Here is a 57,113-nt window from a genome sequence, read left to right on the forward strand (position 1 = left end):
ATGCTCAATGCAGAACTGGCCGATGGACGATTGCGCGCTTTGTTGCGTGACTATCAAACCCGCAGTAACCCCATGTATCTGGTTCATCCGTATCAGGGCGGTTTACCCAAGCGGACGCAGGTTTTGGCGGATTACCTTGTGGGCTGGTTCCAGCGCAGTGGTGAGGCAATTGATTTGCTTTAACGAAAATGTCTGGCGATCAGATGATCAATCGACAACGCTCCCGGGCCTTTGGCCATTAGGTACAACAGAATCGCGATCCATGTACCGTGAGTGGGGTAGGCGTCCGGGTACACGAATAACTGAATGGTCAGCGTCATCCCCAGCAGTGCCAGCGCTGAAAAACGTGTGGCAAGCCCTAGCAGGATCAGCAGCGGGAAGAAGTGTTCACTGAAAGTTGCTGCGTACGCGGCTATTTCTGGGGGCAGCAGCGGGACTTTGTATTCCGTGCTGAACAAGTACACCGCTGAGTCGGCCAAGCGTGGCATACCGAGTTGAAAGGTGCCATTTACCAGATCTATAGCCAGGCCCTCGACTTTAGTCTGGCCGGACTTCCAGAACACCGCGGCGATAGAAAACCGAGCGACAAAGGCTATCAGCGTGTGGGGGATGCGTTGCATCAGTCCGATTAAACGGCGTATCTGGCATGTGGGCGTTGCATTGGGGTTCATGGCGATACCTCAGCGGTGGGGTTTAGGCCGGTGATGGCGTCATGGCTGATCAGCAGCGCCAGAGCCTGGCCCAGATCAAAATCAGGGTCGGCTTCCAGGGCCTGGCAAGCGGCCAGCTCCAGGGCCCGGCCTTCCTTGAGCCCGTCCACGAACGCTGCACACCCGCAGCCAACTGCGAACACTTCCACCCGTAATCCGTTGCGTAGCACCACGGCGCTTTGTAGCTGGTACGGGTCAAGGCCATGGATTTGGCCCTGGTGTTGATGTGCGGTCCATAGAGCGGCTATGGCGTAGGTCGAGTGCAGGCTTGCGACGCCAGGATGCAGTTGCAGGCACAACTGGCCCAGGCTGTCGGGATTGTTGAGCGCGTGGATCAATAAGTGCGGGTCCACCGCGCAGGCGTCTGCGGCGTGAAAGGCCTGGACGCACAAAAGCTCCAGGCGTGCGACATCCGCCAAGTAAGGCACGCTGCTGGCGGATGCGAAACCCTCGACAAAATCTGCGAACTGGACGCCATAGGTGCTCATTACAGGGCTTTTTGGCGGGAACTCTTGAATAAATGCCCGCGCCATGGCCTGAAAAAAAACGTCGCCAACCAGCTGCCAAACGACCGGGTAGCTCGTGGCCAGTGCGTTGATCAGGCCGCTGTGGACATTGTTGCGATAAACCGCAAAACGACGCTCAATGTCGCCGTTATGGCAGGAAATACCTTGCGGGTAAGGCGTATCAGGATCGAGCAACGCTGCGCTGAAAGCATCTTGCATATTCATGGTTGCACCTGTGAGCTGCTCAGATACCGCTCGGTAAGTCGTGCTTCCTTGACCAGTTCGGCGAGTGCAGGCAGATGGTTGTCGCGCTCGATCAGGGTGGCCATTGGGCCAGTTCGTTCCAGTGTTCGTTGGTACAGCGTCCACACGGCTTGATCGACGGGTGATCCGTGATTGTCGATAAGCAGGCGCTCGCCAAGGCTATCGATCTCTTCGGCAAAACCTGCCAGGTGAATCTCGCCAACAGCCCGTAGCGGCAAAGCATCGAGGTAGGCAAGGGGATCACGGGCGTGGTTGATGCAGGACACGTACAGGTTGTTAACGTCCAGCAAGAGGCCACAACCACTGCGGGTGATGACTTCGCGGATGAAGTCGGCCTCGTCGAAATGGGCCTCGTCGAACTCAATATAGGTTGCGGGATTTTCCAGCAGGATTTGGCGCTGCAACAGATTCTGGACCTGATCAATGTGCGCGCATACCCGTGTCAACGTGGCGGTGTCATAACGTAAAGGCAGCAGGTCATTCAAAAAATACGGCCCGTGGGAAGACCATGCCAGATGTTCGGAAAACATCAGGGGCCGGTAGCGGTCGAGCAATGTGCTTACGCGTTGCAAATGCTCGGGATTGAGCGGGCTTTGGCCCCCGATCGACATACCGACGCCGTGTATCGACAGGGGATACTGTTCGCAAATCAGGCTCAGGTAGTGGTGGAACGGGCCTCCGGCGACCATGTAGTTTTCGGCGTGTACTTCAAAGAACCCGACGTCAGGCCGGGTGGCGAGTACATCCTGGAAATGTTCGGCCTTGAGCCCCAGCCCCGCACGCGGCGGGAGCTGCGGCGCACGAGGCGCGATGAGCGAAGCAAGCGGGCTATGCATCATCAGCACTCAGTGTACGAATCAGGATTTGGCTTTGTAGGCAGCCATTTGGCCAAAGCCGGTAGGCGATGTGCTGCTGGAGGTTTTTTCGCAGGTGCCTTTTGGTACGAGTTTCCAGGCATCGGCCTGATTATCTACCTTGGCGGTTCCTGCACAGGTAGTGCCTGCCCCTGCGGCGCAATCGTTATGGCCTTTCATGGCAACCCCGAAGCACTTCTCCATATCGCCAGCAGCCTGAGCGGGCAGGGCGGCGATACTCAGGGCGGAACCCAGAGCAAGCGCCAGTGCAGCGGCGGACAGGGTGCGGGTAGTTTTGTTGTTCATGGTGATTCTCCAGATCCCGGTAGCGATTGCTGCCGGCTTACCAAACTAGAGAAGCGAGATCGAAGGTTGTTACAGCCAATTTAAAATATTTTATGCAGCCGCTGATTCGACAGCGGCTTGTATGTTGGCGCTAAACCGTTTTTCGTAGGGGTCTGTGACGTCTGCGATGCATTTTGCTTTTGCTGGAGCCACACGAATGTCCAGACGACGCGAATGCCCATCACAGAAGGCCGAACGCTGGTGCTGTTATGGGGGTGGCGCGGCAGGACGCCGCGCCAGCCGCGATGGGCCATGGATGGCCCGTCGCGGCGTGCCCCCATGACAGTGACGGAGTGAGGGAACCACCGAGCCTGGGCGAGGCGGCCGAATGGTAGGGCAAGCCTTTTTGGTTACTTTTTCGGCGTTTGGAAAAAGTGACCCGCCGTAAGGGCGGAACCCGTAGAAAGTCGTGACACATCGAATGGATATGTACTCGGCATCGCTGCGGGCGCATCGCAAAACAACTGGCACACGGGGTACATATCCGGCATTCGCGGTTAACTGAAATGATGGTTTCGCTTTTACAGCGAGGCACTTTTGTCAAACAGCCACAAAAGTACCCAAAAGGCCTTGCCCCAGCGTACGGCCCTCGCTGCGCTCAGGTGTCCCTCACTCCGGTCCCGCTCCGTGGGCATGCCGTGACGGGCCATCCATGGCCCAACACGGCTCTCCCGGCATCCATGCCGGTCGACCCACTACGCAGAACCTGCGCTCGGCCTCCCGAAGGGCAGGCAGATCAAAAACCAGTGCAAAAACAAGATCAACGGCCCGCCGAGGCGGCCTACAGGCCGACCTGTTTAGCGAAGCACATTTCTCTAAACAGGCCGGTTGGCAACAGAGTATCTACAGGGTTTGGCTGTCCCGCTTCGTAGCAGTTGACGAGTAGAACGAGGCTACGTTCGGCGTGATGCGGCACTCCGGCGTAGCCGTCGCAAAATCAAACATTGCGGTGTGCCAGTCGACCCTGGAACTCATGTTTACGACGACTGCGTCGCCGGACGCAGCAACGTTCCTTCGCCAGCTGCAGAAAACTCAGTAGGGGACTATAAAAAACGGCCCCGAAGGGCCGTTTTGTGTCGCAGGCAGGTTTAGCCGCCCAAGTACGCGTCACGCACTTTTGGATCGCTGAGCAATTGCTCGCCAGTGCCTTGCATGACCACCCGGCCGTTTTCCAGCACGTAGGCGCGGTCAGCGATTTTTAGCGCCTGGTTTGCGTTTTGCTCCACCAGAAACACCGTTACGCCTTCATCTCGCAGTTGTTCGATGATGTCGAAAATCTGCTGAATGATGATCGGTGCCAAACCCAGTGATGGTTCATCCAGCAACAACAGCTTGGGCTTGCTCATCAATGCGCGGCCAATGGCGAGCATTTGCTGCTCACCACCGGACATGGTGCCGCCCCGTTGTGTGAAACGTTCTTTCAGGCGCGGGAACAAGTGCAGAACCTTGTCCATTTGCTCTTCGTATTCCTGCTTCTCGGTAAAGAATCCGCCCATGGCGAGGTTCTCTTCCACAGTCAGACGAGCAAACACCCGGCGCCCCTCAGGCACAACGGCGATGCTTTTGCGCATGATCTGCGCCGAGCTCAGCCCCACCAGTTCCTCACCCAGATAACGAATACTGCCGCTGTGGGCTTGCGGCGAGCCGCACAAGGTCATCATCAGGGTTGATTTGCCAGCCCCGTTGGCGCCGATCAGGGTGACGATCTCGCCCTGACGTACTTCAACGTTGACGCTGTGCAGGGCCTGGATCTTGCCGTAAAAGGTCGAAACGTTTTCGAATTGCAGCATTTTACGCTTCCCCCAAATAGGCTTTGATCACTTCAGGGTTGTCGCGGATCTGTTCCGGCGTCCCGTCAGCCAAAGGCGTGCCCTGGTTGATCACCACGATATGGTCCGAAATGCTCATGACCAGTTTCATGTCGTGCTCAATCAACAACACGGTCGCGTTGTGCTCATTGCGCAAAACGCTGATCAGCGCCTTGAGATCTTCGGTTTCCTTGGGGTTAAGGCCTGCCGCGGGTTCGTCGAGCATCAGGATGCGCGGGCGCGTCATCATGCAGCGTGCGATTTCCAGGCGTCGTTGCTGGCCGTACGCCAGAGTCCCCGCCGGGCGGTTGGCGAACTCGGTCAGGTTGACCTTGTCCAGCCAGTACGCGGCGTAGTCCAGGGCCTCACGTTCGCTTTTGCGAAATGACGGGGTTTTGAACAGGCCTGCCAGGAAGTTGGTGTTGAGGTGGCGGTGCTGGGCAATCAGCAGGTTCTCAACGGCTGTCATGTCTTTGAACAGGCGCACGTTCTGGAAGGTGCGGACCACGCCTTTTCGCGCAATCTCATGGCCCGGCAAGCCTTCAATCGCTTCACCGTCCAGAAGGATGCTGCCCGCAGACGGTTTATAAAAACCGGTCAGGCAGTTGAAAACGGTGGTCTTGCCGGCGCCGTTAGGGCCGATCATCGACACAACCTGTTTTTCCTTGACGGTCAGGGCCACGCCATTCACCGCCAACAAGCCGCCAAAGCGCATGCTAAGGCCGCTGACTTTCAGTAACTCGCGGCTCATTTTCGCAGCTCCAGGTGAGGACGTTGCATTGGCAGCAGACCTTGCGGACGCCAGATCATCATCAGCACCATCAGTGCTCCGAACAGCAGCATCCGGTATTCGCTGAATTCACGCATCATTTCCGGAAGCAGGATCATCACCACGGCTGCCAGGATGACACCCAGCTGCGAGCCCATGCCGCCCAGTACCACGATGGCCAGAATGATCGCCGACTCAAGGAAGGTGAACGATTCTGGAGTCACCAGACCCTGACGAGCAGCAAAGAAGCTGCCAGCAAAACCTGCAAAGGTAGCGCCCAGAGTGAAAGCTGACAGCTTGATCACGGTCGGATTCAAACCGAGGGCCCGGCAGGCAATTTCGTCTTCACGCAGTGCTTCCCACGCGCGACCGATGGGCATGCGCAGCAGGCGGTTGATGACGAACAACACCAGTAGCACCAGCACCAGCGCGATCAGGTACAGGAAAATGACCTTGTTGATCGAGTTGTAGGCGATGCCAAAGTACTCGTGAAAGGTTTGCATGCCTTCGGCAGCGGTTCTGTCGAAGCTCAGACCGAACAGCGTTGGTTTCGGGATGTTGCTGATACCGTTTGGCCCGCCGGTGATATCGGTCAGGTTACGCAGGAACAAGCGGATGATTTCGCCGAAGCCCAAGGTCACGATGGCCAGATAGTCACCGCGTAAACGCAGGACCGGGAAGCCCAGCAAGAACCCGAAGGTTGCTGCCATCAAGCCAGCCAGCGGCAAGCAGATCCAGAAGCTCAGGCCGAAGTAATGCGCGAGCAATGCGTAGGTGTAGGCACCCACGGCATAGAACCCGACATACCCCAGATCAAGCAGGCCGGCCAGCCCGACCACAATGTTCAGGCCCAGGCCGAGCATCACGTAGATCAGGATCAGCGTGGCAATGTCCACGGCACCGCGGGAGCCATAGAACGGCCAGATCAGGGCAACCACCACCAAACCGAGAATGATCCAGCGCTGGGTGCTGGGCAGGGTCAGGAAGTTGGTGGCCTTGGCAGGCACTTTTGGAAGGCTGGGGGAGCTTTTCCAGGCCGAGGTCAGTTGCTGGTTGAAAAACACGCGCACAAACATCAGCAAGGAGCAGATCGCGATCACGCTCAGGGTAAAGGTGCTGGTGTTGTGAACTTCGATGTTGATCCCGACGATAGTCAGTTTCAGACCGAGTACCGGGTAGGCGACGGCCCAGACCAACAGGGCGCTGAAGAGCGCCGACTTAAGATTCCTAGTCATACTTTTTCAATCTCCGGACGCCCCAAAATGCCGGTCGGACGGAACAGCAGCACCAGCACCAGCAAGCCAAAAGCCACTACGTCTTTGTACTGGTCGCCGAAGATATCGGCACCAAAGGCTTCAGCCACACCAAGTACCAGGCCACCGAGCATCGCGCCAGGAATACTGCCAATACCGCCCAATACCGCAGCGGTGAAGGCTTTAAGGCCTACCAGGAAACCTGCGTTAGGGTTGATCACACCGTATTGAACGCTGATCAACACTGCCGCTACGGCTGCCAGGGCTGCACCGATCACGAAGGTCAACGCAATCACGTTGTTGGTATTGATACCCAACAGGTTGGCCATTTTCATGTCTTCGGCGCAGGCGCGGCAGGCGCGACCCATGCGTGAGCGAGAGATGAACAGGGTCAGGCCTAGCATTGCGAGGAAGGTGACGACGAAGACCACGATTTGCATGTAGGAGACGATAACTTCACTAGCGCCTCCAGGGCCAAAGGTGAAGCCGCCTGGAATCAGGTTAGGGATCGATTTGTCTTTTGAGTCCTGTGCCAGTAGTACGGTGTTTTGCAGGAAGATCGACATACCGATGGCGGAAATCAATGGGATCAGGCGATTACTGCCACGCAATGGACGGTAGGCAACCCGTTCGATGCTGTAGCCGTAGGCGCTGGTGACCACAATGCTGGCAATAAACGCGGCAGTCAGCAGAAGTGGCACGCTGTCCAGACCCATCATGGTCAGACCGGCGATGGCGATAAACGCAATATAGGAACCAATCATGTACACCTCGCCGTGGGCGAAGTTGATCATTCCAATAATGCCGTAAACCATCGTGTAGCCGATGGCGATCAGGGCATAAGTGCTGCCAACGTTGAGGCCGTTAACCAGCATTTGGAAGAAGTGATAGATGTCAGGCATTACAAAGCTCCTAAAAACCTGAGACGCATTTCACTGGTGGAGTCATTTTCCGGCCCGGGCTATATGGGTCTTCACCCACTTGGAGCACAGGTCTTCTGCCAGCGAACCGCTGGTGACGGTTTTAAAGATTTTCAGGTGGGCAGACTTTCGGATCACGAAAGCGCAGCCCCATTTCCACGAACCAAAGACCCGTAAAACAAAACCCACCGCTTGTGCAGTGGGCTTTGTTGTCAGGTCGGGAACCGACCCTTACTGAGGGCTTACTTCAGTTTTAGGTTTGCCGAAGTGCCATTCGTAAACCACGAATTTGAAATCTTCCACGTCGCCTTTGGAGTCAAACTTAAGGTTGCCGGTAGGGGTTTTGTAGGTGCCTTTGTGGATCGCTTCAGCGACTTTGGTCGGGTCATCGCTTTTGGCTTGCTCGATACCGCCGGCAATCACTTCAACCGCTGCGTAAGCCGGGAACACGAACGGGCCGGTAGGGTCTTGCTTCTTGGCAGCAAAGGCATCAACCAGAGCTTTGTTGGCTGGATCGGCGTCGAATGCTTTTGGCAGGGTAACCAGCAGGCCTTCGGAAGCGCCCTGGGCGATTTGCGAGATGGACTCGTTGCCCACGCCTTCAGGGCCCATGAACTTGGCGTTCAGGCCTTTTTCTTTAGCCTGGCGAAGGATCAGACCCAGCTCAGGGTGGTAGCCGCCGTAGTAAACGAAGTCGACGTTGGCTTGCTTGAGCTTGGCAATAACCGAGGAGTAGTCTTTTTCGCCAGCGTTGACGCCTTCAAAGACAGCGACCTTGACGCCTTTGTCTTCCAGGGTCTTTTTAACGGCGGTGGCGATGCCTTCACCGTATTGCTGTTTGTCGTGCAATACCGCGACGACTTTCGGCTTAACGTGATCCGCGATGTAGTTACCGGCAGCAGGGCCTTGGGCGCTGTCCAGACCGATGGTGCGGAAGATCATTTTGTAACCGCGAGCGGTGATTTCCGGGCCGGTGGCGGCCGGGGTAATCATGATGATGCCTTCGTCTTCGTAAATGTCCGAAGCTGGCTGAGTGGAGCTGGAGCACAGGTGACCGACTACAAATTTGATGCCGTCATTGACGACTTTGTTGGCAACGGCAACCGCTTGTTTCGGGTCGCAGGCGTCATCGTAGTCAACCGCTTCAAGCTTTTTGCCATCAACACCGCCCTTGGCGTTGATTTGTTCGATGGCCATTTTTGCGCCAGCAAACTGCATGTCGCCGTACTGCGTCAGAGGCCCGGTTTTAGGGCCGGCGATACCGATCTTGATGGTGTCTGCGGCAAATGAATGGCTGGCGAACCCGGCCAAAACCATAGCGGCAAACAGTTTAGTAATCTGCTTCGTAGCCATCTTTATTGGTGCTCCACTCTTCTGTTGTAATTTTTATAGTCCTGGAAGCCAAGGCAGCCGGACCGGGTCTTCTTTTAGCGAAATGCCCGGCCAATCCCCCCTGCAACTGTACCGGTACAGTGTAGAGCGCCGGTTTAGCGCTTGAATAGCGGGCTGCCGGGGGAATAAACAGGAAATGTCGCTTAAACGTAAGAAAGAGACAGAATAGCGGCGGATTAGGCTGTTGATAGTTATCAGAATGTTGCCAGATCAACGTGGCGGTCCTTTGCCTTCTACTCTTTCTCCGTTCCTTTGCCTGAAAAACCGGGTTTTTCTACCGGGTGTGCGGCGTTATCATGGCGCCGATTTTTTTCCCCGGTGAAACCCATGAATCAAGAACCTAGCACCCTCTATGCCAAGCTGCTTGGCGAGACCTCAACTATTGAATGGAAAGCCTTGCAGCCCTTCTTCGCCAAAGGTGATTTGCTGTGGGTTGAACCAGAGCTGGACTTGATCGAAGCGGCGCAGGCCGTGACTCAGGATGATGCAGAGAAAGTCGCGGCCTGGATGGCGTCCGGGGTGCTTGGCAGGATGACGGAGGCACAGGCGCTAGACGTTCTTGAGCGGGACCCGCAGCTCTGGGCTGTAGTGGTTTCGCCGTGGGTGATGGTCCAGGAAAGGGCGCAAAAATAACTGCGCGCACCAAACAGGAGCATTTAGTTGCACTGATTTGACGAGCGCGGAGTGTGTAGCTGAGTAACCCGGCTGCAGGTAGTGGCAATTTGCCGTAGAGAAACGCCACAGTTGGTACTGTGGCGTTTTTTTATGCGTGGATGGCAGCTGTGCCGCTACTGGCGGGTGAGTACAAACGTGGTGTGATCCGCAGCAGGCACCGGCCGTTTGTCGAGCTGTTCGAGAATCTCTTGCAGCGCCTCGAAGGGAACGGGGCGACTGAGCAGATAGCCCTGGATAAAGTCGCAACCAAACTGGTTCAGGAATTCGAATTGCTGGGTGGTCTCCACACCTTCAGTGACTACTTGCAAGTGCAGGGTGTGGGCCATGAGGATAATGGCCTGGACGATCTCCATGTCCTGACTGGAGGTCGGTATGTCCTGGATAAAGGAGCGGTCTATTTTCAAGGTATTGAGCGGTAGACGTTTCAAGTAGGCCAAAGATGAATAGCCGGTACCGAAATCGTCAATGGACAGCGACACGCCAAGTGCCCGGATCTGACGTAACAACTGCGAGGTGCTGCTCAAGTTGCACATCAGGGCGTTTTCGGTGACTTCCAGTTCCAGTCGATGCGCAGCGATGCCCGAGGTGCGCAGAGCGCTTTCGATTTCGTCGGCCAGCTCCACCCGCACCAGATTGCGCGCCGAGCAATTCACGGCAATCCCCAGATGCTGCCATCCCTGCCGGGAAAGGGCTGCGAGGTCATGACAGGCTTTGCGCAACACCCAATGGTCCAGCTCGGCAATCAGCCCGTTAGCCTCGGCGATGCTGATAAAGCGGTCCGGGCCAAGCAAACCGTGTTCGGGATGCTGCCAGCGCACCAGAGCTTCGAGTTTGGCGACACGGCCGTTCTTTAAGTCAAAGATGGGCTGGTAATGCAGGAACAGTCCTTTGTCTTCATTGAGCGCGTTGCGCAGCTCTTCTTCTATCTGCAATTCAAGGGATGCACGGGTTTTAAGGTTTGGGCTAAAAAAGGTCAGATTGTTACGCCCGTTGCCCTTTGACTGGTAAAGCGCCAGGTCGGCATGTTTGAGCAACTCAGCGCTGGTGATACCGTCTTGCGGAAACACACTGATGCCAATGCTGGTGGTCATTACCATCTGTCTTCCAGACAGCTCGATGGGCTCTTTCAATTTGAGCATGATGCGATGGCCCATGCTTTGCGCTTCATCGTGGTGGCTAAGGTTGATCAAGATACAGAACTCGTCACCGCCGAAACGCGCAACGACATCATCGTGGCTGCGAGTGGCATGTTTGATGCGGGCCGCGATCACCTTGAGCAGTTCATCGCCCGCGTCGTGGCCCAGGCTGTCATTGATGCGTTTGAAGTGGTCAATGTCGAGAAACATCACGGCCAACTTGCTGTTTCTGGCGGTGCAATCAATGAGCTTTTCTGCGAATAACTGGTTGAAACCCCGTCGATTGATCAAGTTAGTCAGAGGGTCGTAATGAGCTACCTGCTGCAATGAGGCGCGCGCCTGGTCGAGTTGGCTGAGCAAGGCGTTTACCCGTCTCAGGTCGTGCTCCTTGAGTTGCAGCTTTTTGTCGACGATCGCGGCGCTGATGCAACTACCAATCAACAACAGCGCAATCAGGGCGACCACTAGAGCCAGTTGCCAGTTCTTGCTGTCGGCATCTGACTGGCTCGCCGGTGTATCGCCGAATGCCGACATGCTGAAGAAGCAAGCGCAGAGCAGAATCCCGGCCGCAGCCATGCACAGGGCATATTTGAACAGTTGATGCAGCAAACCAGTGCTTGAGCGCCAAGTTGTGATGTGATTGAACACTTGCACAATCACCAACGCTGCGATCAAGGCGGTCAGCAGTGAGCCAACGCCCACCGCCAGGCTGTAACGAGATTCTAGGGGGGATTCAAACGCCAGCAGGCAGATGGTGTACATGGCCCAGATACCGGTCGCCAAGCAGCTGACACTGATCCATCGCCAAACGTTTTTAGCGGCTGCTTTTTCTGCATTGGCGCAGCGGTCGAGCAGGTTAAGCGTGGCCAGGCACGCAGTACAGGCAACCAGCCAGGCGAGAAATACCAGATAGGGGCTGTAGCCGCCGATCAACAGCAGTTGCGCGTTATCTGAAGGCTCACCCAGAAGTTGCAACCCTAGCCTTTCCATTGCACGCCTCGGCAATCCAGATGTGCTAGTCGAAAGTTGCTAGCTTGGGATCAAGTATAGAAGCTGGATTGAGGCAGGCAGGGGTAGTGGCAAAATGATAGTGATCATTTTGTTATTAGGGCGGTGGTTTATAGTCAGTTACGTCATATCTGAACGGTCAGAAATGTGGGAGCGGGCTTGCTCGCGATAGGATCAATGTGGTGAAACTGAATCACCGCGTTGATCCTATCGCGAGCAAGCCCGCTCCCACAGGTCATGGGTTTTTAACCCGCTACCAGCACGCGAATGGCTTCAAGGCGCAAGGCTGCTTTTTCAAGCATGGCCAGGCTTTGTTCACGCTGCTTGCGCAAGGCAACCAGTTCGCTGTCCCGAACGCTTGGGTTGACCGCTTGCAGGGCGGTCAGACGTGCCAGTTCTTCTTCGGTGTCGGCGGCCAGACGGCGCTGCGCTTCGGCCACGCGCTCAGCATGGCGGGGTGCAATCTTGGCTTCACCGGCATTGATCTTTGGCGTCAGCTGATCGCGCTGGGCCTGAACGAACTTGTTGGCGCTTGCACGGGGCACGCTTTCCAGTTGCTCATTCAGGGTGTCGAAAGCCACGCGGGACGACAGGTCGTTACCGTTGGCATCGAGCAGGCAGCGCAGGGCGGCAGGGGGCAGGTAGCGACCCAGTTGCAGTGAACGCGGGGCTACCACTTCACTGACGTAAATCAGCTCGAGTAACACGGTGCCAGGCTTGAGCGCCTTGTTCTTGATCAGGGCGACGGCGGTGTTGCCCATCGAGCCTGACAGCACGAGGTCCATGCCGCCTTGCACCATCGGGTGTTCCCAGGTGATGAACTGCATGTCTTCGCGTGACAGGGCCTGGTTGCGGTCGTAGGTGATGGTCACACCCTCGTCGTCGCCCAGCGGGAAGCTGGCGTCGAGCATTTTTTCGCTTGGCTTCAGGATCAGCGCGTTCTCGGAATGGTCTTCGCTGTCGATGCCAAAGGCGTTAAACAGGGTTTCCATGTAGATCGGCAGGGTGAACTGATCGTCTTGCTCAAGGATCGCTTCAACCAGCGCTTCGCCTTCGCCCGAGCCGCCGGAGTTAAGCTCCAGCAAGCGATCGCGGCCAGTGTGCAGTTCTTGCTCAAGACGCTCGCGCTCAAGGCGCGCTTCGTCGATCAGTGCCTGCCACTCGTGATCGTCCGCAGCTTCAAGCAACGGCAACAGGCGTGGGCCGAACTGGTGTTGCAGGGCGTTGCCGGTCGGGCAGGTATTGAGGAAGGCATTTAGCGCTTCGTGGTACCACTGGAACAGACGCTGTTGCGGGCTGGTTTCAAGGTACGGCACGTGCAGTTCGATGATGTGCTTCTGGCCGATACGGTCCAGACGGCCGATACGCTGCTCCAGCAAGTCCGGGTGGGATGGCAGGTCGAACAGTACCAAATGGTGGGCAAACTGGAAGTTACGGCCTTCGCTGCCGATTTCGGAACAGATCAGCACTTGCGCGCCAAACTCTTCATCTGCGAAGTAGGCCGCTGCGCGGTCACGTTCAAGAATGTTCATGCCTTCGTGGAAGACCGTTGCAGGAATGCCGGAACGCACGCGCAGGGCGTCTTCCAGATCCATAGCGGTTTCGGCGTGGGCGCAAATGACCAGTACTTTGGTGCGCTTGAGCATTTTCAGGGTGTCGGTCAGCCACTCAACCCGAGGGTCAAAGCGCCACCAGCGTTCTTCATCACTGGCATCAGGCTGGGACTGGAAGCTGACTTCCGGGTACAGCTCGGCGTGTTCGCCCAGCGGCAGCTCAAGGTATTCGGCCGGGCACGGCAGCGGGTACGCGTGCAGCTTGCGCTCCGGGAAGCCCTGGATCGCAGCGCGGGTGTTACGGAACAGGACGCGACCGGTGCCGTGGCGATCAAGCAGCTCGCGGACCAGACGGGCGCTGGCCTCTGCATCGCCATCATTGACGGCGGCCAGCAGGGTATCGCCTTCGGCACCGAGGAAGCCGTGGATGGTTTGATGAGCTTCGGGTGACAGGCTGCCTTTATCCAGCAACTCCTGAACGGCTTGAGCCACCGGGCGATAGTTTTCGCTTTCGGCGCGGAACGCGGCCAGATCGTGGAAACGGTTAGGGTCCAGCAGGCGCAAGCGCGCAAAGTGGCTGTCCTGACCCAGTTGCTCTGGCGTTGCGGTAAGCAGCAGTACGCCCGGGATTACGCCGGCGAGCTGTTCAACCAGGCCGTACTCGGGGCTGACGTTGTCTTCATGCCACACCAAATGGTGCGCTTCGTCGACCACCAGCAGGTCCCAGTCGGCATCAAACAGCGCGGCCTGGGCCTTGGGGTCGTCAACCAGCCATTCCAGGGCAACCAGTGCCAGTTGGCAGTCTTCGAACGGGTTGCTGGCATCGCTTTCGATAAAGCGTTCTTCATCGAACAGCGCCACTTCGAGGTTGAAGCGACGACGCATCTCGACCAGCCATTGGTGCTGCAGGTTTTCCGGGACTACGATCAATACGCGGTTGGCGCGGCCACTGAGCAGTTGGCGGTGAATGACCAGGCCGGCTTCAATGGTTTTGCCCAGGCCTACTTCGTCGGCCAGCAAAACCCGTGGAGCAATACGGTCTGCCACTTCGCGGGCAATATGCAGTTGGTGTGCAATAGGTTGCGCACGCACCCCACCCAGGCCCCACAGCGGCGACTGCAGCTGACGGCTGGTGTGTTCAAGGGTGTGGTAGCGCAGCGAGAACCAGGACAGCGGATCGATTTGACCGGCAAACAAACGGTCGCTGGCCAGACGGAACTGGATAAAGTTCGACAGTTGGGTTTCTGGCAGGGTCACGGGTTCGTTTTGCTCGTTGAGGCCGTGGTAGACCATCAGGCCGTCGACGTCCTCGACTTCGCGCACGGTCATCTTCCAGCCTTCGAAGTGGATGATGGTGTCACCTGGCGAGAACCGAACACGCGTGAGCGGTGCGTTGCGCAGCGAATATTGGCGGGTTTCGCCAGTGGCCGGATAGAGCACGGTCAACAAGCGACCGTCCTGTGCCAGAACGGTGCCTAAACCTAGCTCTGCTTCGCTGTCACTAATCCAGCGTTGCCCCGGTTGATACTGCTGCGCCATGCTGCCTGACTCCCGCTTTGAAAAAGCCGAGTATATTAACGGATCAGTGGCCCCAGTCCAAAGGACTCTCATAAAAAGCTGCCCGGCATAAAAGAAGCCAATGCAGTTATCGACGAACGGCCCACCGCTACAGGTTGCCGTCGCCGACAGCCAGAAGACAGGAGAACAATAACTATGTTGCCGTCAATCTTGCCGCTGGGTGCCGTACCCGTGACCTCCGCACAGGACCCCGTGCGTCCTCGACCCGACATTCCGCCCGTGGCGCCGGCCCAAGCCAGTTCCAGTGAATGTGCCATTGATCTGAAGAACAACGATGCCGATCAGACCACGCTGCTGTTGCGCGAAGAGCAGCAGCGTCAACATGACAAACGTCGTCGTGAAGCCCGGGAGCAGGAAGGGGGAGCGCAAGCAAGGGCCGAAGACGGTGTGCCGGTTGCGCCCGTGGTTGATGGCCTCCAGCGCCAGGGGGTGTGGGTCGATATCAAGGTGTAGGTTTTTTTTCTGGTCAGCGCGTAGCTCGCATCGCATTATTGGCGCACTGAAACACACTGACAGTGGTCTGATTGTTTATGAGCCAAGACACCAAGCTGGTCGATCTGGGCGCCGAGCGCGCCAAACGAGTACACGACCTCAATGAAAAACGCTTGATCGAAGTGCGCAACGCATTTGAACAGGCAATGCCGTTGGCAAAAGCTGCGAAAAAGCCGAAGAAAAAACCGAAAAAGCGCTGAACTGCCTGTTTTCGATGATCTGCGTCAAATAATCCCCTCAACTGAGCACTGGCCGTGGATCACTATTGATCCCGGTCAAGTTGTGCGCCTATGCAAGTGATTAATCTAGCTTCAACAGACACACAATCAGACTTGCGCAGGAGGCCGTCATGTTTCTCGATAATGTGGTTATCGCCGGAGTTCTTACGGTCGGCCTCATGGTGTTGTTTTTCGCAGGTCTGGGCATTTTTATCTGGAAAGACTCCCAGAAGCGCAAATAGCGCCGAGTCTTTTTAGTGAATGAGCACGCAAGGCATTTTGGGCGACTTCGGTCGCCTATTTTTTTGCCTGTGCGTTTTGTCTACAGCATTTCACCCCTCTGAGGGAGCTAGCCTGCTCGGGAAAACCTCAAGTAGATCGCGACTTTCCAGTCAATGCACGCTGATGCTCATATCCTTCGCGAGCAGGCTCGCTCCCACAAATTGTTGCGGCATAAAAAAAGGTACGGCCCGTGAGGAACGTACCTTTTTTGTTCGTCGCTGAATCAGGCGAGAGCTTTGGACGCCAGCCAGAACAGTGTCGCAGACAGTGCGATGGTGGCCGGTAAGGTCAGCACCCACGCCATCAGGATGGTCTTGATCGTGCCACCTTGCAGGCCGCTTTTGTTGGCGACCATGGTGCCCGCCACGCCCGACGACAGAATGTGCGTGGTCGATACGGGCAGGGAGAAGATGTTGGCCATACCGATTGCGAAGGCTGTGGTGATCTGAGCTGCCATACCCTGGGCATAGGTCATGCCCTGCTTGCCGATCTTCTCACCGATGGTTTTAACCACGCGTTTCCAGCCAACCATTGTGCCCAGGCCCAAGGCCAGTGCGACGGCCAGAATCACCCAGAACGGGGCGTATTCAGTGGTGGCGGTCAGGTCTTTGCGCAGTTTTTCGAGGTCCGCTTTTTCGCGGGAATCAAGCACTGGCAATTTGCTGACTTTCTTCGCCGTGTCATCCAGGCAAAGCAGGTAGCGACGGATCTCGATACGTTTTTCAGCTGGAATCGAGTGGTAGTCTGCTACGCCTTTAAGCGAGCCAAGCAGCGCCTCGATGGTCGGTTCGGTTTGCTGCGGGTTGCAGCTGAACTGATCCGGCAAGTCGCCTTTTACGCTTTTGCCCAGCGCCAGGAACTCGGTCAGCGACGCATTGTTGCGCTGATAGAACTGGCTCAGGTGCAGGGTGGCGTCACGGGTTCGTTCGATCTGGTAAGTGGTGCTGTTCAGATCCAGAACGAACGCGCTTGGCACGATGCCGATCAGTACCAGCATGATCAGGCCGATGCCTTTCTGGCCATCGTTGGAGCCGTGAACAAAGCTGACGGCCATGGCCGAGATCACCAGAACGAGACGGTTCCAGAACGGCGGATGCTTTTTGTCGTCCAGCTTGCGGCGTTGCTCCGGAGTCTTGTGCATCTTGGATGCAGGACGCCACCACTTCAGGGCGATCAACACCAGGCCAGCAACCAGGAAGCCGGCCATTGGCGAGAACACCAGCGAGGCGCCAATATCGATCGCCTTCTGCCAGTTAACCCCGTCGCTTACCGGAATGCCGCTGATCAGGGCATTGGCCAGACCTACGCCCAGGATCGAACCGATCAGGGTGTGGGAGCTTGACGCGGGAATCCCGAAATACCATGTTCCGAGGTTCCAGGTGATGGCCGCTGCAAGCAAGGAGAACACCATGGCCAGGCCATGTCCGGTGTTCACATTGACCAGCAGCTCTACCGGTAGCAGGTGGACGATGGCATAAGCCACGCCGACCCCGCCCAGCAGAACGCCGAGGAAGTTGAACACACCGGAAAAGAACACCGCCAGATGAGGCGGCATGGCTTTGGTGTAGATGACTGTCGCAACCGCGTTCGCGGTGTCATGAAAGCCGTTGATGAACTCAAACGCGAGAACAAAGGCTAGGGCGAAGAAGAGGCTGATAAGAACCCAGGCGTCCAATCCGCTTAATAGATCGATCATGAAGGTTTTCTGACACGGTCATAAAGGGGGGCGGATTATGCCAGAAAACCCCGGTAATCAATGCACTAGCTGCCCGTTGGTAACATCTATAAATGAAAAAACTCGTAAGGGGCTTCTATAAATAGGCGTAGGAAATTCCCTTCAAACCACTGATACCAAAGGCTATAGGGGGTTTCGAAGGGCACGCTCAAGCGCTTGCGCTGGTCTGATCCGACTACATGAAATTTATCAAATCAGAGGTTGCTGCGGGATCGGTTTGGGCTCTTACATTGCCAGCAGCCACATCCGTTCATGCAAATGGCGGGTGCGCAAGGGGCAGCAAGCCGTTGTCTGTACAGATTTTCAGACGCTGGTCAGGGCTCTTCGGCTTTGAGTTCTTTTTCGATTTTCTGGATTTCTTGGGTGAAAGCCTGGTCGAGCAGACTGGCACGTTTGCGCCAAGGTTTACGCCCGGGCTCTGACTGAGCGGCGTAGGTCGTCACTTCGCCACCATAAACATCCTTGAAACGTTGTTCCTGACGCTCAAGTTCTGCGCGCAGTTCGTCTTTCGTCACTGTCTTACCTAATTGAGTTGAGATTAAACCTGGTGAATCACCGTGCAGGGAGGTTGATTCATATGACGAATGATAGGCGATAAGGCAATTGCCTATTTATAACGTCACGCTTAAATAAACCACGCGATGCACTCGGGCACGTCATCAACTAACACATGAACGTCGCCGTTGGTAAGTGTTCACCCCGCAGGGAAACAACACACGATGCACATTACGGTAGCGCCATGAGTCTCTATTGAACTCAACGAGTTGGTTGGATCCAATCTTTCGCACAGGCTTGAGCTTGTGCGCTCAAAAACGTTCGGCCCTAAAGTGCTATTACTATCGCCGAATAACTTTACGTCCGTCAACTTCCCAGTGAGTGCAGTGTTATAAATGGGTGTGAATTATCGAACAGTCCGGTCGTGTCACTCTATTAATGCGCTCCCCGGTAGTTGGACAATCAAGTTATTTAACCCTCTGGCTGAACTTAACCTGACTCGATATAAAATAGACGTTTTCTATCATTGCTCCGTATGTTTGCGCGGGGCTAATGACTTCAATTAATGCCGGGAGAACGTATGACAGGCTAACCAGGGGCTGTCGAAGAGGGTTGAGATTGCGATTATCGGCCAACGGTTCGATAATCGCCCGGCGTGCCATAACTATAAATAGCTGAAGCTGGGGGTTGGGAATGAATGATCAACTGCGCAATGGCGTAGCCAGTATCGCGCCACCGATTGTGGCGTCACCGGCCAAGCGTATACAGGCATTTACCGGCGACCCTGACTTTATGTCGTCGCTGGCCCGAGGCCTGGCGGTCGTGCAGGCGTTTCAGGAGCGCAAACGGCATCTGACCATTGCGCAGATCAGCCATCGCACTGAAATCCCGCGGGCCGCAGTGCGCCGCTGCCTGTACACCCTGATCAAGCTCGGTTATGCGACCACCGATGGCCGAACCTATTCCTTGCTGCCTAAAGTGCTGACCCTGGGCCATGCCTATCTGTCGTCGACGCCGCTGGCGGTAACGGCCCAACCGTATCTGGACCGCATGAGCGAACAATTGCACGAGGCGTGCAACATGGCGACCCTCGAAGGCGATGACATCCTCTACATCGCCCGCTCGGCAACGACCCAGCGCCTGATCTCGGTAGATCTGTCGGTAGGTGGCCGTCTGCCTGCCTATTGCACCTCGATGGGACGCATCCTGCTGGCAGCGCTGGATGATGTGACGTTGCACGAATACCTGGCCCACGGTGAGTTCCAGGCTAAAACCAGCCGTACCCTGCACACACCCGAGGCCTTGCTTGAATGTTTGCAGCAAGTGCGGGAGCAAGGCTGGTGTGTGGTCGATCAAGAACTGGAGCAAGGCCTGCGCTCGATTGCCGTGCCGGTGTATGACGCTTCCGGGCAAGTGCTGGCAGCCTTGAACGTCAGCACTCACGCGGGTCGGGTTACTCGCACCGAGCTTGAACAGCGCTTTTTACCGATCATGCTCAGCGCAAGCCGTGAGCTGAGTACCCAGTTGTTCAGTTGATGCAGCAGCTACTAAGCGTTCGATAAACGCACACTTAAGCGTTTATCGAATTGCGTGCTGGCAGTGCGCTGCTTAATGTCGCCTCAGCGCCCCGTTCGAAGTCCGCTGCGCGTTCTTCGGCACCTGGCCAAAATAATAATGAAGAGGCTACACGCCATGAGCACCCCAATCTGTCCGTCATTGACGCAGTCACTGCACAGTCGCCCGAAGATTCGCTGATCCCCCGATAGTTTTTAGTGTGAGCCGCCAGCCTCTGGCCGGTTTTTGTTCGCCCTGGTTTTTACTCGGTATAAAAATAATGAATTCACCCCAGTCTCCCGTCGGCAACTGCCTTGATGTGCAGTCCTTCATCAATGCTCAACCCTTGTCACGCTACCAGTGGCGCGTGGTGATCCTGTGTTTTCTGATTGTTTTCCTCGATGGCCTGGACACCGCTGCAATGGGCTTTATTGCACCGGCGCTGTCTCAGGACTGGGGCATAGACCGCGCCAGCCTGGGGCCGGTCATGAGTGCCGCCCTGATCGGCATGGTGTTTGGTGCGTTGGGTTCGGGGCCGCTGGCGGACCGTTTTGGTCGCAAAGTGGTGCTGGTGGTCGCGGTACTGGTTTTTGGCGGGTTCAGCCTGGCGTCGGCCTACAGCACCAACGTTGATCAATTACTGGTGTTGCGCTTTTTGACCGGTTTGGGACTGGGGGCCGGGATGCCCAATGCCACCACGTTGCTGTCGGAGTACACCCCTGAACGCCACAAGTCCTTGCTGGTGACCGGCATGTTCTGCGGCTTCAACCTGGGCATGGCCGCAGGCGGGTTTGTCTCGGCCAAGCTGATCCCTATGTATGGGTGGCACAGCCTGCTGCTGATCGGCGGGGTGTTGCCGCTGATCCTGACCCTGGTTTTAGTGGTGTGGTTGCCTGAATCGGCGCGTTTTCTGGTCGTACGCAATCGCAGTATTGAGCTCGTGCGCAAAGCCTTGGCCCCGATCAATCCGGCAGTTGTGGCTCAAGCTGCAAGCTTCAGTGTGCCGGAGCAAAAGACCGTCAAGGCCCGCAACGTGTTTGCGGTGATTTTTTCCGGCACCTACAGCACGGGCACCTTGTTGCTGTGGCTCACCTATTTCATGGGGCTGGTGATTGTGTATCTGCTCACCAGCTGGCTACCGACGTTGATGCGTGACAGTGGCGCAAGCATGGAGCAGGCGGCATTCATTGGCGCTCTATTCCAGTTCGGCGGGGTGCTGAGTGCGGTGGGTGTGGGATGGGCGATGGACCGATTCAATCCGCACAAGGTGATCGGCATTTTCTACCTGCTGGCCGGGGTGTTTGCCTACGCTGTGGGCCAGAGCCTGGGCAACATCACCCTGCTCGCCACCCTGGTGCTGGTGGCCGGTATGTGTGTGAACGGTGCGCAATCGGCAATGCCTTCTTTGGCTGCACGTTTCTACCCGACCCAAGGCCGCGCCACGGGGGTGTCCTGGATGCTTGGCATTGGTCGCTTCGGTGCAATTCTGGGTGCATGGATGGGCGCGACGCTGCTGGGACTGGGCTGGAACTTCGAGCAAGTGCTGACCGCGCTGGTGATTCCTGCCGCTCTGGCAACCGCTGCGGTTTTGATCAAGGGCATGGTCAGCCATGCGGACGCAACCTGATCGTTGTCGTGCTAACTATGTGTTCGATTAACGAACACATAGTCGATTATCGGATTGTTTGAGCGAAAGCTGCGGCTTAACCTGCTGAGCATCCGGTGTCGCTCTGGCGCACTTTCTTCAATCGCAGTGGCTTACAAAAAACGGGAGCTACCCCAGATGGCAGACATCATTTCGTTACACGACGCGGTGAAACAATTTGTGAGCGATGGCGACACCGTTGCCCTCGAAGGTTTCACTCACCTGATTCCGACTGCAGCGGGTCATGAAATCATTCGTCAGGGCAAGAAAGATCTGACCCTAGTACGGATGACACCTGACCTGGTCTACGACCAGTTGATCGGTGCCGGTTGTGCACGAAAATTGATTTTCTCCTGGGGGGGCAATCCGGGTGTTGGCTCGTTGCATCGTCTGCGCGATGCCGTTGAGAAGCAGTGGCCGCAACCGCTGGAAATTGAAGAACACAGCCATGCCGACCTGGCCAACGCCTACGTGGCGGGTGCCTCGGGCCTGCCATTCGCCGTGCTGCGTGCCTACGCAGGCTCTGACCTGCCCAAGGTCAACCCGCTGATCAAGACGGTCACTTGCCCGTTCACGGGTGAAGTGTTGGCCGCCGTGCCGGCGGTGCGTCCGGACGTGACGGTGATTCATGCGCAAAAGGCTGACCGCAAAGGCAACGTGCTGCTGTGGGGCATTTTGGGGGTGCAGAAAGAGGCGGCGTTGGCGGCCAAGCGCTGCATCGTCACGGTTGAAGAAATCGTCGACGACCTGCAAGCCCCTATGAACGCCTGTGTACTGCCCACCTGGGCACTTAGCGCGGTATGCCATGTGCCGGGCGGCGCGCATCCTTCCTACGCTCACGGCTACACCGAGCGCGATAACGTCTTCTATCAGGCGTGGGACCCGATTGCTCGCGACCGTGAGACGTTCACTGCCTGGATCAACGAATACATCCATGGCACTGCAAATTTCAGTGAGTTCCAGGCCAAGCTGGCCCGTGCTCTGGAGGCAAAATAATGACTTACTCCACCAATGAAATGATGACCGTTGCCGCCGCTCGCCGTTTGAAAAACGGCTCGGTGTGTTTTGTCGGGATCGGCCTGCCTTCCAAAGCGGCCAACCTGGCGCGCCTGACTTCATCGCCCGATGTCGTGCTGATTTACGAGTCTGGCCCGATTGGCGCCAAGCCCAATGTACTGCCGCTGTCGATTGGAGACGGTGAGCTGGCTGAAACCGCTGACACCGTGGTGTCCACCAGCGAAATCTTCCGTTACTGGCTGCAAGGCGGCCGGGTCGATGTGGGCTTTCTGGGCGCGGCCCAGGTCGACCGCTTCGGCAATATCAACACCACAGTGGTCGGCGACTATCACCAGCCAAAAGTGCGCCTGCCAGGTGCAGGTGGTGCGCCGGAAATCGCCGGGTCGGCGAAAAGCGTGCTGATTATCCTCAAGCAGTCCGCCCGCTCATTTGTCGACAAACTGGACTTCATTACCTCGGTAGGTCACGGCGAAGGCGGCGACTCCCGCAAACGTCTGGGCCTGCCAGGCGCGGGCCCGGTCGGGATCATTACTGACCTGTGCACCATGGAACCTGAAGCGCAGACCAACGAATTCGTGGTCACTGCGTTGCACCCGGGGGTGACCCGCGAGCAAGTGATCGCGGCCACCGGCTGGGCCATTCGCTTTGCCGACAACGTGCAGCAGACGGCGGCCCCGACCGATGTTGAGCTGACGGCCTTGCGCGATCTGGAAGCGCGCACTGCACTGGCCCACGGCCAGGCACCGGGAGAAGCGTGATGCGTGAAGTCTTTATTTGCGATGCGATTCGTACACCCATTGGCCGTTTTGGCGGTGGTCTGGCAACGGTTCGTGCGGATGACCTGGCTGCAGCACCAATCAAGGCACTGATCGAGCGCAACCCTAGCGTGAAATGGGACGAAGTCGACGAAGTGTTTTTCGGCTGCGCCAACCAGGCCGGTGAAGACAATCGCAACGTAGCCCGCATGGCCGCGTTGCTGGCCGGGCTGGCGCCAACCATTCCCGGCGTGACGCTCAACCGTCTGTGTGCCTCGGGCATGGATGCCATCGGTACGGCGTTCCGCGCCATTGCCAGTGGCGAGATGGAGTTGGCGATTGCCGGGGGCGTTGAGTCCATGTCACGAGCGCCGTTTGTGATGGGCAAGGCCGATGCGGCGTTCTCGCGCAACATGAAGCTGGAAGACACCACCATCGGCTGGCGTTTTATCAACCCGCTGATGAAAGCCCAGTACGGTGTCGATCCGATGCCACAGACGGCGGACAACGTGGCCGACGAGTACAACATTTCTCGCGCCGATCAGGACGCTTTCGCCCTGCGCAGCCAGCAACGTACTGCGGCTGCCCAGGCTGCAGGTTACTTCGCCGAAGAAATCGTGCCGGTTCGTATCGCCCATAAAAAGGGCGAAACCATCGTTGAGCACGATGAACATCCCCGTGCGGACACCAGCCTCGAAACACTGGGCAAACTCAAGCCGGTCAACGGCCCGGACAAGACCGTTACCGCAGGTAATGCCTCGGGGGTCAATGACGGGGCGGCGGCGCTGATTCTGGCGTCGGCCGAGGCGGTCAAGCGTCATGGCCTGGCCCCTCGTGCTCGAGTCCTGGGCATGGCCAGCGCCGGTGTGGCGCCGCGTGTCATGGGCATCGGCCCGGTGCCTGCGGTACGCAAGCTGGTTGAGCGCCTGGGTCTGGCGGTCAGCGATTTTGATGTGATCGAACTCAACGAAGCGTTCGCCAGCCAAGGCCTGGCCGTATTGCGGGAGTTGGGCCTGGCAGATGACGCGCCGCAGGTTAACCCCAACGGTGGTGCCATTGCGCTGGGCCACCCGCTGGGCATGAGCGGGGCACGAATTGTGATGACCGCCTTGCATCAGTTGGAAAAAACCGGCGGCAAGAAAGGCCTGGCCACCATGTGCGTGGGTGTTGGGCAAGGTCTGGCATTGGCGATAGAGCGGGTCTGATAGCGCTCAATACTGACTCTGTGGGAGCGAGCCTGCTCGCGAAGACTCCTGGTTTACTGGATAACCGCGTTGCTCTTGAGACCTTCGCGAGCAGGCTCGCTCCCACGGTCTCAGTCGTTCGGCTTATTGCGGTTACGGCGCTATATGTTGCAAGGTGTGTCTGATTGCAACTAAAACCTGATGAGTACATAAACATGACAACAGAAACTCACTACACAGGAGAGGAGCGTAAAAAAAGGATCTTTGCGATTGTCGGTGCGTCCTCCGGCAACCTTGTCGAATGGTTCGACTTTTACGTTTACGCCTTTTGTGCGATTTACTTTGCGCCTGCTTTTTTCCCCTCCGATGACCCTACGGTGCAGTTGCTCAACACCGCCGGTGTGTTCGCGGCCGGCTTTCTGATGCGCCCCATTGGTGGCTGGCTGTTTGGCCGGGTCGCCGACAAGCATGGGCGAAAGAATTCAATGATGATCTCGGTGCTGATGATGTGCGCCGGCTCGCTGGTCATCGCCTGTTTGCCTACCTACGCCTCGATTGGTGCCTGGGCTCCGGCCCTGCTGTTGATGGCGCGACTGTTTCAGGGACTGTCAGTGGGGGGCGAATACGGCACCACGGCGACCTATATGAGTGAAGTGGCGCTCAAGGGGCAGCGCGGCTTCTTTGCCTCTTTCCAGTATGTGACGCTGATCGGCGGGCAACTGTTGGCTGTGTTGGTGGTGGTGATTCTTCAACAGTTCCTGTCAGAAGATGAACTGCGAGCCTGGGGCTGGCGCGTACCGTTTGTGATCGGTGCCATTGCTGCGCTGATTTCGTTGATGCTGCGTCGCACCCTGAAAGAAACCACCAGTGCCGAAACCCGTCAGGACAAGGACGCCGGCAGCGTGAGGGCATTGTTCCGTGACCATAAGGCAGCGTTTATTACCGTGTTGGGTTACACCGCAGGCGGCTCGCTGATTTTCTACACCTTTACCACCTATATGCAGAAGTACCTGGTGAATACGGCCGGTATGCATGCCAAAACCGCCAGTTACATCATGACCGGTGCGCTCTTTCTATATATGTGCATGCAGCCGCTGTTCGGCATGCTGGCGGACAAGATCGGTCGACGTAACAACATGCTCTGGTTTGGTGCGCTGGGTACGCTGTGCACGGTGCCGATCCTGCTGACCCTGAAAACCATCAGCAGTCCGTTCCTGGCCTTTGTGTTGATTACGTTGGCGCTGGCGATTGTCAGCTTCTACACCTCAATCAGCGGGCTGGTTAAAGCCGAGATGTTCCCGCCGCAGGTGCGTGCGCTGGGCGTGGGGCTGGCGTATGCCGTCGCCAATGCGATCTTTGGTGGTTCGGCGGAGTATGTGGCGCTGGGGCTCAAGTCGATGGGTATGGAAAACAGCTTCTACTGGTATGTGACGGTCATGATGGCCATTGCCTTCCTGTTCAGCTTCCGCTTGCCCAAGCAGCCCAAGTACCTGCACCACGATCTGTGATGTAACCGCGCGCGCCATCGGTGGCGCGCGCCTTCTAAGGAAGGTTTATGAGTCATCAGCTTTTCGATGCGTACTTTACGGCCAAGGCCATGGACGAGGTCTTTAGCGACCATGGCCGGGTGCAGGCCATGCTTGACGTCGAAGCGGCTCTGGCCCGGGCGCAGGCCGGGGTTGGGGTGATTCCTCACTCTGCGGTCGCGCCTATTCAGGCGGCGTGTCGAGCTGAACTCTACGATTTCGAAGCGTTGGGCCTGGCAATCGTCAGTGCCGGTAATTCGGCGATTCCGCTGGTCAAAGCCTTGGGCAAACAGATTGCCAGCACCGCGCCCGAAGCCGAGCGTTACGTACACCTGGGCGCAACCAGTCAGGATGTGATGGACAGCGGTGTTGTGCTGCAATTGCGGACCGCTCTGGGGCTGATCGAGCGTGACTTGACGCAATTGGCGGACATCCTCGCCGACCAGGCTCAGCGCTATGCCACTACGCCTTTGGCCGGACGCACCTGGTTGCAGCAGGCCACGCCGGTCACGTTGGGGATGAAGATTGCCAGTTGGCTGGGTGCCGTCACCCGTAACCGCCAGCGCCTTAACGAACTGAAGCCGCGTTTGCTGTGCCTGCAGTTTGGTGGTGCTTCGGGCACCCTGGCGGCCTTGGGCGATCAGGCGATGCCGGTGGCACAGGCGCTGGCCAATGAGTTGGGCCTGAACCTGCCTGAGCAGCCTTGGCATACCCAGCGTGATCGTCTGGTGGAGTTCGGCGCGGCTCTTGGATTGATCGCCGGGGGGCTTGGCAAAATCGGTCGCGATATCAGCCTGCTGATGCAGACCGAGGCCGCCGAAGTATTTGAGCCGTCAGCGCCGGGCAAGGGCGGTTCTTCGACCATGCCGCACAAGCGCAACCCTGTGGGCTGCGCAGTGTTGATCAGTGCCGCGACACGGGTGCCAGGCTTACTGAGCATCCTGTTCAGCGCCATGCCCCAGGAGCACGAACGCAGCCTTGGCCTGTGGCATGCCGAGTGGGAAACCTTGCCCCAGATTTGCTGTGTCGTGTCCGGTGCGCTGGTTCAGGCACTGAACATTGCCCAAGGGCTGGAAGTGGACAGCGAGCGCATGACACGCAATCTTGACCTGACCCACGGGCTGGTGCTGGCCGAAGCGGTGAGCATCGTCCTGGCCCAGCGAGTAGGGCGCGAAACGGCGCACTATCTACTGGAGCAGTGCTGCAAACGTGCGGTGGCTGAACAGCGCCATTTGCGTGCGGTCTTGGGCGATGAGCCTGAAATCACTGCACATCTGAATGCAGACGAGCTGGATCGCTTGCTTGATCCGGCCCATTACCTTGGCCAGGCGACGACGTGGGTCGAGCGTGCGCGGGCTGAACATTTTGCGTTGGTCCTCTAAAGGAGAAGCTCGTGGGACGTGTACAACTCGCTGAAGGTGAACTCAATTACCGGCTGGAGGGCCCGCAAGGTGCGCCGGTGCTGGTGTTGTCCAACTCTCTGGGGACTGATCTGGGGATGTGGGATACGCAGATTCCGGCATTCGCCGAGCATTTCCAGGTGTTGCGTTACGACACCCGTGGTCATGGCCAGTCTCTGGTAACCGAGGGCCCGTACAGCATCGAGCAACTGGGCGGTGATGTGTTGACGCTGCTGGATGCCCTGAATATCGAGCGGGCGCATTTTTGCGGGCTGTCGATGGGCGGCTTGATTGGCCAGTGGCTGGGCATCAATGCCGGTGCTCGCTTGCACAAGCTGGTGGTGTGCAACACCGCGGCCAAAATTGGCGAGCCTTCGGTATGGGACCCGCGAATTGAAATGGTATTGCGAGACGGCGCGCAGGCGATGGCCGGGCTGCGTGATGCATCGATTGCACGCTGGTTTACCCCTGATTTTGCCCAGGCCAATCCCGGGCAGGCCAAGCGTATAACCGACATGCTCGCCGCGACTTCGCCACAGGGTTACGCAGCCAACTGTGCTGCTGTGCGCGATGCAGACTTTCGCGATCAGCTGGGAGCCATAGAAGTGCCCATGCTGGTGATTGCGGGCACTGAAGATGCGGTCACGCCGCCTTCGGGCAGCCATTTCATTCAGGAACAGGTGCGAGGCGCGCAGTACGCCGAATTTTATGCCGCGCACCTGTCCAACGTGCAGGCGGGCGATGCGTTCAGCCAGCGCGTGCTGCAATTTTTGTCAGCGGTCTGAGGGATTTTTTGTGGACGAAAAACAACGTTACGACGAAGGCATGCAAGTACGCCGTGCAGTGCTGGGTGATGCCCATGTCGATCGCAGCCTCAACGCCCTGACCGAATTCAACAGCGAGTTCCAGGAAATGATCACCCGCCATGCCTGGGGTGATATCTGGACCCGCCCCGGTTTGCCACGCCATACCCGCAGCCTGATCACCATTGCCATGCTGATCGGCATGAACCGCAATGAAGAGCTCAAACTGCACCTGCGAGCGGCAGCAAACAACGGAGTGACCCGTGCCGAGATCAAGGAAGTGATTATGCAGAGCGCCATTTACTGCGGCATCCCGGCAGCCAATGCCACGTTCCACCTGGCAGAGTCGGTGTGGGATGAATTGGGGGTTGAGTCGCGGGTTTAATAGATACATGTGGGAGCGGGCTTGCTCGCGATGCAGGCTACACGGTTTGCCAGGCAAACCGAGGTGATGCCATCGCGAGCAAGCTCGCTCCCTCAGGGTCATAAACAACAAACCCGCCAAAAGGCGGGTTTGTTGTTTAACCGATACGCATCACGCCTTCGGTGGTTGATCCGAAACAGGGCGGTCTTGCCCGGTTTGTTCGAACCAGCCGCCACCCAATGCTTTGTACAGCGTGACTTCACTGGTCAGCTGCGAAAGACGATCGGTGATCAGTGATTGCTGCGCGCTGAACAACGAGCGCTGGGCATCAAGGAAGGTCAGGTTGCTGTCGATGCCAATCCGATAACGACGTTCGGCTAACCGGTAGTAATCCTGGTTGGCGTTGACGAAATCGGTTTGTGCCTGCAACTGCTGGTTGTAGGTCTGACGCGCAGCCAGGCCGTCAGAGACTTCTTGGAAAGCGGTCTGAATCGTTTTCTCGTACTGAGAAACGGTGATTTCTTTCTGGATTTTCGAGTAGTCCAGGCTGGCGCGCAAAGCCCCTGCGTTAAAGATCGGCAGGTTGATCTGCGGCGAAAACAGCCAGGTACCCGAACCGCCCTTGAACAGCCCCGACAGGTCAGGGCTCAAGGTCCCTGCATTGGCCGTGAGGCTGATGCTGGGGAAGAACGCTGCACGTGCCGCGCCGATGTTGGCGTTGGCGGCCAACAGCTTGTGTTCGGCCTCCAGGATGTCCGGACGACGTTGCAGCAGGTCCGATGGCAAGCCAGCAGGTACTTCGCTCAACAGGTCGGCTGCCAGCGGTTTGGCCGCAGGCAGGTTGTCCGGGATGGTGGTACCCAGCAGCAGTGCCAGGCTGTTCTGATCCTGAGCCACCTGACGGGTGTACCTGGCCAGCTGGACCTTGGCGTTTTCCACCGAGGTACGTGACTGGCTCAGATCCAGTGCCGAGGCCACACCCACTTCATTGCTGCGCAACGTGAGCTTGTAGCTCTCATCGAACGTCTTGAGGGTGTCTTCGGTCAGTTTCAGCAGCTCTTTGTCAGCCTGCCAGGTCAGGTAGGCATTGGCGACACTGGCCACCAGACTGATCTGGGTGGAACGTCGGGCTTCTTCGGTTGCAAAGTAGTTCTGCAGTGCCTGATCGCTAAGACTGCGAACCCGGCCGAACAAGTCCAGTTCGTAGGCGCTGACCCCAAGGGTTGCCGAATAAGAGCTGGTGATACCCGATTCGCCGGTTTGCGACATGCGTGCCGGAGTGCGCTGACGGCTGCCGCTGCCCGTGGCCGAGACGGCCGGGAACAGGTCAGCACGCTGGATGCGGTACTGCGCGGCATAAGCGTCAATGTTCAGCGCCGCGACTCGCAGGTCACGGTTGTTCACCAAAGCCGTCTGAATAAGCTGCTGCAGCGCCGGGTCATGGAAAAATTGACGCCAGCCTTGTTCTGCAGCGGCCTTATTGGCCGCCTCGGTTGGCGAGTAGGCCGGGCCTTGCGGGTATTGCGCCGCTACCGGCGCTTCAGGGCGCTGGTAGTCGGGGATCAGCGAGCAGCCGCCCAGCGTAAACGCTGCGACAGCTACTGCGAGAAGCGACTTGCTCATTGGCCAGCCTCTTGGTTTGGAGTTTTAGTCAGATCCACTTTCGTCTTCGACTCTTTTTTGCTGCCAATGGACGATACGGCCACAAAGAACAGCGGTACCCAGAACACGGCCAGTACGGTTGCGGTGATCATGCCACCGATAACACCCGTACCAATAGCGTGCTGGCTGCCCGAGCCTGCGCCCGAGGAAATGGCCAACGGGATCACACCCAGTACAAACGCCAGCGAGGTCATGATGATCGGACGCAGACGCATGCGGCACGCCTCGATCGCAGCCTCCGACAATGTTCGTCCCTGTTCATGCAGTTCCTTGGCGAACTCGACGATCAGAATGGCGTTTTTCGATGCCAGACCGATGGTCGTAAGCAAGCCCACCTGGAAGTACACGTCGTTGGACAACCCCCGCAGGCTGGTTGCCATAAGTGCACCGATAATACCCAGTGGTACCACGAGCATGACTGCAATCGGGATCGACCAGCTTTCGTACAGTGCGGCAAGACACAGGAAGACCATCAGCAAGGAAATAGCGTACAGAGCAGGTGCTTGCGAACCTGATAGACGTTCCTCGAATGACAGCCCCGTCCAGGAAATACCAACACCCGCCGGCAGCTTTTTCGCCAGGGCTTCGACTTCGGCCATGGCTTGACCACTGCTGTAGCCCGGAGCCGGAGAACCGAGGATTTCCATCGCTTCTACGCCGTTATAACGCGACAGCTTCGGAGGACCGTAGATCCATTTGCCTTTGGCGAATGCCGAGAACGGCACCATGGTTCCTTCACCGTTACGCACGAACCACTTCTTCAGGTCTTCCGGGTTCATCCGCGAGTCAGCGGCGCCTTGGAGGAACACCTTCTTCACACGGCCGTGGTCGATGAAGTCGTTGACGTAGCTGGCACCCAGGCCGATCGACAGGGTGTTGTTGATGTCGCTCAGCTCAACGCCCAGGGCACGAGCTGCTTCGTCGTCGATTTCCAGTTGGTACTGCGGCTCATCGTTCAAGCCGTTTGGACGTACGCCGGCCAGAATCTTGCTTTGTGCAGCCATACCCAGGAACTGGTTACGGGCAGCCATCAGCTTCTCGTGACCGATACCGGAGCGGTCTTGCAGGTAAACGTCAAAACCAGTGGCGTTACCCAATTCCATCACTGCCGGCGGAGCAAACGCGAACACCATTGCATCACGGAAGGTGGAGAAGTGCGCCTGAGCACGGGCAGCCAGTGCAAACACACTGTTGTCCGCATCTCGCTCGCCCCAAGGCTTGAGCATGATGAACGCAAGGCCCGAGCTTTGACCGCGACCGGCGAAGTTAAAGCCGTTTACGGTAAACACAGAAGACACCGCTCCCGACTCTTCTTTCAACAGGTACTCGCGCATCCTGTCGATTACATCCTGAGTGCGTTCAGCAGTGGTGCCTGCGGGGGTTTGTACCTGTGCAAACAGTACGCCCTGGTCTTCTTCCGGAAGGAAGGAAGTAGGGATACGGGTAAACAGGAACACCATACCGACCACGATCAGTACGTACGCCAGCAGGTACGGAGCCTTGTGGCGAAGGATGCTGCCGACACCTTTTTCGTAGCGCTTGACGCCACTGTCGAAGGTGCGGTTGAACCAGCCGAAGAATCCGCGCTTGTTCTCGCCGTGATCACCCTTCTGGATAGGCTTGAGCATGGTGGCGCACAGCGCCGGGGTGAAGATCAATGCAACCAGTACCGACAGGGCCATCGCCGAAACGATCGTGATCGAGAACTGTTTGTAAATCACACCGGTAGAACCGCTGAAGAAGGCCATTGGCAGCAGTACCGCCGACAGCACAAGGGCGATACCTACCAGAGCACCCTGGATCTGCTCCATGGATTTCTTGGTGGCTTCCTTGGGCGGCAGGCCTTCTTCGGCCATTACCCGCTCGACGTTTTCCACCACCACAATCGCATCATCCACCAGCAAGCCGATGGCCAGAACCATGCCGAACATGGTCAGGGTGTTGATGCTGAAACCGGCAGCGGCCAGGATGCCGAATGTACCGAGCAATACAACCGGTACCGTCATCGTGGTGATGATGGTGGCGCGGAAGTTTTGCAGGAACAGGAACATCACCAGGAACACCAGTACGACGGCTTCAACCAGGGTTTCAACGACGCCCTTGATCGATGCCGATACCACTGGCGTGGTGTCATACGGGTAAACGACTTTCATGCCTTGCGGGAAGAAAGGTTCCAGGTCGCCGATGGTCTTGTGCAGTGCTTTTGCCGTGTCCAGGGCGTTAGAGCCTGGCGCCAGCTTGATTGCCAGACCCGAAGACGGCTTGCCGTTGAACTGTGCGCTGATGCTGTAGTTCTCGCCGCCCAGTCCAACCTCTGCCACATCGCTCAGGCGAACCTGGGACCCGTCGGTGTTGACCTTGAGCAGGATCTTTTTGAACTGCTCGGCGGTTTGCAGACGGGTTTTACCAATGATGGTTGCGTTCAACTCCTGACCTTTGACGGCAGGCAGGCCACCCAGTTGCCCGGAGGACACCTGTACGTTCTGTGCGCTGATGGCCGACTTAACGTCCACCGGGGTCAGGTTGTACTTGTTCAGCTTGGCCGGGTCGAGCCAGATACGCATGGCGTACTGGGCACCGAACACCTGGAAGTCACCCACACCTTCGGTACGGGAAATCGGGTCCTGCATGTTGGAGACGATGTAGTTCGACAAATCGTCCTTGTTCATGCTGCCGTCTTCAGACACCACACCGATTACCATCAGGAAGTTTTTCACTGCCTTGGTAACGCGGATACCTTGCTGCTGAACCTCTTGAGGCAGCAGTGGGGTCGCCAGGTTGAGCTTGTTCTGTACTTGAACCTGAGCGGTGTCGGGGTCTGTACCTTGCTCGAACGTAGCGGTGATGCTCATGCTGCCGTCGGAGTTGCTTTCAGACGAAACATAACGCAGGTGGTCAATACCGTTGAGCTGCTGCTCGATCACCTGAACCACGGTGTCCTGCACGGTTTGCGCCGAAGCGCCCGGGTAGGTCACGGAGATAGAGATGGCCGGTGGCGCGATGCTCGGGTATTGGTTGATCGGAAGCTTGAGGATCGATAGAGCCCCGACCAGCATGATCACCAGGGCAATTACCCAAGCGAAAATCGGACGGTCGATAAAAAATTTCGACATGGTTTACTCCCCTTTACTGCCTGCAGCTTTTTCTGTTGCCGGGGCAGATGCCGGGGTTTCGCCTTGTGGCTTATCCATGATCTTGACTTCAATGCCAGGCTTGATGAACTGCAGGCCGTCAGTGATCAAACGGTCGCCCGGGTTCAGGCCTTTCTCTACCAGCCAGTCGCTGCCGACTGTGCGCGAAGCTTGCAGAACGCGCATTTCAACCTTGTTGTCCGGCCCCACGATCAATGCCGTTGGCTGGCCCTTGAGGTTGTGCGTCACGCCGATCTGAGGAGCCAGGATCGCATTGCTGTCGATGCCTGCTTCCAGTTGTGCGTGGACAAACATGCCCGGCAGAAGGATTTCGTCAGGGTTCGGGAACACTGCGCGCAAGGTGACGGAGCCAGTGGTTTCATCGACCGATACTTCGGAGAACTCAAGACGGCCTTCTTGCGCATATTCGCTGCCATCCGGCAGGGTCAGCTTGACCTTGGCGGCGTTTTCACCGGCTTTCTTCAGGCGGCCGCTGGCCAGATCGCGGCGCAGTTCGAGCATTTCGACTGAAGATTGCGTTACGTCAACGTAGATTGGGTCCAGTTGGGTGATCACGGCCAATGCGTTGGCCTGGCCACTGGTCACTAATGCACCTTCAGTGTAGAGCGAGCGACCAATTCGGCCGGTCAACGGTGCCAGAACCTTGGTGTAACGCAGGTTGACCTGGGCGGTATTTAGCGTGGCTTCGGCTTCGAGGCGTGCGGCTTCGGCGTTGTCGTATTCCTGACGGCTTACGGCCTGCTCTGCGACCAATTGCTTGTAGCGGTCAGCCAGCGATTTGGCCGATTGTAGAGTGGCGCGGGCGCTCAGTACGGCGCTTTCATAGATGGCTGGATCGATTTGATACAGCTGCTGGCCGATTTTTACATCGCTGCCTTCTTTAAAGAAGCGCTTGAGGATGATGCCATTCACCTGAGGGCGAACTTCTGCCGAGCGATAGGACGCGGTGCGGCCCGGCAGGTCGGTGGTCAAGGTAAAAGGCTGGGTTTTCAGCGTCACGACGCCGACCTGAGGGATTTGCGGGGCAGGTGCTGCCTCTTCCTTTTTGCATCCGCTGAGTAGCGAAGCTAGGGCGATGGCAGCAACCAGAGCGGTAACAGCTGGCTTGAATTGCATGAAAATCCTCGGGTCAGGCACGCGAAAGCGCACAAGAATAGTGGAAGGGTAAAGAAAGCTGTTCCGGGTGGATAAGTAGCTTGCTAAGGAATATACTTACATTCGTGTCTGTTTGTAAATAGCGGGAGCGTGTCTCGCCTAGTACTACAGGGCCATTTTTAAAGCATGTAGTAGACCGGGATAAGGCACAACAAACGCCACCCGATGTTGGTCCGGACGAGTGATCGTAGCGGTCCGGATCCTCCTGATTGAGGTTTTTATTGCCATGGTGCGTCGTACCAAAGAAGAAGCTCTTGAGACCCGGAGCAAAATCCTCGAAGCGGCCGAGCAGGCCTTTTATGAACGGGGTGTTGCGCGCACGACGCTGGCAGATATTGCCGCGTTGGCAGGCGTCACCCGAGGTGCAATTTACTGGCACTTCAACAACAAGGCCGAGCTGGTTCAAGCGATGCTCGACAGCTTGCATGAGCCGTTGGATGAAATGGCCAAAGCCAGTGAAAGCGAGAACGAGGTTGATCCGCTTGGCTGCATGCGCCAACTGTTGATTCATTTGTTTCGCCAAGTTGCCACTGATCCAAAAACCCGGCGTATCAATGAAATTTTGTTTCATAAGTGCGAATTCACTGACGAAATGTGTGATTTACGGGCTCAGCGCCAGGTTGCGATGGTCGATTGCAACAGCAGGATCGAGCTTGCCCTGAGCAATGCCCTTCACCGTCAACAACTCCCTGCAAATCTGGATGTACGCCGTGCTGCTATCTGTTTGCATGCATATATCGACGGAATTCTCGGACAATGGCTGCTGGTTCCCAACAGTTTCGAGCTTTATAAAGAAGCTGAGTCCTGGGTCGATACTGGGCTGGATATGTTGCGTTTCAGCCCGACACTGCGAATCTGCGGCGATATCCGAAAGGGAGTTTAGTAGGCTCAAGCCATATGGCGAGTGAAGATTTTGCCCTTCGGGCCATTTGATGGCAGAAGGCATTTATATACGTCTAGCTCGCGGGTTTAAAGTTAGCGAGCTAAGTATTTTGTAGTTAAATTGTTATCGTTAAGTGAAACACCCTACAGCCTTCAGTAAATAGACCTAAGTCAAACAGGTCTCGTGGTGTTTGGGCGGCCACATCTTTCTTGGTTTTTTCTCTCAATCACCCTTCCTGCGTCTGCTTCCCCTACACTTGGGCGACGCTTTGGCTACATGCCAAAGCAGCCAAAATCGGGGAGCGGGCGACTGCCAACGTGTTTGTCCTCTCTCGACTAAAGCAAACAGACCGCGATGGTGGTGTGTGTCGTGGGGAATTCGAGGAATAACAAGTGAACAAGATTTACTCGAGTGCTGAATCCGCTTTGCAGGGGCTGGTCGAAGACGGCATGACCCTGGCTGTGGGCGGTTTTGGGTTGTGCGGGATTCCAGAGGCGTTGATTGCTGCCTTGCGCGACACCGGCAAGCGCGAGCTGACGGTGATCAGCAACAACGCCGGGGTTGACGGTTTCGGGTTGGGGCAACTGCTGACGACGCGTCAGATCCGCAAAATGATTTCTTCCTATGTGGGTGAGAACAAAGAGTTCGAACGCCAGTACCTGGCCGGCGAGCTTGAGCTGGAGTTCACCCCTCAAGGTACCCTCGCGGAAAAACTGCGGGCGGGCGGGGCGGGTATCCCGGCGTTCTTCACCAAGACCGGGTACGGCACGCTGGTGGCTGAAGGTAAGGAAACCCGTGAGTTTGATGGCGAGTGGTACGTCATGGAGCGTTCGTTGCGCGCCGATGTAGCCTTGGTCAAGGCCTGGAAAGCCGACAAGTCCGGCAATCTGCTGTTCAACAAAACTGCACGTAACTTCAACCCGTTGGCAGCAATGGCGGCCAAGGTGTGCGTGGTAGAAGTGGAAGAAATCGTTGAAATTGGCGAGATCGAGCCTGATCAGGTTCATTTGCCCGGAATTTACGTGCAGCGGCTGGTGCTCAACGCCACCCCGGAAAAACGTATTGAACATCGCACTGTGCGGAGCGCCTGATCATGGCCTGGACTCGTGAAGAAATGGCGCAGCGCGCCTCCCAAGAACTGCAGGATGGCTTTTACGTCAATTTAGGCATCGGTTTGCCTACGCTGGTGGCCAACTATATTCCCGAGGGGATGGACGTGTGGCTGCAAAGCGAGAACGGCCTGCTGGGTATTGGCCCGTTTCCTGCTGACGATGAAGTCGACGCTGACCTGATCAATGCGGGCAAGCAAACCATTACGACCTTGCCGGGCAGCAGCTTCTTTAACAGCGCTGACTCGTTCGCGATGATTCGCGGAGGTCATATCAATCTGTCGATTCTGGGGGCAATGCAAGTCTCCGAGAAGGGCGACCTGGCTAACTGGATGATCCCCGGCAAGATGGTCAAGGGGATGGGCGGCGCGATGGACCTGGTGGCCGGGGTCAAGCGCGTGGTGGTACTGATGGAGCACACTGCCAAAGGCGGCACCCATAAGCTGCTTAAGCAGTGTGATTTGCCACTGACCGGCGTGGGGGTGGTTGATCGGATCATCACCGATCTGGCGGTGCTGGACGTTACTGAGCAGGGGCTCAAGCTGGTTGAGCTGGCAGCGGGCGTCAGTCTTGATGAGCTGAAAGCGGCCACCGGTTGCGAAATCAACGGTTAGGAGCCAAGAACCCTGTAGCAGCTGCCGTAGGAACGAGGCTGCGTTCGGCGACGAAGTCGTCGTAAATCCGCAGAGCGCGGTGTACCTGACGCGCCAAGGTTAAAGGGTTTTACGACTGCTTCGCAGTCGGACGCAGCCTCGTTCCTTCGGCAGTTGCTACGAAGACAAGTGCCTTCTAGTTTTAAAGTGTTTTCGCTGAGTCAAATACGCAAAAAGCCCCTCGCGGGGCTTTTTACTTAAGCGTGAATCAGCGTTCCAGATCTTTGATCTTGCCTTTCACACCATCAAACTCTTCCGCGTCCGGCAGAGCGTCTTTCTTTTCAGTGATGTTGGGCCAGATTTCAGCCAGTTCAACATTCAACTGAATGAACTCTTGCATGTCAGCAGGGACTTCATCTTCAGAGAAGATCGCCTGTGCAGGGCATTCAGGCTCACAAAGCGCGCAGTCAATGCACTCATCCGGGTGAATCACCAGGAAGTTCGGGCCTTCGTAAAAGCAGTCCACCGGACAGACTTCTACGCAGTCGGTGTACTTGCACTTGATGCAGTTGTCGGTGACGACGAAGGTCATTTCTAATTCTCTCCTCAGGCGGCGGCAGCGAAGCCCTTCCAGAACGGGTTCGCCGGGTTCGGGAGTGATATCTACAGACCAGGCTAAAAGGTCAGTAGCATCCCGAACCGCGCGCGATTCTAGCAGCTTTTAAAGGCGTGTCTTTAATGTGTAGAGCAAATCAAGTGCTTTACGTGGCGTTAAGTTGTCCAGATCCAGCTTGGAAAGGTCGTCCAGCACCGGGTGAGGCAGGCTGGCAAACATGTCACTTTGCTGGGGGGCTGACTTTTTACCGGGTGTCGGACGCGGTACTTCGTGGGGCAGACTGGTGGTCTCCAGACGGCTCAAATGCTCGCGGGCACGGGTGATCACATTGGCTGGAACCCCCGCCAGTTGTGCCACTGCCAAGCCATAGCTCTGGCTAGCAGGCCCAGGCAAAACATGGTGCAAGAACACAATACGTTCATTATGTTCGGTCGCGCTCAGATGCACGTTGGCGACCAGCGGTTCGTTCTCCGGCAGTACCGTCAATTCGAAGTAATGCGTCGCGAACAAGGTGTAGGCGCGTAATTGGGCGAGGCGTTCTGCCGCAGCCCATGCCAGCGATAACCCGTCAAAGGTGCTGGTGCCACGACCCACTTCATCCATCAGCACCAGGCTGCGATCGGTGGCATTGTGCAAAATGTTGGCGGTTTCGCTCATCTCGACCATAAAGGTCGAACGGCCGCCCGCAAGGTCATCGCTGGAGCCGATCCGGGTGAAGATGCGGTCAACCAGCGACAATTCGCAACTGGCTGCCGGAACAAAGCTGCCGATGTGGGCCATCAGGACGATCAATGCGGTCTGGCGCATGTAGGTCGATTTACCGCCCATGTTCGGGCCGGTGATCACCAGCATGCGCGTGTCATCATCCAGCGCCAGATCGTTAGCCACAAAAGGCGTGGTCAGTACTTGCTCGACCACCGGGTGGCGGCCCTGGCTGATGCGCATGCACGGCTCGTCCACGAAACGTGGGCAGTTCAAGTCCAGGTTCAGTGCTCGCTCGGCCAGGTTGCTCAGTACATCCAGCTCGGCCAGTGCGGCGGCGGTGTCTTGCAGTGGCGCAAGGTGGCCGATCATTTCTTCGAGCAGTGCTTCGTAGAGCATCTTCTCGCGGGCCAGGGCACGGCTTTTGGCTGACAGGGCCTTGTCCTCGAAAGCCTTGAGCTCCGGGGTGATAAAGCGTTCGGCGCCCTTGAGCGTTTGGCGGCGGATATAGTCAGCCGGTGCCTGCTCGGCTTGTTTGCTTGGCAGCTCGATAAAGTAGCCGTGTACCCGGTTGTAACCGACTTTGAGGTTGGCGAGGCCGGTGCGGGCTTTTTCTCGCGCTTCAAGATCAATCAGGAATTGGCCGGCGTTTTCGCTCAGCGACTGCAGCTCATCGAGCTCGGCGTCGTAACCGGTTTTTAATACCCCGCCGTCGCGGATCACCGCTGGCGGATTGTCGTTGATGGCTTTTTCCAGCAGGGCTCCCAGTTCGGGATAAGTGCTGGTGGTCGTTGCCAGTTGTTGCAGATGCGGCGCTTCGAGTCCGACCATTGCATCTTGCAGTTCAGGCAGCGCGTTCAAGGCATCCCGCAGGCGTGCCAGGTCGCGGGGGCGAGCATTGCGCAGGCCGATACGGGCCAGAATACGCTCCAGGTCGCCGATTTCCTTGAGCTGTGGCTGCAGCTTTTCGAAGCGATAGCCGTCCAGCAAGCAGGTGATCGACGACTGCCGAGCCAGCAGGACGCTCAAGTCACGCAACGGGCGGTTCAGCCAGCGGGTCAGCAAGCGGCTGCCCATCGAGGTCTGGCAGCGGTCGACTACCGATTGCAAGGTGTTGTCGCGCCCACCCGCCAGATTGGTGTCCAGCTCCAGATTGCGTCGGCTGGCGCCGTCCAGGACGACGGTGTCGTCCAGGCGCTCATGACGCAGGCTGCGCAAATGGGGCAGGGCGGTGCGCTGGGTTTCTTTGGCGTAGCTGAGCAGGCAGCCGGCGGCGCCAATGGCCAGGGTCAGGTTTTCGCAGCCAAAGCCTTTAAGGTCTTGGGTCGAAAACTGCTGGCACAGACTTTTCAGGGCCGAGTCGCGCTCAAAGTCCCACGGCGCGCGGCGACGAACCCCACGGCGCTTTTCGGCTGGCAGGCCTTGTGGCCAGTCATCCGGGATCATCAGCTCGACCGGATTGATACGCTCAAGCTCCGCCAGCAGGTTTTCCCAGCCCTTGATCTCCAGCACCGAAAAGTTGCCGCTGGTAATGTCCAGAACGGCAAGGCCAAACAAGCGCTCATCGCCGAGTACGGCGGCAATCAGGTTGTCGCGGCGTTCATCCATCAGTGCCTCATCACTCACCGTTCCCGGCGTGATGATGCGCACGACCTGGCGGTCAACCGGGCCTTTGCTGGTGGCCGGGTCGCCGACCTGTTCGCAGATCACCACCGACTCGCCAAGCTTTACCAGCTTGGCCAGATAACCTTCAGCTGCATGGTAAGGAATCCCGCACATCGGGATCGCCTGGCCGGCAGACTGACCACGTGCCGTGAGTGTGATATCCAGCAATTTGGCGGCTTTCTTCGCATCTTCGTAGAAGATTTCGTAGAAGTCGCCCATGCGGTAGAACATCAGCTGATCAGGGTGCTGATTCTTCAGGCGCCAGTACTGCTGCATCATCGGCGTGTGGCTGGACAGGTCGGAAGTATTTTTACTCATCAGGGCTTAGGCGGATTCGTTCAGAAGTGGGGGAAAGGCAGGCCCGTGGCCTGAGGGTTTCGCAATGGGCGCAAGGTTAACATGTCAGCACCCTGCATCTACAGGCGTGCGCCGGGTGAGCTGACACGTTGCTATAAATAGAAGAAATAGCATTTGCCAACACTAAACACGGTCAGCACTATTGCCATCATGCCTAAACGAACTGTTTCAACTGTCCTTAAAGAGCTGCTCGCCCGGCACGGAATCAGCGCGATGGCGCTGCACCGTAGCACTGGGGTGCCGCAGCCCACGTTGTCACGTATTTTGAGCGGCAAAATTATCGATCCTTCCGATAGACATATCTCCAAAATCGCCGAGTACTTCCACATCAGTACCGATCGTCTGCGTGGTCGGGATGACCTCTGTACGTTTGCCGCGTCAGAAGCCGGCTTGCATCACCCTGACCTGCGAGATATTTGCCTGTGGGACGACGATACCCCGGTGGCGGACGATGAAGTGTCCATTCCGTTTTTGCGCCAGGTCGAACTGGCAGCGGGCTCCGGGCGTTTTGCCCTTGAAGAGAGCGAGCGCGCCAGGTTGCGTTTCGGCAAACGCAGCCTGCGTCATAACGGTGTGGAATTCGATCAGGCCAAATGCGTGACCGTGCGCGGTGACAGCATGCTGCCAGTTCTGCGCGATGGCGCTACGGTAGGGGTCAATGCTGGCAAGCGCACGCTGGAGGAGGTCATTGATGGCGATCTCTATGCGGTCAATCACAATGGTCAGTTGCGGGTCAAACAACTCTATCGCCTGGCGGGAGGGATCCGTTTGCGCAGCTTCAATCGTGATGAATTCCCCGACGAAGACTATGCCTACAGCGAGCTGGAGGATGAACAGCTTGTGATCCTAGGCCATGTGTTTTGGTGGGGCATGTACGCGCGCTAACCCTTACATTTAAGAAAAAACCCACAAGTCAGTGGGTTTTTTTCGGTCATCAAAAAGACCATTCACGCCGTAATCGTTGGCTTTGCCCGGCTTGCTGAAATCATCCGAATAAATATATGCATTGGTGCATTGACTGTATATCCATACATGAATAGTCTTTGCTGCATGGCGGTCCACGAAGTAACTCAAGCAGGGATGTGGCGTAACAGAGGGCGCCCGCTATACAGCCCGGGCCATAAATTGGCGTTTATCAATAAGGACACAGGAGTGATGACATGATTAATGAACCGCAGGTTTTGCTGGAAATGCCGGTTTTACTGGTCATCCTTCTTGCCTTGGTGGGCGGTGTTTTTGGTGAGATGTGGCGGGCGGACAAGGACGGAGCAAGTGGATGGTTGCTGATGCGGCGCCTGGCGCTGCGTTCGGGGGCATGCATGGTGTGCGGTGTGTCGACCTTCATGCTGCTGTACTCGGCAGGGATGTCGATTTTGGCGGCCGGTGCATTGGGTTGCCTGACCGCGCTGGCCGGCGCGGATGCGGCCATCAGTCTGTATCAGCGCTGGGCCGCCAAGCGGCTTGGAGTCGATGGTTCGGTTGGCGACTCGCGGATCGAGCCATAACAGACCCTTATTTGGTGTAGGTTATGGCGCTGACGCGCCCATCAGGAGAGGATCGTGGACCAAATATCTCAATTAGCGACTGAACTTGGGCTGCTGTTACAGGCTCTTAATGCCCAGGTGACGACCGCCGAATCCTGCACTGGCGGCGGTATCGCTGAGGCCATTACCCGCATTGCCGGCAGCTCCGCCTGGTTTGAGGCGGGATTCGTGACCTACTCCAACCAGCAAAAAACCAGGCAACTGAATGTTCCCGAGCCCTTGTTCGTTCAAGTAGGCGCGGTCAGTCGCGAGGTGGTTGAGGCGATGGTGCGTGGTGCGCAAGCGCAAAGCGGGGCTCGATTTGCTGTCGCGGTGAGTGGTGTGGCCGGCCCTGGCGGGGGGTCCCCCGAGAAGCCGGTCGGCACCGTCTGGCTGGCGTGGGGCGATGGCGATCATGTGACGACCGAGCGCAGACACTTCCCGGGTAACCGCGATGAGGTACGCCAGCAAACGGTGATTGCCGCCCTGGAAGGCTTAATACGCCGAACGGTACGAGAAATAAAAAATGAGGGGTAGGCGATCGTTTAACCCTGTGGAATAATACTGGCTACTTATACAGTTATCGGCCGTCGGGCCTTATTGATTACGAGAGGACTTTAATGGACGACAACAAGAAGAAAGCCTTGGCTGCGGCCTTGGGTCAGATCGAACGTCAATTCGGCAAGGGTGCCGTGATGCTGATGGGCGACCAGGAGCGTCAGGCAGTTCCGGCGATCTCCACGGGCTCCCTGGGTCTGGACATCGCGCTGGGCATTGGCGGCCTGCCAAAAGGCCGTATTGTTGAAATCTACGGTCCAGAATCTTCGGGTAAAACCACGCTTACCCTGTCTGTGATTGCACAGGCGCAAAAGGCCGGTGCAACCTGCGCGTTCGTCGATGCCGAACACGCCCTTGATCCTGAGTACGCGGCCAAGCTGGGCGTGAACGTTGATGACCTGCTGGTTTCCCAGCCTGATACCGGCGAGCAGGCACTGGAAATCACCGACATGCTGGTGCGTTCCAATGCGGTTGACGTGATCATCATCGACTCCGTTGCTGCACTTACGCCAAAAGCTGAAATCGAAGGCGACATGGGCGATACCCACGTTGGCCTGCAAGCACGTCTGATGTCTCAGGCGCTGCGTAAAATCACCGGTAACATCAAGAACGCCAACTGCCTGGTTATCTTCATCAACCAGATCCGCATGAAAATCGGCGTGATGTTCGGCAGCCCGGAAACCACTACCGGTGGTAACGCGCTGAAGTTCTACGCTTCGGTACGTCTGGATATCCGCCGCACCGGCGCCGTGAAAGAAGGCGACGTGGTGGTGGGCAGCGAAACCCGCGTCAAAGTGGTCAAGAATAAGGTGGCACCCCCGTTCCGTCAGGCCGAGTTCCAGATCTTGTACGGCAAGGGCATCTACCTTAACGGTGAGATGATTGACCTGGGCGTGTTGCATGGTTTCGTTGAAAAAGCCGGCGCCTGGTACAGCTACAACGGCAGCAAGATCGGTCAGGGCAAGGCCAACTCCGCCAAGTTCCTGGACGACAATCCTGATGTCAAGGATGCGCTGGAGAAGCAACTGCGTGAGAAGTTGCTGGGTCCAAAGACCGACGCTGAACTGGCGGAAATCAAAGTCATGCCGAAACTGAGCAAGGCTGCCAAAGAAGCTGCGGCACTGGCTGAAGCCGAAGAGATGGAAAACGCTACCGACAGCGATAACTGATAGACATCATGATCGCCGTTCTGGATACCCCCGTCGCAGTGCGACGGACTGCAATGGACCTGCTCGCGCGACGCGAGCACGGTCGAGTCGAGCTGACGCGCAAATTGCGTCAGCGCGGGGCTTGCCCCGACATGATTGACGCCGCCCTTGACCGTCTGACGGAAGAGGGGCTGTTGTCCGAATCTCGTTATCTCGAGAGCTATATCAACTACCGTGCCGGTTCAGGTTATGGCCCTTTGCGAATTCGCGAAGAGCTTAGCCAGCGTGGCCTGGTGCGTGGGGATATCGAGGAGGCGCTGCGAGAGTGTGGTTTCAACTGGCAAGAGCAGCTGGAAGATACCTGGCGCCGCAAGTTTTCCGGTCAGTTGCCTGCAGATGCAAAAGAACGTGCCCGCCAAGGGCGCTTCTTGAGCTATCGAGGGTATCCACTTGAAATGATCGGCCGCTTGTTGAGCGGCCGAGAGTTTGAAGACTGACAGCCGCTGTGGGAACGAGCCTGCTCGCGAAGTTCGTTCGCGGGCAGGCTCGCTCCCACAGGGTGTATTTTCAGTCCGCTACGGATGCGTGCTGTGAGGACGTAGTCGAACTGTCAACTGTCTCCCAGTTTTGCGGTTGGTTAATAAAGTTGACCAGCTCGCGTAACCGCCCCTGATTACGGCCACTGAATGCAAAGCTCAAGCAGGTCAGGTGGTTGAGTTTGGGGTCGTCGTGCTCAAAACCGCAGTACCCCTGTTGCTGGAAACCACTGCTAAGGCAGATATCAGCAAATTGATGCTGGATCTCCTTTAAGGCCAAGACACTGACAGGCCGCTTCATGCGGATCACAAAAGTTTTATTCAACCAGCGACTGGAGTGGAAGTTGCTGTAGAACTGGTTGATTTCATCCAGGGCTTCTTCGGCGCTATGAACCAGGCGCATCAACTTCAAGTCGTTGGGAAGAATGTATTGGTTGGCTTCCAGCTGGTCATGAATGAAGTCCAGGGCTCCTTGCCAAAACTTCCCGCCTGGCACATCCAGTAAAACCACCGGTACCAACGGGGTCTTGCCTGTCTGCATCAGTGTCAGTACTTCCAACACCTCATCCAGTGTGCCAAAGCCTCCCGGGCACATCACCAGGGCATCTGCCTCTTTGGTGAAGAACAGTTTGCGGGTAAAGAAAAAGTGGAAGGCCAGCACATTCTCGGTGCCGTTGATGGTGGGGTTGGCTCGTTGTTCAAACGGCAAAGTGATGTTGAAGCCCAGGCTATGGCTCAGGCCTGCACCTTCATGGGCAGCAGCCATAATGCCAGCGCCGCCGCCAGTAATGACCATGATGTCGGACTTGGCCAGCACACTGCCCATTTCCCGGGCCAGCGCATAGAGCGGGTGTTCGATTGGAGTTCTTGCCGAGCCAAAGACCGTGACTTTGCGTCGTCCCTTGAACTGTTCCAGTGTTCTAAAGGTTTTTTCGAGTTCGCGGATGGCTTGCAGGGTGATTTTGGTGTTCCAGCGATCAAAGTCGTCGTGGGCCATGCGCAACACGGTCAGCAACATCTCGCGATACAACGCCCGGTTCGGACTATTAGGCGCAACGCGCTGCAGCTGTTCATCGACTTCATGAGCAAGATCCAGCCCCTGTTCCTGGAAGTGAAGCGTCAGGGTGTCATTGGATTGATCAGGCATGTATTTCTCCTTCTACACAACATCCTTGAAGGCGCCGCAGGTGGGCAGCCGCAGAGACACAGAGTGTCAACCATGATGGTTCGATGATGGTCCCGGGATGTCTTGGCTGGCAACAGCTAATTGCCTGACCTACATGGAGTTTGGTGCGAGGAGGTCATGCGGGGGAACGTAGTGTCGAGGCCTGTGGCAGGCTCATGCGCCGTACCGGGAGGTACGGCGTGTCAGCGAGGTTACTTTTTGCGCTGGCAGTTTTCAGCCCGGAAATCCTGGATCAGGACCGGACTATTGGTTTTGTATTCCTTGAAGCTGTAGCGCAGCGTCGCACCTTGAGCCATCAGGGTGCGGAAACCTGCGTTGCTGCAAACACTGCGACCCAGTTGCGGGACTGTTTCTTCAGGATTGGAGCGCATCTGGGCGGACAATGTAGGACTGGCCTCCAGATTGTTGATCAAAACAGTACCGTCTACCGTAAAGCCTTTGTCCAACAGGTCCGCATTGATAGCCCGTGGTTTGCCTTCATTGCTTTTCGCGGCAACCTTGAGCAGGGTTTTGTTCAACTCAAAATCCTTGAGAGAAGCCGCTTGTGCAGCCAGAGGCAGTGCAAGCATAAGAGCGACGGTCGGAATGATATGGCGCAGCATGAAACTCTCCTGATTTCAGTGACCCAGGGTTAGACCGGCCACATATCTGTGCGTTCAGTGGCGCGGGAGTATAGGTCAGCATGAGTTGGCAGGAAATGCCAAAGGTCATGGATTCGCGCCCTCTTACTGCGCCTCTGTTAAACTTGCCGCCTTTCTCTTGTGAATCCGTTCGTGTGCCAATTCTGGCAAATGGATGGTTGGCGCCTTTAAGTAAAAAACCATGACCCTGACGACCTTTCCCCCGAATTCTGTCGCCCGTTTACGAGACGAGCGTGAAGAGGAGAGCACCAAGCCTTACCTGGCGCGTGGCTCACGTGCCCCGCGTTGCCATACTTGTCGCGTGATTGAAAGCCACTGCCTGTGCAGTTGGCGGCCAAAGGTCAGCACGCGCTCGGGTGTGTGTTTGGTCATGACTAAAAAAGAAGTGTTCAAACCCAGCAATACAGGTTGGCTGATTGCCGACGTAGTAAGCGATAACTTTGCCTTTATCTGGTCACGAACCGAAACCGACGAAGCGCTGCTGGCGCTGCTGTCTGACCCGCAGTGGCAGCCGTATCTGGTATTTCCCGGGGAATATGTCGCACCTGAGCGGGTTACGCACACCGTGGACATCGACAGCAGCAAGCGGCCGCTGTTTATCTTGCTAGACGCCACCTGGACCGAGGCGCGCAAGATTTTTCGCAAAAGCCCGTATTTCGATGCCTTGCCGATTTTGAGCCTGCTGCCCGAAAGGCTTTCGCGCTACCGGCTGCGCCGCTCCACACGCAGCGAGCACCTGTGCACCGCAGAAGTCGCCAGTTTATGCCTTGAGCTGGCGGGCGATACCGAGGCCTCAAATGCGCTGGACGCCTATTTTGATGTGTTCAGCCAGCATTACCTGGATGCAAAAAACCAGCTGCCGATGAATGAATCCAGCGTCGCGCACCAGGAACTGGGCGTTTTTGTAAAAGACCTTCCCCAGAATCGGGCTCAATAGACTAAAGAAGTAGCGCTACAATTTTCGAACAGATGTAAGCGAGCGCTATTGTTCGTATTTAAATGATGGCGCTGTGATAGCTTCCGCGTGGACCCAAGCGTCAGGTTTTCAACTTGACCACCCCCGCTTCGCTGGGCATGCTTGGCGCCGATTCGGCTTCAGTAGCTGCTAAAACACTTATATTTGCCGACGTTTAGCGTAAATCGCGCCGTTTGACCCAAAGTCTTTGAGCTATTGCTCGAGTTGCCTTAGCGAGTGCTGGAATTCATCAGGGCTCGCCTGAAAAACAGGATCATTTAAAAAATGGCCACATACGAAATCCTGATTGCCGACGACCATCCGCTGTTTCGCAGTGCCTTGCACCAGGCTGTAAGCATTGGACTGGGCGCTGATGTTCGCTTGGTTGAGGTTGCCAGTATTGCTGAGCTTGAAACACAGCTGGCGATAAAGGCAGATTGGGATCTGGTACTGCTCGACTTGAACATGCCGGGTGCTTACGGTTTCTCCGGGCTTGTGTTGTTGCGTGGTCAGTACCCGCAGATTCCGGTAGTGATGGTGTCAGCCCAGGAAGAAGCGTCAATCATGGTGCGGTCGCGCGAGTTTGGCGCCAGTGGCTTCATTCCAAAGTCCAGCTCGCTGGATGAGATTCAAAAGGCTGTACGCGCAGTACTCGATGGTGATGTGAGCTGGCCGCCACAGGCGTTTGAAGAAGTTCAGGTTTCGGCTGAGGCCAAGGCTGCCAGCGAAGGCCTGGCCAGCCTGACTCCCCAGCAGTTCCGAGTGTTGACCATGGTCTGCGAAGGTCTGTTGAACAAACAGATCGCCTATGAACTTAGCGTTTCCGAAGCAACCATCAAGGCCCACGTCACCGCAATTTTCCGCAAGCTGGGGGTTCGCACTCGCACCCAGGCCGCGCTACTCTTGCAGCAACTTGAATCAATTTCGAGTCATTAAGTAGCCTGTGTTCACGCTTTTTTGACGAAGCGTGAATTAGCGTCCCTTTCTCATTTTTTGCGCAGTTACCTACCTATGTCGCCTTTCAAGGGTAAAACCGGATTTAAACGGATTTTGAATGCCAGCGGTTACTCGCTGGACGGTATGCGCGCAGCCTTTACTGGCGAGGCGGCTTTTCGCCAGTTAGTACTGCTGAACGTGATATTGATCCCGCTGAGCTTCATGCTGAATGTGAGCCGGGTAGAGCGGGCCTTGCTGATCGCGGTATGCCTGTTGGCCTTGATTGTCGAATTGTTGAACTCGGCAATCGAGGCGGTGGTTGACCGCATCTCCCTCGACTTGCACCCATTGTCGAAAAACGCCAAAGACATGGGTAGCGCCGCCCAGTTTGTGGTGCTGACCATGATTGCCGTGGTGTGGGCAGTCATTCTGCTTTAAGCGATCGTCGGCAAAACGATCTCGTCGCTGCGCTGAACCCCTGCGGTGAAGGCGCGGCACAGTTCCAGAAACTCGCGCATGGCAGACGTCTGATACTTCTTTTTGTGCCAGATAAAGAAAAACTGCCGGGCCAGATCCAGGTCGGGTGTTTCCACGGCGACCAAGCTGCCGCGTCGAAAGGCGTCGCGCAATGCCAGGCGAGAGATGCATCCAATGCCCAGCCCCGACTCCACGGCCCGTTTGATTGCTTCAGTGTGCTCCAGCTCCAGGCGAATATTGAGTGCAGTTTGGTGATGGCGCATGGCCTGATCGAACGTCAGGCGGGTGCCAGAGCCTTGCTCGCGCAAGATCCACGCCTCGCGGGTCAACTCTTCCAGTGTGGCGTGACCACGCACCGCCAGCGGATGCTGCGGGGCGCAGAAAACTACGAGCTCATCTTCTACCCAGCTCTGCACTTCGATGTCCGGATGAGCGCAATCGCCTTCGATCAGACCCAGGTCAATTTCGTAATGGGCAACTTGTTGCACGATATGAGCTGTGTTTTGCACCACCAGCTTGACCTGACTTTCAGGGTGCGCCTGCATGAAGCTGCCTATCAGCAGGGTCGCCAGGTAATTGCCGATGGTCAATGTTGCGCCCACGGTCAATGAGCCAAAGCCGGATTTGCCGTTGAGCAGATCTTCGATTTCCTTGGCTTGATCCAGGAGAGCGACTGCCTGTGGCAACAGTTGGCGACCAAGGGCGTTAAGGCTTAAGCGCTTGCCCGCACGATCGAACAGTTGGCAACTGGTTTGGCGCTCGAGTTCTGTAATCGAGGTACTGGCAGCCGATTGTGAAAGGGCCAACAAACCAGCAGCGCGAGACACGCTCTCTTGTTGGGCGACGGTAACGAACACCTGGAGTTGTCTGAGAGTAAATCGCATATCGATATAACCGATAACCCTTATCTTAATAATTCAGTTAACAGATATTGTCGCCGCCATTAGAATGCTGTGCAATCGCGCCCATAGTCAGCGCAGGCGAAATTAGGAGCCCCGTACATGAGCAACATGAACCACGAACGTGTCCTCAGTGTTCATCACTGGAATGACACCCTGTTCAGCTTCAAGTGCACCCGCGACCCGGGTCTGCGCTTCGAGAACGGTCAGTTCGTGATGATCGGCCTGCAACAACCCAACGGCCGTCCGCTTATGCGTGCCTACTCGATCGCCAGCCCGAACTGGGAAGAGCATCTGGAGTTCTTCAGCATCAAGGTGCCGGATGGCCCGCTGACCTCCCAGTTGCAGCACTTGAAGGAAGGCGACGAGATCATCATCAGCAAAAAACCTACGGGTACGCTGGTGCTGGACGACTTGAAGCCGGGTAAACATCTGTATCTGCTCAGCACCGGCACTGGCTTGGCGCCATTTATGAGCGTCATCCAGGACCCGGAAACTTACGAGCGTTTCGAAAAAGTGATCCTGTGCCACGGCGTGCGTTACGTCAATGAAGTCGCCTACCGCGAGTTCATCACCGAGCACCTGCCACAGAACGAGTTCTTCGGCGAAGCGCTGCGTGAAAAGCTGATCTACTACCCAACCGTGACCCGTGAGCCTTTCGAGAACGAAGGTCGCCTGACCGATCTGATGCGCAGCGGCAAGTTGTTCAGCGATATCGGTCTGCCACCGATCAACCCTCAGGACGACCGCGCCATGTTGTGCGGCAGCCCGAGCATGCTCGACGAAACCAGCGAAGTGCTGAACAGCTTCGGTCTGAAAGTCTCGCCGCGTATGCGTGAGCCGGGTGACTACTTGATCGAGCGCGCCTTCGTAGAGAAGTAACAAACGCAGATCTAAAAATGTGGGAGCGAGCCTGCTCGCGATTACGACCTGTCAGTCACCCATTCGGTGAGTGGCACTTCACAATCGCGAGCAGGCTCGCTCCCACATTGCGTTTCAGGTCACTGCTTGGGAATGACTTCAAGCACACAGATCAGGCCGGGCTCGGGGTAATGCCAGCGTACGTCCAGATCCCAAAACTGCGCGCCGTACTCTCGTTCGGGTGCTGGCGTCTGGTAGGCCGGGCGGGGGTCTTGCGCCAGGCATTGCTCGATCAGCGCCACCAGTGGCTCCTGAAGGCGCAGAGCCTGCGCATGGGCCTGTTGCAGGGCCGTATCGGCCCACACCACGGGAATCAACGCCGGTGCCGCGCTGGCCATGCCATTGCTGGCATCGGTGATGATGTCTGCGTAAGGCACGTAGGGTTTGATATCGAGAATTGGCGTGCCGTCGAGCAGGTCGATTCCGGAAATCCACAGGCGATTGGCTTCAACCTTGTCCAGTTTGACCACGGACTGGCCGATGCCATTCGGGCGATGGGTTGCACGGGTTGCAAACACTCCCATCGACTTGTTGCCGCCAAGGCGTGGCGGACGCACCTTGAGGCGGGGTTTGTCTTCGAGCGCCTGATGGAAAACGAACAGCAACCAGACATGGCTGACCTGCTCCAGCCCTTGCACCGCATCGCCCTGATCGAACGGCGCGACCAGCTCCAGTACGCCACGGGCGGCCGGGGCCAGTTGCGGCTGACGGGGGATCGCGAACTTCTCCTTGAAGCAGGAGCGCACAAATCCGATGGGGGAGACGGTATAGGTCATGGAGGATGTCGGGCTGGTGGGTCAGGTCAGGTTCTTGTGGAAGCGGGCTTGCTCGCGATAGCAACGCCCCAGTGGTTCAGATGGACCGAGGCGTCTGAATCGCGAGCAAGCCCGCTCCCACAAGAGGTGTGTTTTCAGTCGCGAACGCGCAGGGTCAGGCCTTTCAGGAAGTTGCGCAGTAACTGGTCGCCACACGTGCGGTAGTTGGTGTGACCGAACTTGCGGAACAGGGCGCTCAGCTCAGGCTTGGACACCGGAAAACCGGCCGCCTTGAGGATGGCGTGCATGTCGTCTTCCTTGAGTTCGAAGGCCACGCGCAGCTTTTTAAGGATGATGTTGTTGGTCACTGGCAGTTCGACAGGCATCGGCGCACGGCTTTCGTCCTTGCCACGCTTGAAGATCACCAGGCCATCAAGAAAGTGCGCCATCACGTCGTCAGGGCAACGAACAAAACCTTCTTCTTCGTCTTTCTTCAGGTAGGTCAGTACGTCTTCCTTGGTCACGTCCAGGCCGCCAAGCTTGATGATTTCGACAACCTTGTTGTCGCTGATGTCGAGCATGTAGCGCACGCTACGCAGTACGTCGTTATGAATCATGTGGGTAATCCTGATATTCAGCAGTGAGCACCGCAGGCATTGCTGCGGTGTCGAAATGTTCTGTGTAGGGTTAGAACTTTTCTTTGGCGCTCATGTAGCGCCATTGGCCGACAGGCAATTTGCCCATCGACACGCCGCCAATACGAATCCGGCGGATCGAGATGACCGTCAGGCCGACGGCCTGGCAGAACAGTGCAATGACACCTGGCTGCGGATTTTTCATCGCAAAGCGCAGGCGGTTTTCACTCTGCCAGCTGGCCTTGACCGCAGGCAGCTCGCGACCTTTGTAGGTCATGCCGTGATTGAGGCGGTTCAAACCGTGGGGAGCCATCTCGCCAGAGACTTCAACCACGTACTCCTGCTCGATCTTGTTAGCATCGGCCGTCAGCTTGCGCACGATCTTCCAGTCTTGGGTAAACACCAGCAGGCCGCTGGCGTTGGCTTGCAGCTCGTTGCCAACGCTCAGGCGCAGGAAATGGCCTTTTAGCGGGCGCTTGCCGAAGCGGTGCTCTTCGCTCAGCGTTTCCGGGCCGATCAACGCCATGGCGCTATCGGTGTCCAGGCCCGCCGGGGCGTTCAGCAAGATGGTCACAGGCTCTGGTGCAGTAGCCTTGGCCTCTGGGTCCAGCTCGACTTTTTGGTTGTCGACTTTGAATTGCGGCTCGTCGATGACTTCGCCATCTACCGTGACCCAGCCACCTTCAATGAACAGTTCGGCCTCACGGCGGGAGCAGCCGACGAGTTCGATGAGGCGTTTGGAGAGACGTATCGGTTCAGACATGACAGGGGCCGTATAGGAATTGGGCGGCTATTGTACCCGCCTGGCGCCGGTTAAGCCCGGCAACATTTGCCTTATGAGCGTGCTGGGCGTTTATACCGCAGGTGCAGCAATGGATAAGGCTGGCCAAGGCCATCATTTTCGCAGCGTCCGATGACCTCAAACCCTTGTTTGAGGTAGAACCCGATGGCTTGCGGGTTTTGCTCATTGACGTCGAGTCGTTCGGCATTCAGTTCGTTGATGGCGAACATCAACAGGCACTTGCCTATGCCTTGCCCCCGATGGTCAGGATGGATAAATAGCATTTCCACCTTACCCGTCGCCACGCCGGCAAAGCCGGTAATGCGCTTGCTGACGGGATCCTTGCAGCAGATCAGCATCACCGCATCCAGGTATTGATCATTGACCAGGCCTCGTAACAGTTGGATATAGCTGTCAGGCAAAAAGTCATGTGTGGCCCGTACCGATGCTTCCCACACGTCGGTCAGTTCTTTGAAGTCAGTAAGGCGTGGCGTATGGATGACCCATTTTTGTTGCATCAAGCATGTCTCCTGACACAGATATGGAAAGCAATGGCTCAACAATAGACGTAAAAAAAGCCCTGTCGCGAGAGCGGCAGGGCTTTTTGAGAGGCAGTCGCGATTTAGATCACTTCAGCCCACAAGTCATACTCATCGGCGTCGGTGACGCGGCACATGATCTTGTCGCCCGGCTTGATGTCTTTGTCGGTGGCGATAAACACGTTGCCGTCGATTTCCGGAGCGTCGAAGAAGCAGCGGCCTACAGCGCCTTGCTCATCAACTTCGTCGATCAGGACTTCGATGTCCTTGCCGATTTTCATCTGCAGGCGTGCGGCGCTGATGGCCTGTTGATGGGCCATGAAGCGGTCCCAGCGATCCTGCTTGACGTCATCCGGGACGATGGCCGCGTCCAGCAGGTTGGCGGGTGCACCTTCTACCGGCGAATACTGGAAGCAACCCACGCGATCCAGTTGCGCTTCGGTCAGCCAGTCGAGCAGGTACTGGAAGTCTTCTTCGGTTTCGCCCGGGAAGCCGACGATGAAGGTTGAACGGATGATCAGGTCCGGGCAGATCACGCGCCAGTTTTTGATGCGGGCCAGGGTCTTGTCTTCAAATGCCGGGCGTTTCATGGCCTTGAGCACTTTGGGGCTTGCGTGCTGGAACGGGATGTCCAGGTACGGCAGGATCTTGCCGGCGGCCATCAGCGGGATCAGTTCGTCAACGTGCGGGTACGGGTAAACGTAGTGCAGGCGTACCCAGACGCCCAGCGAGCTGAGCGCTTCACAGAGTTCGGTCATGCGGGTCTTGACCGGCGCACCGTTCCAGAAGCCGGTACGGTACTTAACGTCAACACCGTAGGCACTGGTGTCCTGAGAAATCACCAGCAGCTCTTTTACGCCAGCCTTGACCAGACGTTGGGCTTCGTCGAGGACTTCACCGACCGGGCGGCTGACCAGTTTGCCGCGCATCGACGGGATGATGCAGAAGCTGCAGCTGTGGTTGCAGCCTTCGGAAATCTTAAGGTAGGCGTAATGACGCGGAGTCAGCTTGATGCCTTGAGGCGGCACCAGGTCGATCAGCGGGTTGTGATCCTGGCGCGGCGGCACTACCTGGTGCACGGCGTTGACCACTTGCTCGTACTGCTGCGGGCCGGTAACGGCGAGCACGCTTGGGTGTACGTTGCGGATAGCGCCTTCTTCGACACCCATGCAGCCGGTCACGATGACTTTGCCGTTTTCCTTGATGGCTTCACCAATCACTTCCAGGGATTCAGCTTTTGCGCTGTCGATGAAGCCACAGGTGTTGACCACCACGACGTCAGCGTCCTGGTAGGTGGAGACGACATCGTAGCCTTCCATACGCAGCTGCGTAAGGATGCGCTCGGAGTCGACCAGTGCTTTCGGGCAACCCAGGGAGACAAAGCCAACCTTCGGGTTGGCAGGCTTGGTAACGGTGGACATGGCGAACCTCGGTATGTAGTGACGTTACATGCCCGTAAAGGCTGCACGACGAACGGGCGCTTTGGATCGGCTTGCCTCCATTGAGGTTCTCAATGGAGTGCAGCAGACCCTTGTGCGCCTCTGATCAAAAAAAGTGCGCAATTTTAGCTATGGTCAACGCACTTGACCAGCGTTATGCGGGGATTTGCGACGAGTGCTGCGCTATGCTGCGCGCCGTTGCGAAAGCAGGGTTTTTAACTCGCGTGATTTTGTAGGCAGGAGCCGTAGATAACAGTCAGGAAATCAGCGCATGCTGCTGATCAAATGTAGCGCAAACCATTAAGAAACGCGGTCCATGGTCGTAGGGGTGGTTGATGGGGCAGGCAAGTAGTCAGGCGGCAGAAGACGGTCATTCAAAGGCCAAGCCCATCGGGATGCTGGTTGCAGCGGTGGGTGTGGTCTATGGCGATATTGGTACCAGCCCCCTGTACACCCTTAAAGAGGTGTTTTCGGGCGGGTATGGCGTGCAAGTCAACCATGATGGCGTCTTCGGTATTTTGGCGCTGATCCTGTGGTCGCTGATCTGGGTGGTTTCGATCAAGTACGTGCTGTTCATTCTACGGGCCGACAACGAAGGAGAGGGCGGCATCATGGCCCTGACCGCGCTGGCGCGACGTGCTGCTTCGCCCTATCCCAGGTTGCGTTCGGTTTTGGTGATACTCGGGTTGATCGGTGCTTCGCTGTTTTACGGTGACAGCATGATCACCCCGGCGATCTCGGTGTTATCCGCCGTTGAAGGGCTTGAGCTGGCGTTCAGCGGGCTGGAACGCTGGGTCGTACCGCTGGCCCTGATCGTGCTGGTGGCCCTGTTTTTGATCCAGCGCCGAGGAACAGCCACTCTGGGCAAGCTGTTCGGTCCTATCATGGTGCTGTGGTTTGTCGTGTTGGGCGGGTTGGGTATCCATGGCATCGTTCAGCATCCTGAAGTACTCAATGCGCTGAATCCGGTCTGGGGCGTGCGTTTCTTCGTCTCGCACCCGGGCATGGGTGTGGCCATTCTGGGTGCTGTGGTGCTGGCACTGACCGGGGCTGAAGCGTTGTATGCCGATATGGGGCACTTTGGGCGAAAGCCGATTGCCCGTGCCTGGTTCATATTGGTATTGCCCGCGCTGGTGCTCAATTACTTCGGGCAGGGCGCCTTGCTCCTGGAAAACCCCGAGGCAGCTCGTAACCCGTTCTATCTGCTGGCGCCGGCCTGGGCGTTGATTCCTCTGGTGGGTCTGGCCACGCTGGCCACCGTGATTGCCTCCCAGGCGGTGATTTCCGGGGCCTTCTCCTTGACCCATCAGGCGATTCAACTGGGTTACATCCCGCGCATGCACATCCAGCACACCTCCAGTGCCGAGCAGGGTCAGATATACATCGGTGCGGTTAACTGGTCGCTGATGGTCGGGGTGATTTTGCTGGTGCTGGGCTTTGAGTCCTCGGGCGCACTGGCCTCGGCCTACGGGGTGGCCGTGACCGGCACTATGCTGATCACCAGTATTTTGGTGTCGGCGGTGATGCTGTTGCTGTGGAAATGGCCGCCGATTCTGGCTGTGCCTGTGCTGATTGGTTTTCTGTTGGTGGACGGTCTGTTCTTTGCTGCCAACGTGCCGAAAATTGTGCAGGGCGGTGCCTTTCCGGTATTGGCAGGTATTGTGCTGTTTGTCCTGATGACCACCTGGCGGCGCGGCAAGCAACTGCTGGTGGACCGCCTTGACGAAAGTGCGCTGCCACTGCCGCTGTTTATCAGCAGCATCCGGGTTCAGCCGCCGCATCGAGTTCAAGGTACAGCGGTGTTTCTGACGGCGCGTCCGGACGCGGTGCCTCACGCACTGTTGCACAACCTGCTGCACAACCAGGTACTGCACGAGCAAGTGGTCTTGCTGACGGTGGTCAACGAAGATTCGCCCCGGGTGCCTGCATCGCGTCGTTTCGAGGTGGATTCGTATGGAGATGGCTTCTTTCGGGTGATCCTGCACTTTGGTTTCATGGACGAGCCGGATGTGCCTGAGGCGTTGAAACTGTGCCATCTCGATGAGCTGGATTTCAGCCCCATGCGTACCACGTACTTCCTTAGCCGGGAGACGGTGATTGCGTCCAAGCTGGTAGGCATGGCGCGTTGGCGCGAAGGGTTGTTCGCGTTCATGCTCAAGAACGCCAACAGCAACTTGCGCTTCTTCAAGCTGCCGCTTAATCGGGTGATCGAGCTGGGGACCCAGGTCGAGATGTAGTCGCGTTCAGGTCGCCAATAAAAAGCCCCGGCTCGTGAGAGTCGGGGCTTTTTTGTGCAGGAGGGAGGCGCTTTTGTGGGGGCGGGCTTGCTCGCGATACAGGCGCAGCGGTTTGCCTGATAAACCGCAGCGCACCCATCGCGAGCAAGCCCGCTCCCACAGGTGACTTACTCGGCAGTAGCCTGATGCTTCTTGATCAGGTCCACCAGGCGCTGAGCCAGGGCCGGGTAGTTTTCATCGAAGTGGTGCCCGCCGGGCAGCTTCAGGCTTTCGCCCACGGCTGTCTTGGCGGTACAGCCGCTTTCATCGACTTCTTCTGCGCCATAGATGCACACCACCTTGCTGGCAGGCAGTTTGGACATCTCCTCGCCGGTATCGGCTTCTGCACCCGCTTTGCCGAGCCAGCCATCGACATGGATCTCGAAGCTGCCGCTGCGGGCAAATGCCAGAAGCATGATTGAGTCGACGCGCTTTTGTTCGGCTTCAGGCAGGCGATTGTAGGTGGCAGGCAATACGTCCGCACCAAACGAGTAGCCCACCAGCACAAAGCGCTGGGTGCCCCACTTTTGACGGTAGTGCTGCATCAGTTCGGTCAGGTCGGTGGCGCTTTGTTCGGGGGTTTTATGCTGCCAGTAATAGCGCAGCATATCGATGCCGACCACCGGGTAGCCGATCTTGGCCATCTCACCGGCCACGTCGCGGTCCAGGTCACGCCAGCCACCATCACCAGACAGGAACAGGGTGACGGTGCTGTTTTGCTGGCCTGCGGGCACTTCGACCACCGGCATGCTCAACCCGCCGTTTTCATCGCC

Annotated in this window: 54 protein-coding genes (2 of these 54 cut by a window edge); 27 read left to right on the top strand and 27 right to left on the bottom strand. The window is 57.1% G+C overall.

Annotation, left to right across the window (positions count from 1 at the left end):
- Nucleotides 1-183, top strand: the final stretch of a protein-coding gene (locus RGV06_RS19590; protein ID WP_046809843.1) for a LysR family transcriptional regulator. It extends 726 nt beyond the left edge of the window; only the last 183 of its 909 coding nucleotides appear in the window; the start codon falls outside the window, past its left edge; the stop codon is at nt 181-183.
- Here the strand turns inward: RGV06_RS19590 and RGV06_RS19595 are convergent.
- The 9 genes from RGV06_RS19595 to RGV06_RS19635 form a co-directional block, all read right to left on the bottom strand.
- Nucleotides 180-671 carry a DoxX family protein gene (locus tag RGV06_RS19595; protein WP_322150966.1) on the bottom strand — a complete coding sequence of 164 codons (492 nt, stop codon included), beginning with the start codon at nt 669-671 and terminating at the stop codon, nt 180-182. The two genes, RGV06_RS19590 and RGV06_RS19595, sit on opposite strands and share 4 nt — an antisense overlap.
- Complete coding sequence (locus RGV06_RS19600; RefSeq protein WP_019823469.1) at nt 668-1,441, bottom strand: DNA-binding domain-containing protein; 774 nt, start codon at nt 1,439-1,441, stop codon at nt 668-670. The genes RGV06_RS19595 and RGV06_RS19600 overlap by 4 nt, the downstream gene beginning before the upstream one ends.
- Entirely contained in the window at nt 1,438-2,319 is an 882-nt protein-coding gene (locus tag RGV06_RS19605; RefSeq protein ID WP_416194564.1) for a DUF692 domain-containing protein, read from the bottom strand. The genes RGV06_RS19600 and RGV06_RS19605 overlap by 4 nt, the downstream gene beginning before the upstream one ends.
- A gap of 18 nt (nt 2,320-2,337) precedes the next feature.
- Nucleotides 2,338-2,640 (bottom strand): DUF2282 domain-containing protein, encoded by a 303-nt coding sequence (locus RGV06_RS19610; RefSeq protein WP_019823465.1) that lies wholly within the window; start codon nt 2,638-2,640, stop codon nt 2,338-2,340.
- A 1,127-nt stretch (nt 2,641-3,767) separates the two neighbouring features.
- A complete protein-coding gene (locus RGV06_RS19615) occupies nt 3,768-4,469 on the bottom strand; it encodes an ABC transporter ATP-binding protein (RefSeq protein ID WP_019827885.1) in 702 nt (233 codons plus the stop codon).
- A 1-nt stretch (nt 4,470) separates the two neighbouring features.
- Nucleotides 4,471-5,238 (bottom strand): high-affinity branched-chain amino acid ABC transporter ATP-binding protein LivG, encoded by a 768-nt coding sequence (gene livG, locus RGV06_RS19620; RefSeq protein ID WP_019827884.1) that lies wholly within the window; start codon nt 5,236-5,238, stop codon nt 4,471-4,473.
- A complete protein-coding gene (locus tag RGV06_RS19625) occupies nt 5,235-6,491 on the bottom strand; it encodes a high-affinity branched-chain amino acid ABC transporter permease LivM (RefSeq protein ID WP_019827883.1) in 1,257 nt (418 codons plus the stop codon). Before RGV06_RS19625 ends, livG begins: the two co-directional genes overlap by 4 nt.
- Nucleotides 6,488-7,411, bottom strand: coding sequence for a high-affinity branched-chain amino acid ABC transporter permease LivH (gene livH / locus RGV06_RS19630; RefSeq protein WP_016779736.1), 924 nt, complete (start codon nt 7,409-7,411; stop codon nt 6,488-6,490). The genes RGV06_RS19625 and livH overlap by 4 nt, the downstream gene beginning before the upstream one ends.
- Nucleotides 7,412-7,660: 249 nt before the next feature.
- A complete protein-coding gene (locus tag RGV06_RS19635; RefSeq protein ID WP_088500085.1) occupies nt 7,661-8,788 on the bottom strand; it encodes a branched-chain amino acid ABC transporter substrate-binding protein in 1,128 nt (375 codons plus the stop codon).
- A gap of 360 nt (nt 8,789-9,148) precedes the next feature.
- On the opposite strand from RGV06_RS19635, the gene RGV06_RS19640 reads away from it, so the two are divergent.
- A complete protein-coding gene (locus RGV06_RS19640) occupies nt 9,149-9,454 on the top strand; it encodes a DUF2288 domain-containing protein (RefSeq protein ID WP_019827881.1) in 306 nt (101 codons plus the stop codon).
- A 155-nt stretch (nt 9,455-9,609) separates the two neighbouring features.
- Here RGV06_RS19640 and RGV06_RS19645 read toward each other — a convergent pair whose 3' ends face one another.
- Both RGV06_RS19645 and rapA read right to left on the bottom strand, forming a co-directional pair.
- Complete coding sequence (locus RGV06_RS19645; protein ID WP_322150971.1) at nt 9,610-11,622, bottom strand: EAL domain-containing protein; 2,013 nt, start codon at nt 11,620-11,622, stop codon at nt 9,610-9,612.
- Between the two features lie 263 nt (nt 11,623-11,885).
- Nucleotides 11,886-14,732, bottom strand: a complete 2,847-nt coding sequence (rapA, locus tag RGV06_RS19650; protein ID WP_322150973.1) for an RNA polymerase-associated protein RapA — start codon at nt 14,730-14,732, stop codon at nt 11,886-11,888.
- Nucleotides 14,733-14,906: 174 nt separating this feature from the next.
- Here rapA and RGV06_RS19655 point away from each other — a divergent pair, with 174 nt between their 5' ends.
- From RGV06_RS19655 to ccoM, 3 genes are all read left to right on the top strand, one after another.
- Entirely contained in the window at nt 14,907-15,224 is a 318-nt protein-coding gene (locus RGV06_RS19655) for a hypothetical protein (protein WP_019827878.1), read from the top strand.
- A gap of 77 nt (nt 15,225-15,301) precedes the next feature.
- Complete coding sequence (locus tag RGV06_RS19660; protein ID WP_019827877.1) at nt 15,302-15,463, top strand: hypothetical protein; 162 nt, start codon at nt 15,302-15,304, stop codon at nt 15,461-15,463.
- A gap of 149 nt (nt 15,464-15,612) precedes the next feature.
- Nucleotides 15,613-15,723, top strand: coding sequence for a cytochrome c oxidase subunit CcoM (gene ccoM, locus RGV06_RS19665; RefSeq protein ID WP_016779744.1), 111 nt, complete (start codon nt 15,613-15,615; stop codon nt 15,721-15,723).
- Nucleotides 15,724-15,986: 263 nt separating this feature from the next.
- Here the strand turns inward: ccoM and RGV06_RS19670 are convergent, their stop codons facing one another.
- Together RGV06_RS19670 and RGV06_RS19675 are read right to left on the bottom strand one after the other, a co-directional pair.
- Nucleotides 15,987-17,459, bottom strand: a complete 1,473-nt coding sequence (locus RGV06_RS19670) for an inorganic phosphate transporter (RefSeq protein ID WP_019827876.1) — start codon at nt 17,457-17,459, stop codon at nt 15,987-15,989.
- Between the two features lie 353 nt (nt 17,460-17,812).
- On the bottom strand, nt 17,813-18,013 hold the full coding sequence (locus RGV06_RS19675) for a hypothetical protein (RefSeq protein ID WP_019827875.1): 201 nt from the start codon (nt 18,011-18,013) through the stop codon (nt 17,813-17,815).
- A gap of 673 nt (nt 18,014-18,686) precedes the next feature.
- Between RGV06_RS19675 and pcaR the strand changes: the two genes are divergently transcribed.
- From pcaR to pcaC, 9 genes are all read left to right on the top strand, one after another.
- Nucleotides 18,687-19,529, top strand: coding sequence for a pca regulon transcriptional regulator PcaR (gene pcaR, locus RGV06_RS19680; protein ID WP_019827874.1), 843 nt, complete (start codon nt 18,687-18,689; stop codon nt 19,527-19,529).
- 298 nt (nt 19,530-19,827) lie between these two features.
- Entirely contained in the window at nt 19,828-21,174 is a 1,347-nt protein-coding gene (locus RGV06_RS19685; RefSeq protein WP_046809436.1) for an MFS transporter, read from the top strand.
- A 156-nt stretch (nt 21,175-21,330) separates the two neighbouring features.
- Complete coding sequence (locus tag RGV06_RS19690) at nt 21,331-22,188, top strand: CoA transferase subunit A (RefSeq protein WP_019827872.1); 858 nt, start codon at nt 21,331-21,333, stop codon at nt 22,186-22,188.
- The gene (locus tag RGV06_RS19695; protein WP_173667421.1) at nt 22,185-22,967 is read left to right on the top strand and encodes a CoA-transferase subunit beta; all 783 of its coding nucleotides are present in this window, start codon (nt 22,185-22,187) and stop codon (nt 22,965-22,967) included. Before RGV06_RS19690 ends, RGV06_RS19695 begins: the two co-directional genes overlap by 4 nt.
- Nucleotides 22,964-24,169: a 3-oxoadipyl-CoA thiolase gene (gene pcaF / locus RGV06_RS19700; RefSeq protein ID WP_322150978.1), complete on the top strand. Its 1,206-nt coding sequence runs from the start codon at nt 22,964-22,966 to the stop codon at nt 24,167-24,169. The genes RGV06_RS19695 and pcaF overlap by 4 nt, the downstream gene beginning before the upstream one ends.
- A gap of 194 nt (nt 24,170-24,363) precedes the next feature.
- On the top strand, nt 24,364-25,656 hold the full coding sequence (locus RGV06_RS19705) for an MFS family transporter (protein ID WP_019827869.1): 1,293 nt from the start codon (nt 24,364-24,366) through the stop codon (nt 25,654-25,656).
- 47 nt (nt 25,657-25,703) lie between these two features.
- Nucleotides 25,704-27,056 carry a 3-carboxy-cis,cis-muconate cycloisomerase gene (locus RGV06_RS19710; protein ID WP_322150981.1) on the top strand — a complete coding sequence of 451 codons (1,353 nt, stop codon included), beginning with the start codon at nt 25,704-25,706 and terminating at the stop codon, nt 27,054-27,056.
- 11 nt (nt 27,057-27,067) lie between these two features.
- The gene (pcaD, locus tag RGV06_RS19715; RefSeq protein WP_019827867.1) at nt 27,068-27,859 is read left to right on the top strand and encodes a 3-oxoadipate enol-lactonase; all 792 of its coding nucleotides are present in this window, start codon (nt 27,068-27,070) and stop codon (nt 27,857-27,859) included.
- Nucleotides 27,860-27,869: 10 nt separating this feature from the next.
- Entirely contained in the window at nt 27,870-28,262 is a 393-nt protein-coding gene (gene pcaC / locus RGV06_RS19720; RefSeq protein ID WP_019827866.1) for a 4-carboxymuconolactone decarboxylase, read from the top strand.
- A 150-nt stretch (nt 28,263-28,412) separates the two neighbouring features.
- On the opposite strand, the gene RGV06_RS19725 is transcribed toward pcaC, so the two are convergent.
- The 3 genes from RGV06_RS19725 to RGV06_RS19735 are packed head-to-tail and all read right to left on the bottom strand — an operon-like array spanning nt 28,413 to nt 34,171.
- A complete protein-coding gene (locus RGV06_RS19725; RefSeq protein WP_019827865.1) occupies nt 28,413-29,864 on the bottom strand; it encodes an AdeC/AdeK/OprM family multidrug efflux complex outer membrane factor in 1,452 nt (483 codons plus the stop codon).
- Nucleotides 29,861-33,016 (bottom strand): efflux RND transporter permease subunit, encoded by a 3,156-nt coding sequence (locus RGV06_RS19730; protein ID WP_019827864.1) that lies wholly within the window; start codon nt 33,014-33,016, stop codon nt 29,861-29,863. The genes RGV06_RS19725 and RGV06_RS19730 overlap by 4 nt, the downstream gene beginning before the upstream one ends.
- 3 nt (nt 33,017-33,019) lie before the next feature.
- The gene (locus RGV06_RS19735) at nt 33,020-34,171 is read right to left on the bottom strand and encodes an efflux RND transporter periplasmic adaptor subunit (RefSeq protein ID WP_019827863.1); all 1,152 of its coding nucleotides are present in this window, start codon (nt 34,169-34,171) and stop codon (nt 33,020-33,022) included.
- Nucleotides 34,172-34,436: 265 nt separating this feature from the next.
- On the opposite strand from RGV06_RS19735, the gene RGV06_RS19740 reads away from it, so the two are divergent.
- The 3 genes from RGV06_RS19740 to RGV06_RS19750 all read left to right on the top strand — a co-directional run bounded on the left by RGV06_RS19740 (nt 34,437) and on the right by RGV06_RS19750 (nt 36,816).
- Nucleotides 34,437-35,093 carry a TetR family transcriptional regulator gene (locus RGV06_RS19740; protein WP_019827862.1) on the top strand — a complete coding sequence of 219 codons (657 nt, stop codon included), beginning with the start codon at nt 34,437-34,439 and terminating at the stop codon, nt 35,091-35,093.
- A gap of 392 nt (nt 35,094-35,485) precedes the next feature.
- Nucleotides 35,486-36,184 (top strand): CoA transferase subunit A, encoded by a 699-nt coding sequence (locus tag RGV06_RS19745; protein ID WP_019827861.1) that lies wholly within the window; start codon nt 35,486-35,488, stop codon nt 36,182-36,184.
- 2 nt (nt 36,185-36,186) lie between these two features.
- Nucleotides 36,187-36,816: a CoA transferase subunit B gene (locus tag RGV06_RS19750; protein WP_046809434.1), complete on the top strand. Its 630-nt coding sequence runs from the start codon at nt 36,187-36,189 to the stop codon at nt 36,814-36,816.
- Nucleotides 36,817-37,063: 247 nt separating this feature from the next.
- Here the strand turns inward: RGV06_RS19750 and fdxA are convergent, their stop codons facing one another.
- Together fdxA and mutS are read right to left on the bottom strand one after the other, a co-directional pair.
- Complete coding sequence (fdxA, locus tag RGV06_RS19755) at nt 37,064-37,387, bottom strand: ferredoxin FdxA (protein WP_003443045.1); 324 nt, start codon at nt 37,385-37,387, stop codon at nt 37,064-37,066.
- A 129-nt stretch (nt 37,388-37,516) separates the two neighbouring features.
- Entirely contained in the window at nt 37,517-40,096 is a 2,580-nt protein-coding gene (gene mutS, locus RGV06_RS19760) for a DNA mismatch repair protein MutS (protein ID WP_322150984.1), read from the bottom strand.
- 189 nt (nt 40,097-40,285) lie between these two features.
- On the opposite strand from mutS, the gene RGV06_RS19765 reads away from it, so the two are divergent.
- The 5 genes from RGV06_RS19765 to recX all read left to right on the top strand — a co-directional run bounded on the left by RGV06_RS19765 (nt 40,286) and on the right by recX (nt 43,861).
- The gene (locus tag RGV06_RS19765; protein ID WP_322150986.1) at nt 40,286-41,020 is read left to right on the top strand and encodes a LexA family transcriptional regulator; all 735 of its coding nucleotides are present in this window, start codon (nt 40,286-40,288) and stop codon (nt 41,018-41,020) included.
- Between the two features lie 275 nt (nt 41,021-41,295).
- On the top strand, nt 41,296-41,640 hold the full coding sequence (locus RGV06_RS19770) for a phage holin family protein (RefSeq protein WP_019827857.1): 345 nt from the start codon (nt 41,296-41,298) through the stop codon (nt 41,638-41,640).
- 54 nt (nt 41,641-41,694) lie between these two features.
- Nucleotides 41,695-42,195 (top strand): CinA family protein, encoded by a 501-nt coding sequence (locus RGV06_RS19775; protein WP_046809433.1) that lies wholly within the window; start codon nt 41,695-41,697, stop codon nt 42,193-42,195.
- Nucleotides 42,196-42,278: 83 nt separating this feature from the next.
- Entirely contained in the window at nt 42,279-43,385 is a 1,107-nt protein-coding gene (gene recA, locus RGV06_RS19780; RefSeq protein ID WP_019827855.1) for a recombinase RecA, read from the top strand.
- A gap of 8 nt (nt 43,386-43,393) precedes the next feature.
- A complete protein-coding gene (gene recX / locus RGV06_RS19785; RefSeq protein WP_048351072.1) occupies nt 43,394-43,861 on the top strand; it encodes a recombination regulator RecX in 468 nt (155 codons plus the stop codon).
- A gap of 70 nt (nt 43,862-43,931) precedes the next feature.
- Here the strand turns inward: recX and RGV06_RS19790 are convergent, their stop codons facing one another.
- Entirely contained in the window at nt 43,932-45,047 is a 1,116-nt protein-coding gene (locus tag RGV06_RS19790) for a TIGR00730 family Rossman fold protein (RefSeq protein WP_048351071.1), read from the bottom strand.
- Between the two features lie 230 nt (nt 45,048-45,277).
- The gene (locus tag RGV06_RS19795) at nt 45,278-45,688 is read right to left on the bottom strand and encodes a PA3611 family quorum-sensing-regulated virulence factor (protein ID WP_019827851.1); all 411 of its coding nucleotides are present in this window, start codon (nt 45,686-45,688) and stop codon (nt 45,278-45,280) included.
- A gap of 220 nt (nt 45,689-45,908) precedes the next feature.
- Here RGV06_RS19795 and RGV06_RS19800 point away from each other — a divergent pair, with 220 nt between their 5' ends.
- The 3 genes from RGV06_RS19800 (at nt 45,909) to RGV06_RS19810 (ending at nt 48,056) form a co-directional block, all read left to right on the top strand.
- Nucleotides 45,909-46,664, top strand: coding sequence for a tRNA-uridine aminocarboxypropyltransferase (locus tag RGV06_RS19800; RefSeq protein ID WP_019827850.1), 756 nt, complete (start codon nt 45,909-45,911; stop codon nt 46,662-46,664).
- 303 nt (nt 46,665-46,967) lie between these two features.
- On the top strand, nt 46,968-47,618 hold the full coding sequence (erdR, locus tag RGV06_RS19805; protein ID WP_322150990.1) for a response regulator transcription factor ErdR: 651 nt from the start codon (nt 46,968-46,970) through the stop codon (nt 47,616-47,618).
- A 75-nt stretch (nt 47,619-47,693) separates the two neighbouring features.
- A complete protein-coding gene (locus tag RGV06_RS19810; RefSeq protein ID WP_019827848.1) occupies nt 47,694-48,056 on the top strand; it encodes a diacylglycerol kinase in 363 nt (120 codons plus the stop codon).
- On the opposite strand, the gene RGV06_RS19815 is transcribed toward RGV06_RS19810, so the two are convergent.
- On the bottom strand, nt 48,053-48,979 hold the full coding sequence (locus RGV06_RS19815) for a LysR family transcriptional regulator (RefSeq protein ID WP_019827847.1): 927 nt from the start codon (nt 48,977-48,979) through the stop codon (nt 48,053-48,055). The two genes, RGV06_RS19810 and RGV06_RS19815, sit on opposite strands and share 4 nt — an antisense overlap.
- Before the next feature lie 117 nt (nt 48,980-49,096).
- Between RGV06_RS19815 and fpr the strand changes: the two genes are divergently transcribed.
- Nucleotides 49,097-49,876 (top strand): ferredoxin-NADP reductase, encoded by a 780-nt coding sequence (fpr, locus tag RGV06_RS19820; protein WP_019827846.1) that lies wholly within the window; start codon nt 49,097-49,099, stop codon nt 49,874-49,876.
- A gap of 119 nt (nt 49,877-49,995) precedes the next feature.
- On the opposite strand, the gene tsaA is transcribed toward fpr, so the two are convergent.
- The 5 genes from tsaA to rimO all read right to left on the bottom strand — a co-directional run bounded on the left by tsaA (nt 49,996) and on the right by rimO (nt 54,046).
- Nucleotides 49,996-50,691, bottom strand: a complete 696-nt coding sequence (gene tsaA / locus RGV06_RS19825) for a tRNA (N6-threonylcarbamoyladenosine(37)-N6)-methyltransferase TrmO (RefSeq protein ID WP_046809431.1) — start codon at nt 50,689-50,691, stop codon at nt 49,996-49,998.
- Between the two features lie 134 nt (nt 50,692-50,825).
- The gene (locus tag RGV06_RS19830) at nt 50,826-51,287 is read right to left on the bottom strand and encodes a DUF1456 family protein (RefSeq protein ID WP_019827842.1); all 462 of its coding nucleotides are present in this window, start codon (nt 51,285-51,287) and stop codon (nt 50,826-50,828) included.
- Between the two features lie 70 nt (nt 51,288-51,357).
- The gene (locus tag RGV06_RS19835) at nt 51,358-52,068 is read right to left on the bottom strand and encodes an rRNA pseudouridine synthase (protein WP_019827841.1); all 711 of its coding nucleotides are present in this window, start codon (nt 52,066-52,068) and stop codon (nt 51,358-51,360) included.
- 71 nt (nt 52,069-52,139) lie between these two features.
- Entirely contained in the window at nt 52,140-52,604 is a 465-nt protein-coding gene (locus RGV06_RS19840) for a GNAT family N-acetyltransferase (protein WP_019827839.1), read from the bottom strand.
- A 104-nt stretch (nt 52,605-52,708) separates the two neighbouring features.
- Nucleotides 52,709-54,046, bottom strand: coding sequence for a 30S ribosomal protein S12 methylthiotransferase RimO (gene rimO, locus RGV06_RS19845; RefSeq protein WP_322150995.1), 1,338 nt, complete (start codon nt 54,044-54,046; stop codon nt 52,709-52,711).
- A gap of 353 nt (nt 54,047-54,399) precedes the next feature.
- Here rimO and RGV06_RS19850 point away from each other — a divergent pair, with 353 nt between their 5' ends.
- The gene (locus tag RGV06_RS19850) at nt 54,400-56,301 is read left to right on the top strand and encodes a potassium transporter Kup (RefSeq protein ID WP_019827837.1); all 1,902 of its coding nucleotides are present in this window, start codon (nt 54,400-54,402) and stop codon (nt 56,299-56,301) included.
- 167 nt (nt 56,302-56,468) lie between these two features.
- Here RGV06_RS19850 and RGV06_RS19855 read toward each other — a convergent pair whose 3' ends face one another.
- Nucleotides 56,469-57,113 carry the 3' portion of a virulence factor family protein gene (locus RGV06_RS19855; RefSeq protein ID WP_322150997.1) on the bottom strand. The gene runs 636 nt beyond the window's last position, so only the last 645 of its 1,281 coding nucleotides appear in the window; its start codon lies off the right edge, out of view; the stop codon is at nt 56,469-56,471.

The sequence above is a fragment of the Pseudomonas sp. CCI3.1 genome (assembly GCF_034313985.1).
Lineage (GTDB): Bacteria > Pseudomonadota > Gammaproteobacteria > Pseudomonadales > Pseudomonadaceae > Aquipseudomonas > Aquipseudomonas psychrophila.

Bases quoted from the DNA above. Each gene is read 5' to 3' on its own strand.
- RGV06_RS19605 (WP_416194564.1), bottom strand. From the start codon at position 2,319: ATGATGCATAGCCCGCTTGCTTCGCTCATCGCGCCTCGTGCGCCGCAG.
- RGV06_RS19735 (WP_019827863.1), bottom strand. From the start codon at position 34,171: ATGCAATTCAAGCCAGCTGTTACCGCTCTGGTTGCTGCCATCGCCCTA.
- pcaR (WP_019827874.1), top strand. From the start codon at position 18,687: ATGAATGATCAACTGCGCAATGGCGTAGCCAGTATCGCGCCACCGATT.
- RGV06_RS19740 (WP_019827862.1), top strand. From the start codon at position 34,437: ATGGTGCGTCGTACCAAAGAAGAAGCTCTTGAGACCCGGAGCAAAATC.
- erdR (WP_322150990.1), top strand. From the start codon at position 46,968: ATGGCCACATACGAAATCCTGATTGCCGACGACCATCCGCTGTTTCGC.
- RGV06_RS19625 (WP_019827883.1), bottom strand. From the start codon at position 6,491: ATGACTAGGAATCTTAAGTCGGCGCTCTTCAGCGCCCTGTTGGTCTGG.
- mutS (WP_322150984.1), bottom strand. From the start codon at position 40,096: ATGAGTAAAAATACTTCCGACCTGTCCAGCCACACGCCGATGATGCAG.
- livH (WP_016779736.1), bottom strand. From the start codon at position 7,411: ATGCCTGACATCTATCACTTCTTCCAAATGCTGGTTAACGGCCTCAAC.
- RGV06_RS19815 (WP_019827847.1), bottom strand. From the start codon at position 48,979: ATGCGATTTACTCTCAGACAACTCCAGGTGTTCGTTACCGTCGCCCAA.
- RGV06_RS19645 (WP_322150971.1), bottom strand. From the start codon at position 11,622: ATGGAAAGGCTAGGGTTGCAACTTCTGGGTGAGCCTTCAGATAACGCG.
- RGV06_RS19730 (WP_019827864.1), bottom strand. From the start codon at position 33,016: ATGTCGAAATTTTTTATCGACCGTCCGATTTTCGCTTGGGTAATTGCC.
- RGV06_RS19795 (WP_019827851.1), bottom strand. From the start codon at position 45,688: ATGCTGCGCCATATCATTCCGACCGTCGCTCTTATGCTTGCACTGCCT.
- livG (WP_019827884.1), bottom strand. From the start codon at position 5,238: ATGAGCCGCGAGTTACTGAAAGTCAGCGGCCTTAGCATGCGCTTTGGC.
- RGV06_RS19655 (WP_019827878.1), top strand. From the start codon at position 14,907: ATGTTGCCGTCAATCTTGCCGCTGGGTGCCGTACCCGTGACCTCCGCA.
- recA (WP_019827855.1), top strand. From the start codon at position 42,279: ATGGACGACAACAAGAAGAAAGCCTTGGCTGCGGCCTTGGGTCAGATC.
- fpr (WP_019827846.1), top strand. From the start codon at position 49,097: ATGAGCAACATGAACCACGAACGTGTCCTCAGTGTTCATCACTGGAAT.
- RGV06_RS19835 (WP_019827841.1), bottom strand. From the start codon at position 52,068: ATGTCTGAACCGATACGTCTCTCCAAACGCCTCATCGAACTCGTCGGC.
- RGV06_RS19750 (WP_046809434.1), top strand. From the start codon at position 36,187: ATGGCCTGGACTCGTGAAGAAATGGCGCAGCGCGCCTCCCAAGAACTG.
- ccoM (WP_016779744.1), top strand. From the start codon at position 15,613: ATGTTTCTCGATAATGTGGTTATCGCCGGAGTTCTTACGGTCGGCCTC.
- RGV06_RS19690 (WP_019827872.1), top strand. From the start codon at position 21,331: ATGGCAGACATCATTTCGTTACACGACGCGGTGAAACAATTTGTGAGC.
- RGV06_RS19600 (WP_019823469.1), bottom strand. From the start codon at position 1,441: ATGAATATGCAAGATGCTTTCAGCGCAGCGTTGCTCGATCCTGATACG.
- recX (WP_048351072.1), top strand. From the start codon at position 43,394: ATGATCGCCGTTCTGGATACCCCCGTCGCAGTGCGACGGACTGCAATG.
- RGV06_RS19850 (WP_019827837.1), top strand. From the start codon at position 54,400: ATGGGGCAGGCAAGTAGTCAGGCGGCAGAAGACGGTCATTCAAAGGCC.
- RGV06_RS19615 (WP_019827885.1), bottom strand. From the start codon at position 4,469: ATGCTGCAATTCGAAAACGTTTCGACCTTTTACGGCAAGATCCAGGCC.
- RGV06_RS19610 (WP_019823465.1), bottom strand. From the start codon at position 2,640: ATGAACAACAAAACTACCCGCACCCTGTCCGCCGCTGCACTGGCGCTT.
- tsaA (WP_046809431.1), bottom strand. From the start codon at position 50,691: ATGACCTATACCGTCTCCCCCATCGGATTTGTGCGCTCCTGCTTCAAG.
- RGV06_RS19765 (WP_322150986.1), top strand. From the start codon at position 40,286: ATGCCTAAACGAACTGTTTCAACTGTCCTTAAAGAGCTGCTCGCCCGG.
- rapA (WP_322150973.1), bottom strand. From the start codon at position 14,732: ATGGCGCAGCAGTATCAACCGGGGCAACGCTGGATTAGTGACAGCGAA.
- RGV06_RS19640 (WP_019827881.1), top strand. From the start codon at position 9,149: ATGAATCAAGAACCTAGCACCCTCTATGCCAAGCTGCTTGGCGAGACC.
- RGV06_RS19670 (WP_019827876.1), bottom strand. From the start codon at position 17,459: ATGATCGATCTATTAAGCGGATTGGACGCCTGGGTTCTTATCAGCCTC.
- RGV06_RS19595 (WP_322150966.1), bottom strand. From the start codon at position 671: ATGAACCCCAATGCAACGCCCACATGCCAGATACGCCGTTTAATCGGA.
- RGV06_RS19660 (WP_019827877.1), top strand. From the start codon at position 15,302: ATGAGCCAAGACACCAAGCTGGTCGATCTGGGCGCCGAGCGCGCCAAA.
- RGV06_RS19725 (WP_019827865.1), bottom strand. From the start codon at position 29,864: ATGAGCAAGTCGCTTCTCGCAGTAGCTGTCGCAGCGTTTACGCTGGGC.
- RGV06_RS19705 (WP_019827869.1), top strand. From the start codon at position 24,364: ATGACAACAGAAACTCACTACACAGGAGAGGAGCGTAAAAAAAGGATC.
- RGV06_RS19840 (WP_019827839.1), bottom strand. From the start codon at position 52,604: ATGCAACAAAAATGGGTCATCCATACGCCACGCCTTACTGACTTCAAA.
- RGV06_RS19770 (WP_019827857.1), top strand. From the start codon at position 41,296: ATGATTAATGAACCGCAGGTTTTGCTGGAAATGCCGGTTTTACTGGTC.
- RGV06_RS19800 (WP_019827850.1), top strand. From the start codon at position 45,909: ATGACCCTGACGACCTTTCCCCCGAATTCTGTCGCCCGTTTACGAGAC.
- RGV06_RS19830 (WP_019827842.1), bottom strand. From the start codon at position 51,287: ATGATTCATAACGACGTACTGCGTAGCGTGCGCTACATGCTCGACATC.
- rimO (WP_322150995.1), bottom strand. From the start codon at position 54,046: ATGTCCACCGTTACCAAGCCTGCCAACCCGAAGGTTGGCTTTGTCTCC.
- RGV06_RS19710 (WP_322150981.1), top strand. From the start codon at position 25,704: ATGAGTCATCAGCTTTTCGATGCGTACTTTACGGCCAAGGCCATGGAC.
- RGV06_RS19810 (WP_019827848.1), top strand. From the start codon at position 47,694: ATGTCGCCTTTCAAGGGTAAAACCGGATTTAAACGGATTTTGAATGCC.
- RGV06_RS19685 (WP_046809436.1), top strand. From the start codon at position 19,828: ATGAATTCACCCCAGTCTCCCGTCGGCAACTGCCTTGATGTGCAGTCC.
- RGV06_RS19790 (WP_048351071.1), bottom strand. From the start codon at position 45,047: ATGCCTGATCAATCCAATGACACCCTGACGCTTCACTTCCAGGAACAG.
- fdxA (WP_003443045.1), bottom strand. From the start codon at position 37,387: ATGACCTTCGTCGTCACCGACAACTGCATCAAGTGCAAGTACACCGAC.